Annotated in this window: 54 protein-coding genes (1 of these 54 only partly in view); 6 read left to right on the forward strand and 48 right to left on the reverse strand. The window is 42.0% G+C overall.

The annotated features are described in order from the left end of the window. The 17 genes from DFO72_RS07710 to DFO72_RS07790 all read right to left on the reverse strand — a co-directional run. Nucleotides 1–88, reverse strand: partial view of a glycoside hydrolase family 43 protein gene (locus DFO72_RS07710; RefSeq protein ID WP_113883983.1) — the 5' end (the start) only. 1,523 nt of this gene lie to the left of the window's left edge; only the first 88 of its 1,611 coding nucleotides appear in the window; it begins with the start codon at nucleotides 86–88; the stop codon falls past the left edge of the window. Nucleotides 89–109: 21 nt separating this feature from the next. Beyond that, nucleotides 110–772 (reverse strand): YesL family protein, encoded by a 663-nt coding sequence (locus DFO72_RS07715; RefSeq protein WP_113883984.1) that lies wholly within the window; start codon nucleotides 770–772, stop codon nucleotides 110–112. 27 nt (nucleotides 773–799) lie between these two features. After that, nucleotides 800–1,699 carry a carbohydrate ABC transporter permease gene (locus DFO72_RS07720; RefSeq protein WP_113883985.1) on the reverse strand — a complete coding sequence of 300 codons (900 nt, stop codon included), beginning with the start codon at nucleotides 1,697–1,699 and terminating at the stop codon, nucleotides 800–802. 18 nt (nucleotides 1,700–1,717) lie between these two features. Next, nucleotides 1,718–2,593: a carbohydrate ABC transporter permease gene (locus DFO72_RS07725; RefSeq protein ID WP_113883986.1), complete on the reverse strand. Its 876-nt coding sequence runs from the start codon at nucleotides 2,591–2,593 to the stop codon at nucleotides 1,718–1,720. 76 nt (nucleotides 2,594–2,669) lie between these two features. Beyond that, entirely contained in the window at nucleotides 2,670–3,983 is a 1,314-nt protein-coding gene (locus DFO72_RS07730; RefSeq protein WP_113883987.1) for an extracellular solute-binding protein, read from the reverse strand. A gap of 100 nt (nucleotides 3,984–4,083) precedes the next feature. Then, complete coding sequence (locus DFO72_RS07735; protein ID WP_113883988.1) at nucleotides 4,084–4,875, reverse strand: response regulator transcription factor; 792 nt, start codon at nucleotides 4,873–4,875, stop codon at nucleotides 4,084–4,086. Continuing rightward, on the reverse strand, nucleotides 4,844–6,628 hold the full coding sequence (locus DFO72_RS07740) for a sensor histidine kinase (protein WP_113883989.1): 1,785 nt from the start codon (nucleotides 6,626–6,628) through the stop codon (nucleotides 4,844–4,846). Before DFO72_RS07740 ends, DFO72_RS07735 begins: the two co-directional genes overlap by 32 nt. Before the next feature lie 195 nt (nucleotides 6,629–6,823). Next, a complete protein-coding gene (locus DFO72_RS07745) occupies nucleotides 6,824–7,297 on the reverse strand; it encodes a RidA family protein (protein ID WP_113883990.1) in 474 nt (157 codons plus the stop codon). A 303-nt stretch (nucleotides 7,298–7,600) separates the two neighbouring features. After that, a complete protein-coding gene (locus tag DFO72_RS07750; protein ID WP_113883991.1) occupies nucleotides 7,601–7,951 on the reverse strand; it encodes a 2Fe-2S iron-sulfur cluster-binding protein in 351 nt (116 codons plus the stop codon). A gap of 262 nt (nucleotides 7,952–8,213) precedes the next feature. Beyond that, nucleotides 8,214–8,921 (reverse strand): GntR family transcriptional regulator, encoded by a 708-nt coding sequence (locus DFO72_RS07755; RefSeq protein ID WP_113883992.1) that lies wholly within the window; start codon nucleotides 8,919–8,921, stop codon nucleotides 8,214–8,216. A gap of 20 nt (nucleotides 8,922–8,941) precedes the next feature. Beyond that, the gene (locus tag DFO72_RS07760) at nucleotides 8,942–9,472 is read right to left on the reverse strand and encodes a chromate transporter (RefSeq protein WP_113883993.1); all 531 of its coding nucleotides are present in this window, start codon (nucleotides 9,470–9,472) and stop codon (nucleotides 8,942–8,944) included. Continuing rightward, entirely contained in the window at nucleotides 9,469–10,065 is a 597-nt protein-coding gene (locus tag DFO72_RS07765; RefSeq protein WP_113883994.1) for a chromate transporter, read from the reverse strand. The genes DFO72_RS07760 and DFO72_RS07765 overlap by 4 nt, the downstream gene beginning before the upstream one ends. A gap of 84 nt (nucleotides 10,066–10,149) precedes the next feature. Further along, nucleotides 10,150–10,629, reverse strand: a complete 480-nt coding sequence (locus tag DFO72_RS07770; RefSeq protein ID WP_113883995.1) for a GlcG/HbpS family heme-binding protein — start codon at nucleotides 10,627–10,629, stop codon at nucleotides 10,150–10,152. 18 nt (nucleotides 10,630–10,647) lie between these two features. Then, nucleotides 10,648–12,120, reverse strand: a complete 1,473-nt coding sequence (locus DFO72_RS07775; protein WP_113884098.1) for an aldehyde dehydrogenase family protein — start codon at nucleotides 12,118–12,120, stop codon at nucleotides 10,648–10,650. A gap of 112 nt (nucleotides 12,121–12,232) precedes the next feature. Continuing rightward, nucleotides 12,233–12,964, reverse strand: coding sequence for a TenA family transcriptional regulator (locus tag DFO72_RS07780; RefSeq protein ID WP_053436120.1), 732 nt, complete (start codon nucleotides 12,962–12,964; stop codon nucleotides 12,233–12,235). Nucleotides 12,965–13,188: 224 nt separating this feature from the next. Then, nucleotides 13,189–13,959: a creatininase family protein gene (locus DFO72_RS07785; protein WP_113883996.1), complete on the reverse strand. Its 771-nt coding sequence runs from the start codon at nucleotides 13,957–13,959 to the stop codon at nucleotides 13,189–13,191. A gap of 59 nt (nucleotides 13,960–14,018) precedes the next feature. Further along, the gene (locus tag DFO72_RS07790) at nucleotides 14,019–14,351 is read right to left on the reverse strand and encodes a 2Fe-2S iron-sulfur cluster-binding protein (RefSeq protein WP_113883997.1); all 333 of its coding nucleotides are present in this window, start codon (nucleotides 14,349–14,351) and stop codon (nucleotides 14,019–14,021) included. A 495-nt stretch (nucleotides 14,352–14,846) separates the two neighbouring features. On the opposite strand from DFO72_RS07790, the gene DFO72_RS07795 reads away from it, so the two are divergent. Further along, nucleotides 14,847–15,182, forward strand: coding sequence for a hypothetical protein (locus DFO72_RS07795; RefSeq protein WP_113883998.1), 336 nt, complete (start codon nucleotides 14,847–14,849; stop codon nucleotides 15,180–15,182). 451 nt (nucleotides 15,183–15,633) lie between these two features. Beyond that, a complete protein-coding gene (locus DFO72_RS07800; RefSeq protein WP_113883999.1) occupies nucleotides 15,634–17,016 on the forward strand; it encodes a hypothetical protein in 1,383 nt (460 codons plus the stop codon). A gap of 26 nt (nucleotides 17,017–17,042) precedes the next feature. On the opposite strand, the gene DFO72_RS07805 is transcribed toward DFO72_RS07800, so the two are convergent. Together DFO72_RS07805 and DFO72_RS07810 are read right to left on the reverse strand one after the other, a co-directional pair. After that, nucleotides 17,043–17,726 (reverse strand): NAD(P)-binding domain-containing protein, encoded by a 684-nt coding sequence (locus DFO72_RS07805; protein WP_243856089.1) that lies wholly within the window; start codon nucleotides 17,724–17,726, stop codon nucleotides 17,043–17,045. A 92-nt stretch (nucleotides 17,727–17,818) separates the two neighbouring features. After that, on the reverse strand, nucleotides 17,819–19,264 hold the full coding sequence (locus tag DFO72_RS07810) for a hypothetical protein (protein WP_113884001.1): 1,446 nt from the start codon (nucleotides 19,262–19,264) through the stop codon (nucleotides 17,819–17,821). Between the two features lie 545 nt (nucleotides 19,265–19,809). Between DFO72_RS07810 and nadX the strand changes: the two genes are divergently transcribed. Next, nucleotides 19,810–20,616, forward strand: a complete 807-nt coding sequence (gene nadX / locus DFO72_RS07815) for an aspartate dehydrogenase (RefSeq protein ID WP_113884002.1) — start codon at nucleotides 19,810–19,812, stop codon at nucleotides 20,614–20,616. Nucleotides 20,617–20,645: 29 nt separating this feature from the next. On the opposite strand, the gene DFO72_RS07820 is transcribed toward nadX, so the two are convergent. Further along, a complete protein-coding gene (locus DFO72_RS07820; RefSeq protein WP_113884003.1) occupies nucleotides 20,646–21,320 on the reverse strand; it encodes a GntR family transcriptional regulator in 675 nt (224 codons plus the stop codon). An 88-nt stretch (nucleotides 21,321–21,408) separates the two neighbouring features. After that, nucleotides 21,409–22,029, reverse strand: a complete 621-nt coding sequence (yyaC, locus tag DFO72_RS07825; RefSeq protein ID WP_113884004.1) for a spore protease YyaC — start codon at nucleotides 22,027–22,029, stop codon at nucleotides 21,409–21,411. 244 nt (nucleotides 22,030–22,273) lie between these two features. On the opposite strand from yyaC, the gene DFO72_RS07830 reads away from it, so the two are divergent. Next, a complete protein-coding gene (locus tag DFO72_RS07830; RefSeq protein ID WP_113884005.1) occupies nucleotides 22,274–22,462 on the forward strand; it encodes a hypothetical protein in 189 nt (62 codons plus the stop codon). 39 nt (nucleotides 22,463–22,501) lie between these two features. On the opposite strand, the gene DFO72_RS07835 is transcribed toward DFO72_RS07830, so the two are convergent. Next, nucleotides 22,502–23,629 (reverse strand): M14 family zinc carboxypeptidase, encoded by a 1,128-nt coding sequence (locus tag DFO72_RS07835; RefSeq protein ID WP_113884006.1) that lies wholly within the window; start codon nucleotides 23,627–23,629, stop codon nucleotides 22,502–22,504. 354 nt (nucleotides 23,630–23,983) lie between these two features. Here DFO72_RS07835 and DFO72_RS07840 point away from each other — a divergent pair, with 354 nt between their 5' ends. After that, complete coding sequence (locus DFO72_RS07840; RefSeq protein WP_113884099.1) at nucleotides 23,984–24,889, forward strand: DMT family transporter; 906 nt, start codon at nucleotides 23,984–23,986, stop codon at nucleotides 24,887–24,889. A 35-nt stretch (nucleotides 24,890–24,924) separates the two neighbouring features. On the opposite strand, the gene DFO72_RS07845 is transcribed toward DFO72_RS07840, so the two are convergent. The 4 genes from DFO72_RS07845 to DFO72_RS07860 all read right to left on the reverse strand — a co-directional run bounded on the left by DFO72_RS07845 (nucleotide 24,925) and on the right by DFO72_RS07860 (nucleotide 33,681). Then, entirely contained in the window at nucleotides 24,925–26,172 is a 1,248-nt protein-coding gene (locus DFO72_RS07845; RefSeq protein WP_113884007.1) for a helix-turn-helix domain-containing protein, read from the reverse strand. 109 nt (nucleotides 26,173–26,281) lie between these two features. Continuing rightward, nucleotides 26,282–30,466 (reverse strand): S8 family serine peptidase, encoded by a 4,185-nt coding sequence (locus DFO72_RS07850; RefSeq protein ID WP_113884008.1) that lies wholly within the window; start codon nucleotides 30,464–30,466, stop codon nucleotides 26,282–26,284. Between the two features lie 555 nt (nucleotides 30,467–31,021). After that, complete coding sequence (locus tag DFO72_RS07855) at nucleotides 31,022–31,966, reverse strand: alpha/beta hydrolase (RefSeq protein ID WP_113884009.1); 945 nt, start codon at nucleotides 31,964–31,966, stop codon at nucleotides 31,022–31,024. A 68-nt stretch (nucleotides 31,967–32,034) separates the two neighbouring features. Further along, a complete protein-coding gene (locus DFO72_RS07860; RefSeq protein WP_113884010.1) occupies nucleotides 32,035–33,681 on the reverse strand; it encodes a flavin-containing monooxygenase in 1,647 nt (548 codons plus the stop codon). A gap of 175 nt (nucleotides 33,682–33,856) precedes the next feature. Between DFO72_RS07860 and DFO72_RS07865 the strand changes: the two genes are divergently transcribed. After that, nucleotides 33,857–34,552 carry a response regulator transcription factor gene (locus DFO72_RS07865; RefSeq protein WP_113884011.1) on the forward strand — a complete coding sequence of 232 codons (696 nt, stop codon included), beginning with the start codon at nucleotides 33,857–33,859 and terminating at the stop codon, nucleotides 34,550–34,552. A 49-nt stretch (nucleotides 34,553–34,601) separates the two neighbouring features. Here the strand turns inward: DFO72_RS07865 and DFO72_RS07870 are convergent, their stop codons facing one another. From DFO72_RS07870 to DFO72_RS07975, 22 genes are all read right to left on the reverse strand, one after another. Further along, entirely contained in the window at nucleotides 34,602–35,876 is a 1,275-nt protein-coding gene (locus DFO72_RS07870) for a serine dehydratase subunit alpha family protein (protein ID WP_113884012.1), read from the reverse strand. Nucleotides 35,877–36,015: 139 nt separating this feature from the next. Continuing rightward, the gene (locus DFO72_RS07875) at nucleotides 36,016–36,363 is read right to left on the reverse strand and encodes a hypothetical protein (RefSeq protein WP_113884013.1); all 348 of its coding nucleotides are present in this window, start codon (nucleotides 36,361–36,363) and stop codon (nucleotides 36,016–36,018) included. 116 nt (nucleotides 36,364–36,479) lie between these two features. Beyond that, the gene (gene opuFB, locus DFO72_RS07880) at nucleotides 36,480–37,997 is read right to left on the reverse strand and encodes an osmoprotectant update ABC transporter permease/substrate-binding subunit OpuFB (protein ID WP_113884014.1); all 1,518 of its coding nucleotides are present in this window, start codon (nucleotides 37,995–37,997) and stop codon (nucleotides 36,480–36,482) included. Beyond that, nucleotides 37,994–38,947, reverse strand: coding sequence for an ABC transporter ATP-binding protein (locus DFO72_RS07885; protein WP_113884015.1), 954 nt, complete (start codon nucleotides 38,945–38,947; stop codon nucleotides 37,994–37,996). The genes opuFB and DFO72_RS07885 overlap by 4 nt, the downstream gene beginning before the upstream one ends. A 174-nt stretch (nucleotides 38,948–39,121) precedes the next feature. Continuing rightward, nucleotides 39,122–39,418 (reverse strand): hypothetical protein, encoded by a 297-nt coding sequence (locus DFO72_RS07890; protein WP_113884016.1) that lies wholly within the window; start codon nucleotides 39,416–39,418, stop codon nucleotides 39,122–39,124. Between the two features lie 812 nt (nucleotides 39,419–40,230). Next, nucleotides 40,231–41,421, reverse strand: coding sequence for an ABC transporter substrate-binding protein (locus DFO72_RS07895; protein ID WP_113884017.1), 1,191 nt, complete (start codon nucleotides 41,419–41,421; stop codon nucleotides 40,231–40,233). A gap of 328 nt (nucleotides 41,422–41,749) precedes the next feature. Next, the gene (locus tag DFO72_RS07900) at nucleotides 41,750–42,457 is read right to left on the reverse strand and encodes an ABC transporter ATP-binding protein (protein WP_113884018.1); all 708 of its coding nucleotides are present in this window, start codon (nucleotides 42,455–42,457) and stop codon (nucleotides 41,750–41,752) included. Continuing rightward, nucleotides 42,450–43,214 carry an ABC transporter ATP-binding protein gene (locus DFO72_RS07905; protein WP_113884019.1) on the reverse strand — a complete coding sequence of 255 codons (765 nt, stop codon included), beginning with the start codon at nucleotides 43,212–43,214 and terminating at the stop codon, nucleotides 42,450–42,452. Before DFO72_RS07905 ends, DFO72_RS07900 begins: the two co-directional genes overlap by 8 nt. Nucleotides 43,215–43,216: 2 nt before the next feature. After that, on the reverse strand, nucleotides 43,217–44,251 hold the full coding sequence (locus DFO72_RS07910) for a branched-chain amino acid ABC transporter permease (RefSeq protein ID WP_113884020.1): 1,035 nt from the start codon (nucleotides 44,249–44,251) through the stop codon (nucleotides 43,217–43,219). A 2-nt stretch (nucleotides 44,252–44,253) separates the two neighbouring features. Then, nucleotides 44,254–45,117: a branched-chain amino acid ABC transporter permease gene (locus DFO72_RS07915; protein WP_113884021.1), complete on the reverse strand. Its 864-nt coding sequence runs from the start codon at nucleotides 45,115–45,117 to the stop codon at nucleotides 44,254–44,256. 325 nt (nucleotides 45,118–45,442) lie between these two features. After that, on the reverse strand, nucleotides 45,443–46,174 hold the full coding sequence (locus DFO72_RS07920; protein ID WP_113884022.1) for a 2-phosphosulfolactate phosphatase: 732 nt from the start codon (nucleotides 46,172–46,174) through the stop codon (nucleotides 45,443–45,445). Between the two features lie 22 nt (nucleotides 46,175–46,196). Further along, the gene (locus DFO72_RS07925; protein ID WP_113884023.1) at nucleotides 46,197–47,252 is read right to left on the reverse strand and encodes a phosphotransferase family protein; all 1,056 of its coding nucleotides are present in this window, start codon (nucleotides 47,250–47,252) and stop codon (nucleotides 46,197–46,199) included. Nucleotides 47,253–47,342: 90 nt separating this feature from the next. Then, nucleotides 47,343–48,512, reverse strand: coding sequence for a thiolase family protein (locus tag DFO72_RS07930; protein WP_113884024.1), 1,170 nt, complete (start codon nucleotides 48,510–48,512; stop codon nucleotides 47,343–47,345). Between the two features lie 29 nt (nucleotides 48,513–48,541). Beyond that, entirely contained in the window at nucleotides 48,542–49,315 is a 774-nt protein-coding gene (locus DFO72_RS07935) for an SDR family oxidoreductase (RefSeq protein WP_113884025.1), read from the reverse strand. A 12-nt stretch (nucleotides 49,316–49,327) separates the two neighbouring features. Continuing rightward, a complete protein-coding gene (locus tag DFO72_RS07940) occupies nucleotides 49,328–50,533 on the reverse strand; it encodes an acyl-CoA dehydrogenase (protein ID WP_113884026.1) in 1,206 nt (401 codons plus the stop codon). A gap of 242 nt (nucleotides 50,534–50,775) precedes the next feature. After that, nucleotides 50,776–51,183: a MaoC/PaaZ C-terminal domain-containing protein gene (locus DFO72_RS07945; protein WP_113884027.1), complete on the reverse strand. Its 408-nt coding sequence runs from the start codon at nucleotides 51,181–51,183 to the stop codon at nucleotides 50,776–50,778. Continuing rightward, nucleotides 51,177–51,629, reverse strand: coding sequence for a MaoC family dehydratase N-terminal domain-containing protein (locus DFO72_RS07950; protein WP_110065953.1), 453 nt, complete (start codon nucleotides 51,627–51,629; stop codon nucleotides 51,177–51,179). Before DFO72_RS07950 ends, DFO72_RS07945 begins: the two co-directional genes overlap by 7 nt. Nucleotides 51,630–51,653: 24 nt before the next feature. Next, on the reverse strand, nucleotides 51,654–52,418 hold the full coding sequence (fabG, locus tag DFO72_RS07955; protein ID WP_110065952.1) for a 3-oxoacyl-ACP reductase FabG: 765 nt from the start codon (nucleotides 52,416–52,418) through the stop codon (nucleotides 51,654–51,656). Nucleotides 52,419–52,451: 33 nt separating this feature from the next. After that, the gene (locus DFO72_RS07960; RefSeq protein WP_110065951.1) at nucleotides 52,452–53,627 is read right to left on the reverse strand and encodes an acyl-CoA dehydrogenase family protein; all 1,176 of its coding nucleotides are present in this window, start codon (nucleotides 53,625–53,627) and stop codon (nucleotides 52,452–52,454) included. 232 nt (nucleotides 53,628–53,859) lie between these two features. Beyond that, a complete protein-coding gene (locus DFO72_RS07965; RefSeq protein WP_113884028.1) occupies nucleotides 53,860–55,068 on the reverse strand; it encodes an iron-containing alcohol dehydrogenase in 1,209 nt (402 codons plus the stop codon). Nucleotides 55,069–55,107: 39 nt separating this feature from the next. After that, nucleotides 55,108–56,634 (reverse strand): class I adenylate-forming enzyme family protein, encoded by a 1,527-nt coding sequence (locus DFO72_RS07970; protein ID WP_113884029.1) that lies wholly within the window; start codon nucleotides 56,632–56,634, stop codon nucleotides 55,108–55,110. Nucleotides 56,635–56,682: 48 nt separating this feature from the next. Next, nucleotides 56,683–57,627, reverse strand: a complete 945-nt coding sequence (locus tag DFO72_RS07975) for an MBL fold metallo-hydrolase (RefSeq protein ID WP_113884030.1) — start codon at nucleotides 57,625–57,627, stop codon at nucleotides 56,683–56,685. Nucleotides 57,628–57,671: the final 44 nt, after the last annotated feature.

The raw sequence follows: 57,671 nt of genomic DNA on the forward strand, positions 1-57,671 counted from the left end.
AAACAGCAATATAATAATCTTCTCCCACCCGGCAAATGCTCGGATCAGGATTAAATCCTGTTAAAATCGGATTGCGTATGAGTGCCATTTGACCACACCTTTCATTTTCTTAAATATGTCTGCTTAAGCCCGAATGCCTGAACGGTTCTCGCTGCCGGTGCTTTTCCCTCGCTTCAATTTTCCTAAAACTGTACATTCCCCCGCACATCAGAATCCATGTAATGGAAACAGCGCTAAAGAAGGGAATAAATGCAGGACTGTACAACAGCATAATAATGATGGATCCGGCAGAGCCTGCTAAAATTAGGGTAAGATGCAGGTTCAGGATCCCAAGCAGACATGAATTTTTTAGATATTCAGTTACTCTTAAATCGTAATGTACATAAACCGGAAAAAGATACATCAGAGTAATGAAATAGAGAGCAGATATAATCAGCAGCGGTACGAAAAATAGCAGCTGCAGAACCCCTTCTAGGCCATTAACAAAATGTAAATCCAAAAGAATGAACCCCGCGCAGATGACAAGTATGAAACCAAGCAAATTAGATTTAAAGAATTCCTTTTTATAGATTGATAGGAAAGTATCCCAAAGAGGCACTTCTGTATGTTTCATCTGCCACTTGCGGACGATAGTGAAGAGGGATACGGTTGCCGGCATGAAGCCAAATACGATTAGCCCCGCCACCGTAAATAAAAACCAGAGCAAGTTAACATAAGCAAGCTTCATGATCCATTCACATATTGTAAATAGCTTGCCCAGCGTATTTTGCATGTTTGTCACCTCCTCTGCTTTGAATCATTAGCCTTTAACCGAACCGGATGCTATCCCCTCAATGATGCGATTGCTTAATATCAGAAAGGCGATTAATATTGGCAGGATGCTGATGACCAGTGTGGCACCGATAGCCCCCCAATCCGTAGTATACTGGCCAATGAAATTCTGGATCCCAACGGTGAGTGTTTTAAAGCTATCCGAACTGATAAATGTATTCACAAATACAAATTCATTCCAGTTGTAGATCATATTAATAATCGCAGCAGTTGCCATTACCGGCATCGTCATAGGCAGTGTTATTTTAAAGAAAATATGATGTATGGATGCGCCATCCATGACTGCTGCTTCCTCAACCTCCCGTGGCAAAGCTTCATAGAAGCCCAGCAAAATCATAATAGTGATTGGAAGGTTAAAAGCTGTGTAAGTTAGAATAATGGATAACGGATTATCAATCAGATTGATATTGGTAAAAGTGCTGAATAAAGGGATCAATGTTGAATGGACCGGTATCATTAAACCTACCATAAACAGTCCCAGCACCAGCCTGCTGCCTTTCCAATGCATTCGCGTAATGGCAAAAGTAACCATGCTGGCTAAAACAACAGTCAGAATGACGGCTGCAAGGGTGTACGTTACACTATTTATAAAATAGAGGCTAATGTTTCCTTCCGTCCAAACCTTTGCGTAATTTTCCCATTTAGGGTTTGCAGGCAATGAGAATGGAGACATATTGAAGACTTCCTGGCTGTTTTTCAAGGAAAAAAGAAATAACCAGATAATCGGGAAAATCTGAAACACGGCGACCAGAACCAGGAACACATACATGATGCCATATGCTATACGGTTCATGATCGGTTTTGAGACAAGCTTTGTGTCCAGTCCATTTCCTATGCGTGGAGTGCCATCAGGTTTTACTGTTTCCATACATTTTCCTCCCTTCCATTAATAGATATCTTCATTAGCAGCTGTAAATCTGCGGATGATGTAGGTAACAACAAGACAAATGACCAGCAGAAAAAATCCGATGGCACTTGCATATCCAAAGTCAAAACCTTTAAATGCTTTTTGATACATATACGACGCCATTACTTCGCTCGCTCCATTCGGACCGCCCCCGGTCATGACATAAATCAGGTCAAAGTATTTCAGCGAGCCTACGACTGCAAGAACAATTGTTACTTTAATTACATTCATTATCAAAGGAAGCTTTATTTTTAGGGCAATCTGCCATGGAGAAGCCCCATCAATTCTAGCTGCTTCAACAAGTGATTCGGGAATATTTTTTAATGCTGCATAATAAATGAGAATGTAAAAACCTGCGTATTGCCATATAATTGGTATAATGATGGCATAAAGTGCGAGATTGGCATCCGCAAGCCATGCAGGCGGATCTTCAATGCCGCTAGCCATTAACACTGTGTTCAGCATGCCATTTGAAGGGTGGTATATTTTCATCCAAAGCTGTGCAATTGCGACTGATGCCAGCAGCATGGGGATCAGGTATATCTTCCTTAATAAATCTGCACCTTTGATTTTACCGGCGAGGATAATGGAAATGAACAAGTAACCGATTAGACTTATTGCTGAAAACAGGGCCAGCAAAAAGGAATGCAATGCACTTCTCCAAAAGAGTGCATCTTTCATCAGTACCTTGTAATTCTTTAAGCCGATGAAATCCATTTCTCCAATGCCATTCCATTTCATTAAACCATAGTAGCCTGTCTGCACAATCGGTATATAGATCAGCGCAAGGACGAGGAAAAGGGCAGGTGTGATGTACAGTGCAAGGACTTTTTTATTGGAAAGCACTTTATTCATTTCATTTCAGCTCCTTCCTGTTAGAATTGGAAAGGATATACCCCGCCAGCAGATATATCCTTTTCCGGGAATGCTGTTAATTCCCTTCCTCAGCCTTAAGAGCCTCTTCATGCTGTTTGGCATAATCAGCTGGTTTTACTTCATTGCCGAACAGTGATTGTATAAGGTTTAAATGTGTTTCTGCAACCGAAGCACTCATTTGGACATCAGCAAATAAGGTTAAGCTGCTGGCTTTATTTAACTCGTTTAAGACATCAATATACAAGTCTGGAAGATCCACTTTACCGGTATCAACCTTCGTGGCAGGAATTACACCCGCTTTTTCTACAGATTGCTCTCCCCACTTTTCAACAAAAAACTTTACAAATTCTTTTGATTCATCTTTAACCTTTGAATTCTCAGCAACGAATAACCCTACTCCCGGACCGCCCACCCAGCTGTCGATATTTCCTTTGCCGCCGTCAACGGTCGGGAATTTAAAGAACCCAACGCTATCCCTAAAATCCTGCGGGATTTCTTCATTCGTCGTAAAATTAGGGAGCTCCCAGGTTCCCATAAGATACATTGCCGCATTTCCGTTCAGGAACTCAGCCTTTCCTTCATCATTTGAAAGTCCATTATAGCCTTTATTAAATGCGTTCTCTTTAACAAGGTTTTGAATTTCTTCAGCAGCTGATACCAGTGCCGGATCTTCGAACGAACCGGAGCGGTCAATGGCTTTATTAAGAACTTCAGCCCCGCCAATTCGGTCTGCCAGGTACATGTACCACAAGGATCCTGTCCAGCGGTCTTTATTTCCAAGTGCAATCGGAGCAACACCGTTGTCTGTCAATGTCTTAACAGCATTTTCAAACTCGCTGTAAGTTTGTGGTACATCAAGATTATATTTCTCAAAAATTTCTTTATTGTAGTAAATAGGTGCAATGTTCAGCTCAAGAGGCAGACCATAGCTTTTTCCATCGAGAGCGTAGGCTTCCGTAGTCCCGCTGACAAAAGACTCCTTCAAACCATCATTTAATACATCATCCAGCTCGGCAAATAGACTGCCCTTCACAAATGGAGTCATATATCCCGCTGCCCAGGTAAACCCTACATCCGGCAATTCATTAGAAGATGAAAGAACCTTGATTTTATTTTTGTACTGTTCATTTTCCAGAACTTCGACTTCAATTTTCACATCTTCATGCTCGGCTTCATATTGTTCAATAATATCTGTAACAATCTGATTTTGCTGCTTGGAACTTCCTGCCGGCCATAAATGCATGAATTTAATGGTTTTTTTAGAACCGTTTTCACCACTGGCCGTATCCGTATTTCCGCTGCATCCTGCTAGCGCTGCTGCCAGGATCATCACTGCAATAAGTAAAAATGAATGCGCTTTCTTAGGCATTTCCAAACCCCCTATTTCTTAATTATTCTAACAATTCTAATGATAACACCACTAAAAAATCGCGGTAAGGTAACCGCGATTGGGAAAAATTCCACTATTTTTAGATTGGAGTTTCATCAAGTTCGGTCAGCTTCCGGTATTTGCTTGGGGTCACACCTTCCGAGTCTTTAAAAAGCTTAATAAAGTACTTGGCTGTTTGATAACCGGCCTGCCGGGCCACTTCATCTATTGGCAAATCCGTGGTTATGAGCAGCTTTTTCGCCAATTGCAGCCTTTTTCTTGTCAAATATTCACTAAATGTAATGCTGGTCCGCTCTTTAAACATCGCACTAAAATAACTGGCATTCAGATGCACTGCATCAGCGACTTCCTTGAGAGAAATCTGTTCCGGAATGTTTTTGTTCACATAAGCAATAGCTTGTTTGACAGATGAATTTACATACTCTTTTTTTGCTTCCAGCTCTAACAGGCCCTGATCTGCAACTTTCTCCAAATAATCTGCCCTGATCATATGTTCTTCCGTATCAAGGGCCTCTTCAATAGCCTTTATAAGACTTTCCTTCCGCAGTGGTTTGACCAGATAGTTGAGAACACCGAGCCGGATGGCTTCCTGGGCATATTCAAAATCAGGATAGCCTGAAACAATCATGACAGCCGGCTTGTATCCTTGGTTTCTAATGTTTTTCAGCAGTGCCAATCCAGTCATTTCTGGCATGCATATATCTGTAATAAGCAGGTTCACTCTGGTTCTCTTGAATAACTCTAAAGCTTCATGTCCATCAGCTGCGCTTAGAATCTCAAATCTCCCTGCTGACCATCCTTCCAGTGTCTTTTTCAGCCCCTGTCTTGTGGTTTCTTCATCATCCACTATTAAGATTATCTTTGTATTCACCTTTAATTCCCTCCCCCGCAGGTATTACGAACACAACTTTAGTGCCTGAACCCAACTCACTTTCCAGATGAAGACCGCCAAGGGAATAGGCATCATAATAAAGGCTGAGCCTTTTGTTAACGTTTGTCAGCGCCATCCCAATCCCTTTAAATGAAGAAACATTCTCTTTTTTTATCTCCTCGTTTAACTGATGGAGCTCCTTATGATCAATACCTGGCCCGTTATCCTGCACCGTGATTTTGATCGAGTCCCCACCGGCTGATTCTTCTAATTGGATAAGAACAGTTCCTTGTATTCTCTTATTTTCAATTCCATGCTGTATAGCATTTTCAACTAATGGCTGTATAATCAGTTTTGGTATTTTCACACCAAGGAGCTTGGGTGGTGCAGCAATTTTCCATAACAGTCTTTCGCCAAGCCGCATTTTCATTAGGCCCATATACCGTTCAATATGATCAAGTTCATCATGTATGGTAACCCATTCAGAGGAGCTTCGATTCCCGATTGTATATCGGAAAAGTTCAGACATTGAAATGACAATCTCAGCCAATTCCTCTTCCTCTTTCTCCTCCAGGGACCAGTACAGTGCATTTAGAGTGTTGTAAAGAAAATGCGGATCAATTTGGGCCTGCAGGGCCTTCAGTTCAGTTCGTGACCGGAGCAATTCTTTTTCATATACAACTTGGATTAAGTGGTTGGTCCTTTCAACCATTTTATTGTAGGTGTTATTTAATTCAATAAATTCAAGTGAGGAATTACTCTCAGGATTCAGTTTTAATTCATCCATTTTGGCATTTTTCATCGTATTAGTCAGTTTCTTAATCGGTCTGGTGATCATGGTAGAGAGCACTATGGACGAAATGACAAATAAAAAGAAACCAAGGGAAACAGCTAAAACTATTACAGCACGAACTTTCGAAACGCCCTGCAGCAGAAAACTCATCGGCTTCAGGATGACAAAAGTCCAGCCTGTCAGAGCTGACTTTTCGGTAACAGCCATATATTCCTGACCATGGATCATAATCGATTTTTCCTCTTGCTGGATAATGCTTTTTATGTCAATTCCGTAATCATAAGTAATGGGCGTTAAGTCGCGATCGAGAAGCATCATATAATCATTTTGTCCGTTTTCTTGATTATTGCCCTGAACCTGAAAATAACTGTTGGAAATACGGACGACAAGATAACCGCCATTCGTGAACCAGCGATCCATCAGACTGACTCTCCGTATGGCAGCAGAATAGCTGCTGTTCCCATGATCCTTCCCTGTCCAAACAAGCTTACCCTTTTCCTTGTCAGCGGCTTTTACCCACTTTGAATCGACAACTTTAAAAATATTTTTCCCATCGAATGGAAAAATCCTTTTGCCTTCTGTATTATACAGTTCAATTGAAGATATTCCATCTGAGTATGCATATGTATTATTGATGATTTTTATCAGGGATTCCAATTTTCCATAATTCATGTTTTCCCCTTCAAGCATCTTTAGCAGCATTTGCTGAACAGTACTATTGGTCATGAGCTGATTAGTCAGAGTATCAATTTGTTTATAAAGTGTTTCCATTCTTCCGTTGGCTTCTGCAGCGGTTTGCTGAATCTGGCGTTCTGCATTTTGCCTGAAAAAGCCGCCTAATTGGTCGTAAACAACGAGTGAAACAAATGCCAGGACAAAAAGCATGACGCTTAAAAACACTGCTAAAATCTGGTTCCGCAGTGTATTGAATTTTCTTAAAGAAGAAAGAAAGCTCTCCATATGAATCACCTATTCTCAGGTTATCTAATATATTTATTTAAATATAGCAGATTTAAAGATGGATAACATGAAAACCCTTACATTATTTTATTTGGGCTTTCACCCTCCTTTATCCTTTTTGAAAGCATACGGCATTTTATTTATGGAGCATAAATAGAAAAACTGCTCAATACCTGAGCAGCCCTTGTTTGAAAGTTATTCTATTTCAACGATCATTTCAATTTCTACAGGGGCTCCGCCTGGAAGGGAGGCAAGCCCCACAGCTTTACGGGCATGTCCATTTTCCTTGCCGAAAATGTCATGAAGCAAATCTGATGCAGCGTTAATGACTATAGGATGATTTTTAAAGCTGCTTGTTGAGGCAACGTATCCATCCATTTTGATGATTCTTTTTACTTTATTTAAATCTCCAATGATCTCTTTAAGGGCTGCCAGCAAATTCAGCGTACAAATTCTTGCTGCATCCTTTGCTTCCTCGATAGAGATATCTTCCCCGACAATACCTGCATATTTTTGTGCACCATTTACCCTTGGTGTTTGTCCGGATAAAAAGACTGTATTGCCTGAGATAACACCCGGTTCGAAAGGCATTCGGATATCAGCCAATACTGGGAGCTGGATATTCAGCTCTTCCAGTCTTTCTTCAATCCCCTTTTTTATCCCTTTCATCGCTATGCCTCCTGGGAAACACTTTGTTTTAATGAAGAATATAGTTGTTTAGTGAATTTAAATGAGCGGTGAGTATAATAGACTTTGGCGAAAGCATGATTTTCACAAAGTGAGCATTTGATTTCATATGGAGCTTTTCGAATATGAGGAGTTTTTAATATTTGCATGGCTTCTTTTAAATGTGTGCTGCAAACCCACATAATGTCACCTTCTTCTATTTTATTGGGATTTTATATACTATTACATTCTGTAATGGGCAAATGCTGTTGGTTTCATCCATTACAGAATGCAGTATTCGTAATCTCATTTTCCTGTTGTAACGGTTTGCTTTAATTTATCCGGCTTTCTCTTTTTTACCTGATCCGTAACTTCATCGTCCCATGAAATGGTGATATCCCCGTCTGTAACAAATGTCTGGCAGCCTAAACGATACCCTTTCTCCAGCCAATCTTCTCCCAGCTTCCTTCTTTCCTGGATTTTTACGTTGTCCAGGTATTCTGCTCCTTCTTCGGTTTTAAAAACACAAGTGCCGCAAATTCCACCGCCGCAGCGATTTGGCAGATCTCCATCATAGCGGAGCGACATTCTTAATATATTAGAATCCTCAGGCACTTCCAGAGTTTTGTTGCTGTTGACAAAATGGATGTTTGGCATGATTGAATTCCTCCCTGTGAGTTCGTTTCTTGGTTCTTGGTATACAATATACCATATAAATGATATTCAGACAATACTAAACTTTTAAATATTTTATCTTAGAATCCCTTAACTGCAGCAGCGCCTTGCCCTGTGACCCTTGTGCATTCTATAGTCGATATTCTTGGCACATATTCCCACTGGTTTCTTCTCCCTCTAAGGCCAGTTCGGACTGATTTCTTCCTCTCCTGTCCGAAGGAACTTTCATTATTTTCTTTTACAGTCATTCATAAACATTTTGCTGTTGAAATTTTAGCAGGTCCCTTTTTTTAATGCTGTTCATATACGCCATGTAAGCTTTCTTCGAATTTTCAATATGAATCCTCATCAGGTATTCAGCTATTTCGGCATCTTTATCGCGCAGTGCCTTCATTATATCGATATGTTCTTTTAATGAGACCTTCCTTCGTCCTGGTGTTTCATATCCCATATTGGCCGCCATATGAATAAAATCGATCAAGCCTGATAGGATTTCATATAGTTTTGGACTTTTGGATGCTTTATTAATCAGCCTGTTCATTTGAATATGTTCGAAATTGAAGTTTTCTTCATCCTGTTCACTTAGCTCCATTAGTTCCTTAATTTTGAGATCCAGTTCTTTTTGTGTGCCTGTATCCATTCTTTGTGCTGCCAGTTTTACAGCCAGCACTTCGAGAGAAGAGAGAATCGTAAATACCTCCAATACTTCATCCTCTGAGATATTGGAGATGACGACCCCTTTTCTGGGAACTGTTTTCACGAAACCTTGAGATTCCAGCCTGAACAGAGCCTCCCGAATCGGAGTGCGGCTTATGTTGAGCCTGGCTGCGAGCTCCCTTTCTACCAGTCTGTCTCCAGCCTGGTATTCTCCTTCTAAAATGAGTTTTTTCAGATACAAATACGCATGTTCGCGTATGGATATTAAGTTATTTTCCTCCCATGTTCTATCCATTTTATCACCGCCTATTTTTATTAAGATAAAAAGATCCCTCCATAAAATAAAGCTCCAAATATAACAAGCGAAGGATGAACCTTGAATTTGATTAATGTTAAATAGCTAACTGCTGCAAGAAGTATAAGATGCAGCATTCCGCTGTTTTCAAAGGCTGTCAAAAAGAACTGGTAGGCCATGACAGCCAGGAGGACAGCAATGATAGGCTGCACGGATTTGGTCATTAGCTTCACTTTAGGGGAATCTTTGAATAAATTAACAAACTTAAACAGGACGATGACTGCCAGCGCTGATGGCAGGATGGTAGCTGCCAAAGCAACTGCCGCCCCTAAAACCCCGCCTAATTCATAGCCGATGAATCCGGCCATTTTCGTTGCTATGGGACCCGGCAGCGCATTGGCAATGGCGAGAACATCCCCAAATTCAGATAGCTTCATCCAGCCATTGTTGTTCACTACTTCAATTTGAATGAGGGGAATCGTTGCGGGACCCCCTCCGTATCCTAGTAGATTCGCTACAAAAAATGCCCAAAAGATCTCCCAATATATCATGAACTTTTCTCCCTTACTGGCAAGTACTCTTCAGTTGCCTTTTTATTCGCCTGCTCCTTCCGATGGGCAATATAAAATGCTGTGCTTAAGACTATCGCAATTAAAATACCGGGATGCCATTCCATAAACTGAACAAATACCAGTGATACACCAGCCAGCATAAGGTTTTTCGGCAGCCCTAAGCCCTGGCTTCCTTTCTGGTAAAAACGGTAGGCCATCTCTGCCAGCATAAAACCGATGACAGGTGTCACTCCCTGCACCATTCCGCTTACAATTGGGGACTGGCGAAAAGAGTATAAAACGCCAAGCAAAGCTAGCATGGCAATAATAGAAGGTAGGATATGTGTAAGGATAGCTACAGCGGCACCCATGCTGCCTTTTACTTTGTAGCCGATATAGGCAGCCATTTTCGTTGCAATTGGTCCTGGCAGCGTATTGGCTAATGCCAGAATCTCCCCGAATTCCTCCTCCGTCATCCATTTATATTTCTTAACTGCTTCAAATTCTATCAGCGGTATTGTCGAAGGACCTCCTCCATACCCTGTCACACCGGTGCGTGCAAATCCAATCGTCAATTCAAGATAAGGCTTCATGCGATCCTCCCCTTATTTAGGTGTTTTTGACTGAAGAAGGACCTCATTTCGCTATCTATTAACAACGAATGAGGTCCCTTTCTATTATTTTTTAATATCTGCTTCGGTTACGACTTCATAGCCGTCTTTTTCCAAATAAGATTGAAGGGCTTTTAATGCAGCCGTCCCAACAGCCGTATCCTGCTCGCCATTTCCTCCGCTGATGCCGATTCCGCCAACGACTTCACCATTAACCACAATTGGAAACCCTCCCACAAACACAGCAAATTTGCCATTTAGCATATGCTGGATGCCAAATGCCTCATTGCCTGGAAGAGCAGGCCCGTTCGGTTCTTTATTGAATAGATGGGTGGAGCGTTTATGGCCGGCAGCTGTGTAAGCCTTTGCAATCGCAATTTCAGGCCCGGTGATTCTTGCTCCATTCATGCGTTCGAGTGCAATCACACTTCCGCCGTCATCGACAATTGCAATGGTTTCAAACACATTGATTTCCGCTGATTTTTCTTTTGCTGCTTCAATCATCAATTTAGCTTCTTCCAATTCAAGCTTTATAGCAGTTTTCATCTTCATTCTCCTTCTGATTTAATAACCAATATAAACGGTTTTTACTTGAGTGAAAAATTCCAGGCCGACTCTTCCTGACTCCCGGAACGTAGCCGTGCTGGACTGCTTTAATCCGCCAAACGGTGCATTGATTAAGTTGCCGGTTGTAGTCCGGTTCACTTTTACCGTGCCTGCCTGAATGTCTTTAGTAAATTGGCTGGCTGTTTTTAAATTATTTGTCACAATGGAAGCAGACAGCCCATAGTCCACGTCATTGGCAATCGCAATGGCTTCTTCATATGTATCTGCCTCGATCACGGCAATGACAGGGCCAAAGATTTCTTCCTTGGCAATCCGGTGATCTGGTTTAACATTAGTAAAAATGGCAGGCTGCACAAAATATCCATTTTCATATTCACCTGATGTGAGACGCTCACCGCCAAATACTAGATTCGCACCGTCTTCTTTCCCAAACTCAATATACTTTAGGACATTTTTCAGCTGCTTTTCATTTGCCAGCGGACCGATCTTAACTCCTTCTTCAAAACCGCTGCCAATTCTAAGTGCGCTTGTTTTTTCAATTAATTTCTCCACAAATGCTTCTTTTACTTCCTTCATCACAATCACTCTGCTTGTTCCTGTGCATGCCTGCCCGGTCAAAGAAAACCCGCCATTAACTGTTAATGTGGCCGCAAGATCAATGTCAGCATCTTCCATAACTAAAAGCGGATTTTTTCCGCCAAGTTCCATTTGAGTTCTGGTAGTGAAAGAGCATTTGCTGTGGATGTCCTCTCCTGCAGCTGTTGAGCCAGTGAAGGTGACAGCCTTGACAGCAGGATGCGTGACTAATAAATCACCTACATCAGATGCCTTCCCAGTAACAAAGTTTAAAACACCTTTTGGTATACCGGCCTCGTGCAGCGCTTCAACAAGCCGAACGGCAATCAGAGGGGTATCTGAAGAAGGTTTGAAAACCACTGTGTTTCCAGTAATTAATGCCGGAGCAATTTTTCTCGCAGCAATGGAGATGGGAAAGTTCCATGGCGTGATCACACTTACCACTCCAAGCGGTTCTCTTTCCGTCGAAACTCTCATATTTGGATCATCATTCGGGAAGGTTTCACCTGTGAAGCTTTGTCCCTCGACCGCATAATAGCGAAGTGTTTGTGCAGAGCGCAGCACTTCATTTTTCGCATCATTGACATGCTTTCCTTCTTCCCTTGTCAGTTCTTCAGCATATGTGGCCGCATTTACTTCGAGTATTGCTGCTGCTTTGTTCAAAATGGCTGCACGCTTGGATGGAGCTGTCTTTTCCCAGCCAGGGTATGCTTTACTGGCGGCTTCAATTGCCTCTTTTACATCGGTTTCATTGGATGCCTGAAAAACGCCGACGACATCTTCCGTATTTGCAGGGTTCACACTATAAAACTTCTTTTGGCTCGCAGATTCCTGCCACTCACCATTAATATAGTTATTGAATGTTTCTACCTTTGTCGTAATCAAACTTATCACCTTACTCTCTGTTAGTTTCTCCCTTTCCTGCGCCAACTTCTCCTAGTATAGAAATGGCCGCCACATAGACCTCGATGGACAAGATTTAGTGTGACGGCCTGGATAATACTTATTATTTTGCTTCTACTAAAGATCCAAGATCTTGTTCAAGATATTCTCTCCATAGGCCATCCATGTACATGCGGCGCATTTTCGCACCTGTGCGGACTACTTCAAGGCAGCGCTGCTGTAATTCAGGAGTATCAGCATGGTCCAAAACAATCTTGTAGCCGCGTTCTCCATGGATTTCGTCAGATACAATGTGCAGATCGAAGAATTCGATTTCTTCATCTGTGAATCCGTATTGTGCACGGAGAGCTGGAGTCTGCTTTCGATAAATGTCCGGAACCTGGGACTCGAGGCCGACAACTAGAGCAGCCGTTGCTACAACAAAGTTTTCACGGGCTGCCACTGCATAGCACCAGCTTTGCAGGCCTAAAGTTGTTGGAGCCATGTTTTCTGGATCAATCACTCGTTCGCGGGTTGTTCCACATGCTTCAGCAAAACGAATCAGTAAGTCTGTATGACGGTCGGCCGCAATTTCTTCTTCATACATATTTTGAAGTGTGAAATCTTTTGCTGCTTCAAATTTCGGATCGGTTGGAGTGTTGTGATAGATGTACGCTAAGTAGTCAGCAAAAGGTCCAACATAGTGGTAATGGTTTTCTGCCCATCTGGCAAAATGCTTTCTTTCCAGTTTTCCTTCAGCCCAAGCTACAGTGAATGGAGCTTTCTGGCTATGGTTTCCTTTAATGGCTTCCTCTAGTTCTTTGCGAAATTCATCTTTCGATAATAATTCTGGCATGTGTAAACTCCTCCTCGAAATTCATGTAACCTATTGGCACTTGATATTTTGTATACCAAAACTTTTAAAAAAATAATAGGTTGTTAATTTACAACCATATTTAATCTTGTTTTTTGGTCTTTGGTATACCTTAATGAAATCATAACCTATTCTTTTTGAATTGTAAACATAATTTTTAGAATTTTTTAAAGATTATTTTTTCTTTGGTGATAGATTGTAAGAATTTAATAAAGCTGCTCTTCTTTCAGATCAAGCAGCTCGGAAAGTTCTTCAGCCAGATTATCCAGGGCTTCTTCAACGATTTGCTCTCCGATTTCCCTACTCCCTTGCCGGCCATCACCTATACATCCGTTTTCAGTCATTTCTTCATAGAAATAAAATCCCTGTACAGCTTTCCCCGGCCGGAGTCTTTCCCATTTTCCGCCTTCCTTGATATCTCCTTTTTCCAAGAGGTCCACTCTTACCAATTCAGGAGCAAGATACAGGGCTTCAGACACTTCACGTTCGCAGCTGTGGCCAAATAAAGGAGATTTTACATATTTCCCGATAGATTCCTTTGCAGATGAAGTGGTTTTTGCATAGTAGACTTCTACTTCCAATTCCTTTGTGATAGTCATGGCGGCCAGACTCAGGGTAGATTGGTTTCCCCCATGTGAATTCAAAAATAAAAACTTCTTGATGCCATGCTGTTTCAGTGAGGAAACCATGTCTGTAAGTACGGCAATCAAAGTAGATGGCTGAAGTGTAATTGTTCCGGGAAAATGGATATGATGCTCGGAAACTCCCATATTAACAGACGGTGTCACAATAGTATATGGGAACATTCTCTTCCCCAGTTTATTAGCCATTCTCTCCGCTAGCACCGCATCACAGCTTTCTGCCATATGTGGGCCATGCTGTTCATGTGCTCCAACAGGAATAATGGCAAACTCTACTGTTTCCAGTGATTTCTCGACTTCCTTCCATGTCATTTTAGTAAGATTATAACAATTCATTTTCTTGATACCTCGCTTATCTTAGGTATTTTGTATACCATTAATAAAAAAATAAAAAACTATTTAGTAATGGCTGCAGTTGTCTTCTTGGGAGGCTTTACAGAGATGTTTTCCTGGGATATTTCAATATCGTTTTGGATTGTCATTTGACAGGTTAACCGGTACCCTTCTTTCACTCTGTCCCCAAGCATTTTTTCTTCCTTCCAATTTGGCGGTGCGAGATCATCTCCCCCATTTAATACTATGCACGTACATTTTGTACATCTTCCCATGCCGCAACCATATTTTAATTCCGGAAACTGGCGGATCCCTGCCAGTACAACCAAATTAGCATTATCCTTTACCTGCTTTTCCACAATCTCCCCATCCACATGAAGCGTAACCTTCGGCATAATATTACCCCTTTCAGTTTATTCTAAAAATTTTGATACTTTTTTCAAAGTATACAACCTTTCGGGAAGATTAGCAAACTCGTTTTTTATTTTTCTGTGTGGTAGATGTCTTTAACTGGATTAACTACCATTTCCAATGGGTGCGATTAATTTCGTCGTTATTCAGCGAGATTGGCAACCATTTTCTTTGGGTCCAATTATTTTCGTCGTTATACGGCTACATTAAATGCCATTTTAATTAAGCTTAATTTTTTTGGTCATTAATCTGCAGATTGACTCCTGCCTGTTTCCTCTTTAATGAACAAAAGGTATCCTTTTCGCTGAATTATTAAAAAATTTAGAATATATTATTGAATATTTCAAAATCTTAGTATAAAATAAACTTAACAGAAATGGTATACAATATTCCAAACTGAAGGAGGTATGCTTTCGAGCTACATATGAGCAATTCTGCATTTGTAACTAAGTTCAAATAAAACTAAAGGAGTGTTTTAATTGGGTAAATATATTGTATTAACAAACAAAGATACTTTCCAGACCATTCTAGAAAACGAAGGTTTAAAGCCTGTTGAGACATATCATTTTTATTTTTTCGATAAGCTGAAGGCTAAGTATACAATCGCGGAAGTTTTGGATGAGAATATGAAAATCCAGCTTTATGAAAAGTATGAAGGAAAAGAGTATGTAAATCATATAGGTGTAAAATTCTTTGAGCGGTTTGAAACGCTCGAAGCAGCCAGAGAAGAACTGGATGAAATAGTAAAAGCATCCGGCAATAGTGAAGACTCCATTCATTCCAAACTGATAAAATCTGATGAAGTAGCAGTATAAATGTTATTACGAAACCCGGAAGAAGCCGCTCTTCTTCCGGGTTTGCTGTTCATAAGAAAACGGAAGGGCTTGCCAGGGGGGAGGCTGCTTGCGCTGACAGTTTTCTGGGTTCAAAATTCTAACTTTCTTATTCTATAGAAAAAACCGCCAAAGAAAGGCAGTTTTACTAGAATTTTAAAGTTCTTCTCAAACGGGCTAATTTTCTTTCTGTTTTCTCAATTGCATATTTGGATCCAAATAGAAAATGGAACATCGGGGTGTCCTCCTTTTTTCTCTAACCTGTTATCATTATTATATTATGAATTTTTGAGATTTACAACAAAATTGTATACCAAATACCAAAATAACGATAGAAATGTGGCTGATTTTTGAATAAATAAAGAAAACGCGTGATTATGGTATACAATTTCATTTACTATTTACTTTATTAAAGATCGCGAGGGTGTCTGATATGCTGAGAGTTTTATTTTTGACCGTGATTGGTTTGTATTTGCTGTCCACATTGCTTCCGCATTGGAATATCGATCCCCTCCTCTCTATCCTGTGTTTTATCATCGTGGTTTTAACATTCAGGCTTGCGAAGAAATTCGTACAGATCCTCGGGGGTGTATTCCTGGCTTTTGGTTCTGTGCTGCTTTGGACAAGCGGCTCAGACTGGCAGCAATATATTCTTGCCTTTGGTCCAATGCTTGATCTGCTTACCATGTTTACGTTAATACCGATCCTCGGGATTCCGATTAAACTTGGGCGATACGGGGAAGGCATCCAGGCTATCATCCAAAAACGGATAAAAACATCTGGTCATTTATATATGATGACTTCAGGGATCTCTTACTTTTTTAGCATTTTTATGAATCTTGCCACTCTTCCCATGACGTATTATTCAATTAGGCCGGCACTCGGGAGCTTTCCGGTACGGAACAAGGAACGATTTATGAGCAGAGCGATTTCCAGGGGATTTGCAATGCCTTTAATTTGGGCGCCTGTAACGCCGATTGTGGGAATAGTGATTACAATGACGGGAGTCAGCTGGGTATCCATCCTCCCCTATGTCATTCCGCTGAGCATATTGGGTTTAGCAATGGATTGGTTTATTGGTTCCCGTCAGTCCCAGCCTATGAAACTCCCACAGCCAGGCGAAGTATCTGTGCATGAAACAGCAGCAGCCCTGGAAGCAGGTTATCCCGCCCGTGCTGGCAGAGTTTTTCAAATCCTGATAGCCATCGCAATTTTTAATGTTCTTGTATCTCTTGCTGAGACGCAGTTATCTTTGCCTTTCTTAATTCTTGTTTCTCTAATCGTTATTCCATTTGCATTCAGCTGGTCCCTTATATTAAAAAAAGGGAAAGAATTTGGAGAACAGCTTGCTGACCATTTCAATTCCTTCGCCTTAAGCATGAAGGATCAATTTTTCATTTTTTTATCAACAGGCTTTTTTATATCAGCCATGAACTTGTCGAATGCAAATGAAGTGCTTTATGAATGGATTGCAGCTTTTATAAATGTGGCAGGGGTCGAAATTTTCCTGATTATCTTGCCTTTGATCCCTTTAGGGCTGGCCTTTCTGGGCCTTCATCCAGCCGTGTCACTTGCATTGATGATTGAAGGCGTTAACCCGGCAGCCATCGGAATTTCACCGCACATTCTGACCGTTGCGATGCTGTCTGGGGCTGTTTCCGCCTTCTTAGTGGGCCCATATAATGCCACTCTTGGCCTCATGTCCAACATTATCAAAGTCGATTCCTATAAAGTCTCCAACTGGAATATGCCATTCGCGGCAGTTTATGTTGCTTGTGTGATGTTTTATTTGTTTTTACTGGAAAAATTACTCTAATAAAAAAAGCTGCTGATCAAATAGTTCTAATCAGCAGCTTTTTTGGTGGATTCCTTTAGTTCTTTCACAATCTCCTGTGCAAAATGCCCCAAGGTGCCTTCACTGTAAGAGCGGATGACTTCAGGTGCCAGAGAGGAGAGAGCTCTTTTAATATAAGCTGGCGGATAGTCTTTGCTGATGAAAACATTCTCGATTTCCACGGCTGTCTTTACGGCAAAGAATGTAGCCAGTTTGTTTACTTCTACTAATCTTTCTTCACTGTCCTTTACAATTTCCCCCAATGGCTTGATAAGGTCCACTATCGGACCTGGCAATTTGTCCTCTGATATAAACAGCCCATTTCCATTCTCCATTAAATCTCTCGAATGCCCCATATACTTCAATCCGTATACCTTGCAGGAAGGGATTCTTTCTAAAATACTTTTCGTTGGAAGTGCAGTCGCCATGTTGATGAAAGCAACAGAAGACTCCACAGGAAAAATGCTTTCCATAAACGAAATCACTTTTCCGGCCGGCAAAGCGAGCAGAATGATATCCATTTGTTTAAGTTCGTCATCGGTTAAAGGGCGTCCGTTAGGGAACCTTTCAGCAAATTGTTCTGCCTTTGATCTATCGGGATGATAGATGCCGATTGGAAGGTTTGATTTATGCCAGTGAGTCATCATGGCAGTCCCCAATTTTCCAATCCCAGCTAAACCTATTTTCATCATGTGCCTCCTATTCTCTCTGAAAAAAAGACTATCCTCTAAGTTAGTTTATTCTAACTTTGCAGGATAGCCTTTTATTTTTCAAGATTACTGTTTTACCAGATTAAAATAGCAATTAATGTGGCGATAAAAAGGCTGGCGACAACAGGGAGAAAGTTTTTCCTGGCCAGTTCCAGCGGTGAAAGCTGAAGGAATCCTGCTACTGCCACAAGGGAAGACCAGGCCACAATCGTTCCTCCTCCCCAGATGGCACCCATCTGCCCGATCGCTGCCAATGTGGAAGGATCGATATGGCTTCCATTTGCCAAAGCACCCGATAAGGCACCTGTTAACGGCAGCCCAGAAAAGCCTGAACCATCCAAGCCAGTGATCAGACCGACTATTAAAAGACCAAAACCGGCAATAAAGGCATTTTCCGGAATATATGCCTGGCCTGCATGTATCATATCAAACAGAAATGCAGGCTTGGCAGCGCTTTCATCTAGAGAAAGAATCGTGCCGGTGAAGTCTGAGCTTCCCATAAAGAAGAAACCTGCTATTGGAATAACCGGGGCCATCGCTCTAAAGGCGAAAACAAACCCTTCCGTTAAATGCTCGCTTATTTTATCCAAAGCATGGATGCGATTAAAAGCCAAGGTTGCAAGCACTAATAGAAGTGTCGCTACACCGCCGATAAAGGCAGCGCCATCTGTCCCTTCAAATCCGGATCCGCCTGTTAACTTTGTTGAGAACATATACAGCATAACAGCCAGCATGGATAAAGGCACTAATACGGCAAAGACCTTACCCCATGTATTTTTTCTCTGGATGGTTTCAGCACTTTCTTCAGCTGTGGCCGCAAGTTCATTGGCTACACCAAAAAATGCTGAATTTTCAGGGTTTAGCGAGGAGTCATGGTGGCCTTTTTTGACAATTGATTTTCTATGCGCCAAATAAATATAGGCCAATGCACTTACACCTGTAATGACAGAAAGAACTAATGTCTTATCAGCAACCAGTGCCTTATCAATTCCAGCTGCTTTGGCGCTTAGCATCGGTGCTACCTGCATGATATAATCAGAAGAAAGCGCCATTCCCTGGCCCGCAATGACAATGACCATGGCAGCCGTCATCACAGGCAGACCAGCCCTGACTGCTGCCGGGACCAGCAATGCACAGATAAGCGGGACAGCAGGTGTTGGCCAGAAAAAGAGTGAAATTACATAGGTAGTAACCATTAATACTAAATAGGAAACATGCCCATTGATCATTACCTTCTCAATCGGGCCAATAAGCCTTTTATCAGCTCCCAGGTCTTTCAATGAATTAAGAAGTGCGATCATTAGGGAAATGATTAAGAATATACTGAACAACTCTTTTGCTGCGAGGAGATTAGCGTTAAATACCGCCTGAAAGCCAGCGATAAGACTTCCTTTATAGATGACTGCCACAAAGAAAGTTCCAACGATAACCGGCAAGACAACGCCTCTTCTGAAAAGCATCGTTGCAATTACAGACACAGTAACAATTGCATAGACCCAATGAGCAAATGTTAACTCCATATATTCCCCTCCGTTTTTCGTTATAAAAAAAATCTCTTTATAAATAGATTGCAAAAGACAGATTGCAGGAGGCATGATCTGTTTATCTACAGCTGACTATGTAATACCTCGACACTTGGCTTATTCAGGAGGTTTTGAAACATTTTCCAAAAAGCATACTGCATTTGGTGGATTGTATACCAAACTAAACAAAAAACAAAAAAGCGATACTCTTCGATGTGTTCGTGTTATGCGTGTTCGCCAGCCGAATCATCCAATACTATTTACTTATGATCCTACAGAAATACTGTTCTAAAGATCAGCCTTTCTTCCTCTGGTTGACCACCTCCCTTTTTCACTATTTTAAACTTGTATACTATAATAACACTAAAAATAAATATTGTGCAAATAATTTTGAAAATTTAGATGTTTTAATATTTTCTATAAAATATATTGCTCTCTTTATAGATTTAAGGTAAAATCTAGAATAAAATTGCACAAAGTATATCGTATACCAAATTATATATTCCTATTTTTAGAGGTGATCCCAAGAAGGAGTGATAAATATGCTTAAAGCTGGAATTATCGGTTATGGAACGCTGGGGAAAACCATTGCGGAATTAATTGAAGCCGGCTATGCTGGCGATGTGGAGTTAAAGTCTGTGCTGGTTAGAAGAAAAAAGGGGGCACAGCATGCTGACAAACAGACATTTGCTCTAACATCAGATGAAGCAAGATTTTTTAATGGGGATTTAGATATTATCATAGAGGCAGCGGGTCATCAGGCTTTACAAATGTTCGGGGAGCAAGTGCTGGCAAATGGAAGCCATCTTGTAGTGCTTTCCGTTGGAGCATTGGGAGACCCCGATTTTTATGATAAACTTCAGATTGCGGCTAAGCAGCATAACCGGCAGATCTATATCCCGTCTGCAGCTATCGCAGGCCTGGATCGGATTGCTGCAGGTGCAATGGGAAAAATTGAAAATATTACTTTAATTACAAGGAAGCATCCCCGCAGCTGGAAAGGTACGATAGCGGAAGAAAAAGTGGATTTACATACGCTGACAGAACCATTTTGTATTTATGAAGGGAATGCACGGGAGTCATCCAAGCTGTTTCCGCAAAGCGTGAATGTATCAGCGGCCCTCAGCCTTGCAGGAATCGGCTTTGAAGAAACAAAAGTAAAAGTCTATGCTGATCCAACTATCCAATCGAACACACATACCATCAAGGCAAAGGGTTTTTTTGGCGAGGTGGAGATATCCGTATCGAATTTTCCTTATGAAGAAAATCCAAAATCCAGTCCAATCGTCGCCATGAGTGTGGCAAAGGTTTTAAAAAATTTAACTTCGCCAATTGTGATTGGAGTGTAAAAAAATTAAGAAAGGGCTTCTGCTCTTTCTTAATTTTTCTTTTCACTCTGCTGCACCGCTTCAATATATGCTTTTTTTGAGTTTTCAATATGTATTTTGGTCAGATATTCAGCCATTTCCATTTCTTTATTGACGATGGCTTCCATGATTTTTAAATGTTCCTCCATTGACTTCTTTGCCCTGCCCGGATTTTTATGCCCGATTTTGGCAAATGCGCGAATGTAATCGGATAATCCGCTCAGCATCTCATAAAGCTTCACATTTTTTGCAGAGCTGTATAGAAGATGATTGAGCTCCCTATGTAATTCAGAAGCATCCTCTTCAGGATTGTTCAGGTATTCCTCGACCTTTTTTATGCTGGCTGTGAACTTGCTTTCCATTTCATTATCCAGTTTTTGAACAGCCAATTTTGCTGCCAGTACTTCAAGTGATGATAAAATGGTAAACACTTCGATAATTTCTTTTTCGGAGATATCCGCTACAATTACGCCTTTTCTTGGGACTGTCTTAACAAACCCCTGGGATTCCAGGCGGAACAGCGCTTCCCGAATTGGTGTCCTGCTGATGTTTAATCTCTCAGCAAGTTCTCGTTCCACCAGACGGTCTCCCGCTTTAAATTCTCCATCCAAAATAAGATCCTTAATATGCAGATAAACCCTCTCGCGTATCGAGATCAGATTATCTTCCGTCCAGTTATTCCCCATCCCTTTCCCTCTTTCTCTTTGGTTTACGCTCATTATAACTTACCTATCGGGGTACAGCAATTTTTTGGCTGATTTACCCAATTCATGTTTACGGAACATTCATTTTTTCAATTACTCCTCTGGAAGTATTGTCATTTGCCGCTACACGTGAAATGATTTCCGCAATGATTTCAGCCAGTTTTAAAACCATGTATAATCTCGTGCTGTTTAAGGAATGTACAGGTGATAATGGATCCAGCGTATTGACAATCGCCTTCAAATGAAAATCACCCACACTCGGAAGAGCCCGATTCACTGCATTTCCAGGAATAAACGACCCTTCCCTTATTAAAATATAACCGATTTGCCGCTCGTCTCCTAGGCAGGCATCTATGCCAAATATAAATGGATCATCATAGGTTTCTTTGATTTCTTTAAGCACCTTTTTGATATTCAATGCGTGAACAGGCTCCTGTAAAGTCCCATATACTGGATAGGGAATATTTTTTTCCTTGAGGATCTTTCCTGCCAATGGCCCAAGGGAGTCTCCTGTTGAGCGGTCAGAACCAATGCACAAAATAACGATTTCCCTGGATGTGCTGTAAAAAATCTGTTCCAGCTTGGTTACCATCTTTTCGATTTCTGCTTCTTCCGTCGTTTCTTTAATGGAAATATAACTCGCTGCATCGACAACATTTTTGTTCTGTTTGCTGGATGAAAATGGCCACATCTTAGTCCCTCTCTTTCCGGTAATCGTTATTTATATTCCAAATCGTCTTTTTTTAATAACTTAATTGATAATCATTCTTAGTGTATACAATGAATGCAGCAATTGTAAATTTTTATTACCAATATATTATGTCCTACCCAGACCATTGGCGATATATCCCAGATATTTAATATCTTTCTACAATCATACTAGAAGCCCAAGCTTTCGTTCATCTTCTTTTTAGTTCCTTTGCAGAATATTTTATTTGCTTATACAAAAAATATTTTTCACAGAGGTGATCAGAACGAAAAAGGATATTAATAAAGAAATTGAAAATCAAACCAGCACTTCCCAGGATATTTTGATGGATCGGGTAAATCAGGCTTTTAATAAAGTGGCGGAGGATGTAAGAGGGATGGTTGCAGAGAGTATAGTGAAGAAGAACAGCAGATAAAAAGAAGCTGGCTCCATGACCAGCTTCTTCTATATTAACTTAAAATCCTGATGATTCCGCAGGAACAATCCCATTATAATCTGTCCAATAACCTGCTAAGGGATAAGACGGGATTCTATTCCAACTCTCAGGATCCACATCATTTACTTCTCCTGTAACATAGCCATATATCAAGGATTTTAAAGCTAAATAGTTTTGTTTTGTTAAATATCCATTCGATTTCTGCCCCAGGCTGCCATCGCTTGAATTGCCTTTCGTTTCAAAAAATACTGCTGGATGGCTGTGATTTTCCGGGTTTAATCCATTAAAATTCAATCCCATCATCATAGCTGATACGACTCCGCCTTTAATGTCGATATCGTAGCCTACTTGTTTTTCACTATCAACAATCTGGTAGCGGTCAATATGAGTATAGCCGTATCCGTTCATTTCATCATAGACATATGCCAACATCTGTCTTGTTACATCATTGTAGTTTTTGTATGCAGGCAATGTTGGTCCATTCGGCGCAAGGGAAATACCGAGTGAAAATGAAGTTGCTTCATTTGTTCCATAAATCTGTTTTAATCCTTGATGATGCAAATCGATCGCAAAGTCAGGTTTCAATTCTGCCCAATAGGAATAAACAACTTTAGACTCATTGGCTTTAAAGCCGCCTTCAGCTGCCCAATCCCGATTCAAATCCAGTAATTGTCCAGTCTCCATAACCTTTGTACCGCGGGTATTCATTTCTGCTCCATCCGGATTGTACATTGGAATGAAGTATAGTGTGGACTCTTCCAGAACGGTCTGTACCTCTTTGGAAGAGTTGCTCGCATAAGTTTTTAACAGCTGAAGCGCTGCCTCAGTAACCAGCTTTTCATTACCATGGATTTGAGCCTGAATCCAGATTTTCTTTTCCCCGGTTCCAACCTTGGCGACATAAATGCTTCTGCCCTGCTCAGATTTGCCGAAGCGGTCGAGTGTAAAAACTTCCACTTTCCCCTTGCTTGTCTGTTCAATGCTTTTAAGCGTTTTCACGACATCTTCGTAGGAGAGCATGCTGTTAATACTTGTGTTTCCATTTGTAGATGGCCCTCCTGGTACGGTTGCCGCAAAGGAAAGTGTGGAGAACAGCATAACAAGAAATGCTGTCAGCAATGCGATTTTCCCTGCCGATTTCCTCATATGTATTTCACCCTTTCTATTTAGCCCCTTTCTTCGGGACTCTAAAGAAATAATAAGGGATGGGCTTGTCCCTTGACAGAGAAAAAAGAATGAATTTTCCGCTAATTCAAGAGATCATTTTTTTAATTTTGGCAAAGTGATTGGGAATAAGGAACTGTTTTACACTTTAAATCGATAAAATATGACAAAACCCAACATATTCCCCGCTTCCTTTTTTCCTAAAGTTAAAATTGACAAATCTTTAATAAAAATTAACTATTTCGCCTTCCGAAAAAGGTGTTATAATACTATTTATAAAATTTTACAGAAATGAAGGCGAGTCGTTTGAAAAAGAGATTATGGCTTATTTATGGAATGCTGACTTTGGCTACTGCTACATGGGGCAGCGCTTTTATTGCCGGCAAGTTTGCTGTTCAAAGCTTTGAACCTGCAACAGTTGCTTTTTTGCGGTTTTTGGGAGCTGCCATCCTGCTTTTTCCGCTCATGTGGATCATGGAAAAAGACCGGAAACGACCGAATATGAGAGATCATGGATTGTTTGCTCTTTTGGGCCTGACCGGAATTGCCTTATATAATATTTGTTTTTTCCTGGCCACAAAGCATGCGCCCGTGATTAAAAGCTCATTATTTATTGCTTCAAACCCGGTGCTGATTGTCCTTTTATCAGGGTTATTTCTAAAAGAGAAGATAACAAAAAATCATATCATTGGAATGGCCGTTGCTTTGACAGGTGTAGTGTTTATTATTACAGATGGCCATTTACTTACTCTTTTCCAATATGGCTTTGAACCCATTGACTTCGTATTGCTAGGAGCTGTGGTCAGCTGGGCCATCTATAGTGTTGTGGGGAAAGTGGTTTTGAAAAAATTCAGCTCAGTGGAATCCACTACTTATGCAGTTGCCTATGGAACCTTATTTCTATTGCCATTCGCTTCTGCTGAAACATCTTGGATGGATATCCAGCAAGCCAGCATTATGACATGGATTGCTATTGCCCATATGAGCATTTTTGTTACCGTGGTTTCATTTGTCATGTATTATAACGGAATTAAAGAGGTCGGTGCGGCCAAGGCCTCCATTTTTATTAATGTGATGCCTGTTTCCGCCGTTATCATGGCTACGGTCTTTTTGGGTGAAACATTCACTATGGCTCATGGAATAGGGGCAGCATTTGTTCTGACAGGTGTTTATATAGGAACAAATGCGAAAATGTTTCAGAGAAGGATGCATAAACAGTCAATGAAAAATGAGACAGCATAACAATGCAGTCTCATTTTTTTCAGCTCGAAAAAAGTCTACTCGTGATCATAATAGCTTTTCTGTTTATGTATAAAAGAACGTGCGAGCTCAATTGCTTTTAGAGCCTCGCCTTTTTCTGAGTAAAAGTGGAAAAGCTTTTTCTCATAATGGTCGATTAAAATGCCATAGCCAATTTTTTTAAAGTACGGCAAGGCTGTTTCCTCAATAAATTGATAGTATTGCTGTTCTTCTTTTTTCAATAGATGAAGATGAAGCTGAAAATAAATCCAGGTATATGAATCAGCTGCTTTTGCCCTCTCCATGCCTTCTTCAGCTAATTTTATCAGCTCACTGCCGGCCTGAAGTTTTCCTTTATAACATGTATGGATGTATCCATCTAAAGCAGTTAAATAGTGAGGAGCATTTTCGGCCGTAAGCTTAAGCGCGTCTTCATAAAGGCCTGCAGATTCCCTGTATTTCTTTCGGCGAAAATATTCGAATCCCAAATTATGATAAAGCTTGGATTTCCGGTCACCTGAATTACATGCATCACATAACTTAATTAATTGTTCATATTTTTCCTTTGTTTCATTAAAATCATGTAGTTCTTTGGCATTTAGCTGAACAATCAGCAGCATTTCTGTGTCGATAATGCGGAGAATGTTTAAGGTTCTTTGAAAATATTGAAGAGCCTTTTTCCCATAATAATAGGCTGTTATATTTGAATGGATGGAATGGTAAGCAATCGCTAAGTGGTAATAGTATTCTTCATAGGTATACTGATCTCTGTCAATGGAAGTTAAACAGCTGATACAGTCACGGTATTGGCCTGTAAGAAAGTAATAAATGCCCTGGATATGCTTCAACAGATTCGCGTCATGAGGCGAAAAGGCAGCGGAAGTTTTATTAAACTCCGAGATCAATTTTGATGCTGACTCCAATTCACTCACAGATAAATAGTACCTGGCTGACAGCAGGCCATATAGAGTCTGAAAATCAGGCATATGAATCAGTTTTTCAGACTGCAGTTCCTTTTTTATCTGTTCAGATTCCTGTATTCGCTGCATAATCATGCTCTCATGCCATTCATCCAGCCTCTTTGCAAGCTGATGATATCGAAGTATTTCCTCCTCGGGATTAATGCCGAGCCTCCTGGCCAGGAGGTGTGTAATTTCCCCGGAGTATTCGGTAATTCCCCGTTCAATTTTACTCAAATGGGTTACTGAACAAATCCCTTCTCCCAGCTGACCCTGAGTTAGACCTTCTCTTTCCCTGTAAAACTTAATTATTTTCCCAATGATCATGCTGCACCTCGGTATTAAATTTTCTATTATTATAGTGAAATTACCAGTAATTTTCTATAGGTTAATAGAAACAGGCAGGAGAACGTGTCTCCTGCCTTCTGTGCAATTCTTATTTTTCTTTTGGCTCCAATCCAATCATTTTAAGGAAATCCTCAAGGCGTTTTTTCCCGATTGTTTCTTTCGGCTGATTTCCTTTTCCTGCTAATGAGCCTTTCGTTAAGAAATTCTTTTCAATCCATCTGACATCTGTTTCATCGACCACCCCATCCTGGTTAATATCGAGATGTGAATTTTTAGGGGCTTTCTTGCCATAATTATCAACTGCTTCTTTCAGATCCCGGATATCGACAATCTGATCCTGGGTAACATCCCCTGCAAGGTTATCTTCGGGGTTAATTCTTACATACAGGCCTTGCTGCTCTCCCTCTTTTTCAATGCTTGCCATTACATTCTTATATTCAGCCATATGGCCAGGCACCTCGACATAGACGGTATAAGCTACTTTATCTGCTGGTACAATCACTTCAAAGAGGCCCTTGCTGTCCAATGTTCCCTCATATATCTTTCCATTTGCAGCTTTGGCGAAGACCTTTGCCTTAAGCTTGGTAAAATCGTATTTGTTATCAATCCAGCCTCCAGAGGTTAAGAAAGCTTCCGGAGCTATATTACCGGTTATTTTTGAATGTGAGGAATTGAATTCAAAATGGTTCAAGCTATATGCAGGAATTTTTGTTTCTCCACTTTCTCCCTGTTTTTTATAAGATAACTCCTTTAAACCAATGGAAGAGTATCTCGCATAATTTGTATCATCTGCTACCTTAAAGGTAACATCAAGGAATGGCATATCCCCGCTAATGCCCTCGAAATCAGCTTTTGAAAGCGATGCTCCGACCTTTACTCCTGATTGGGTAACAACAGGTTCATCCAATTCAATAGAAATTCCTTCTTCATCTGCAAATTTTTGAAGCTTTGGATTCACCTTAACTTTCTCGAATTCAAAGAAATTGAGGAAAGGCTGCACCTCAAATGAACCTGAAATGAATTTCTTCACATTATTTAAATCAAGGGTCATGGTAATCTCATCATTCAGCTCTACACTGCTCTTATCAAATCGGCTGGTCGCATGTTCGGTGCCTTCCTTCATGAACACATATTGAGGACTTGAAAATGTGTTCGCCGCTGTGCCCATATCCCAAGGGAATAGCTTTAACTGATAAGGTCTGGCTTCATATTCTTCCGGCAGCACACCAAATTTTGAAGTGCCATCATTTTCAAGCTTCAGGAATCCGCTAATAAATGGGCTGCCATTTTCATAGTAAGCAGCTGTATTGGTTTTTTGAGTAAAATCCATTCCTTTTGACTGCAGCAGGTCAACTGTCTTATCTGTAATATTTCCATGTACCCAGAATGCGTGATGGCCGTCTTCATCTGTTAACATGCCATCATTTATTTCGATGACTCCCGGTTCAATATCCAGATCCACTTCCGGCGGGGTATTATCTACGATACCAACACTCTCGTAGTGATAACTTTTCCCTTCTGAATCCCGGCTAATCAGATCAAGTACATAATCTCCCTCTGGCAGTTTTTGAATGTAATCAGCTATTGGCTGCTTCTTATTCCCGGTGAATGGATAAACAAGTCCCCTGTGTCCAAAAAAGATCAGGTATTCCTTATCAGGGGCTGCCTGGCTGCCGTCATAGCTTCCTACGAGCCCAACAGCTTTGCCTGTTTTGGCATCTTTGATAATCAGGTCAAACGTTTCCATCGGGCTTTTAAACTTAAAGACAAAGTGAGAACCTGGTGCATAATATTGATGGAATGGCGTATCTGTTGTAACAGAAGGTGAGAGCGGCTCGGCATAGGCAATCCCTTTGTCTGTCACTCTTATGGCAAAAGGAATTTGATAGCGGTCATTTGGATTTGCCTGATTAACCACATGAATATAGCCTTCATAGCGGCCGATTTCAGCCGATTTTGGAATGACAATTCCAGCCTTGATTTGTTCTGTTTTTCCTGCTTCGATTGTCAGCGATTCAGGGACATTGACTTTAATTTCATTTTTAATTCCGTCCTGTATACCTTCCCGGGCTGCATGATATTCCACTTCTACTCTGAATGATTGATCCTGTTTACTATTATTCGCCACTTGAATGCTTCGGCTGTCCTCGATATCCTCATTGTTAAAGTAATGGGTGCCGTAGCTGATGGAACCAGTAATCTCATCTACTTGGATATATTCTCCGTTTTCTATATGATTGGTTTGATCCATTACTTTGAAAGATATGTCCGAATGAACAGCCTGATAGGCATCTACCCGGCCAGCCCCCACTTCATATACTGAGTAATCACTTTTCAAGTCATCAGATGTGTTCATCATAGCCGTTTTAACAGCGAATGGATCCAAGTCTGGATTTTGCTGAAGCATAAGTGCCGCCACACCCGCTATGTGTGGAGTCGCCATAGAGGTTCCGTTCAGTCTCGCGTAGGCAGAGCTATAATCCTGTCCCTCTTCCGGGTGATTCATGAATTCCGGATAAGTGGAGAATATGGAGACCCCTGGGGCCACTAGATCCGGCTTTATATCATAATTGCTGTTAACAGGCCCTCTTGAGCTGAAGTCTGCAAGAGAATCTCCTTCCGTTTTAACCTCAGCAAGCTGATTAAAGGTGAGAGATACTTCAGGATTCTCTTTTAAATAGTCTCCATCTTCCTTTGTAAGCTGGAACGTTGGGATATATTTGGTGTTTTCTCCTATGTAGGCAGGGATTTCACCTTCAGTGTTATTAAAAATGATGACAGCTGCCGCGCCTGCATTTTTTGCATTTTTCACTTTTTCCTCAAATGTCAGCTCTCCGCGTTCAATTAATGCAATTCTGCCAGCTAACTCTTTCCCTGTAAAATCTCCTGGTTTACCCAATCCAGTAAACACAACAGGATACGATTTGCCTTCCAGAATTTTTAAGTCATCAGAAAAATTCTTGGCAAGTAATTTCATAGATTCAAAAACTTTGTCACCTGCACTGGCTTTAAAAGCCGGAATGGTAATGGCTGCATCACTCGCACCTACCGTAATCCCAAACGCACTCGTACCTGGCGATCCAAGCGTCTTTTCGCTTGGGCCCGCATTTCCTGCTGCTACAACGGAAACCACACCTGAGAGCATCGCGTTATTAATCGCCACTGAAGTAGGATATAAAGGGTCATTTACACTAGCACCTAGGGATAAATTAATTACGTCCATGCCATCCTCAACAGCTTTATCAATGCCTGCCAGCACTCCATCTGTTGTACCTGAGCCATACGGACCGAGAACTCTGTAAGCAAATAAATCTACATCAGGCGCCACTCCTTTAACAGCATAATCAACTGCATTGTCTTTTTGCGCAGCAATTGTGCCGGAGACATGCGTACCATGGGAAGTATAATAAGCAGAACCATTTAGAAACTCAGGCATGTTCGCCGCTTTCCATTCATCATAGGTCGCTTCCATTGGGTCTGCATCATTATTGATAAAATCCCAGCCTTTCACTGAGGCAGGATCGAATGCTTTCGGATCTTGTCCGTTTTCCGCCCGGTATCCTTTATAAGAATCTGTTAAGTCAGGGTGCGAATAATCAATTCCTGTGTCCAGTACTCCAACCTTGATTCCTTTTCCGGTAACCCCTTCAGCGTGAAGCTTATCAACACCGATTTGCGGAATGCTGTCTGCCATCTTCGGCTTTATTTTAGATTGCTCTGCTGAAGGAAGATCCAGCTGGACCTGTGCATTGCTCCAAATTCGTTTTACTGCGCCAGATTGCAGGAGTTCTTCCACTGCTATTCCTGGGAGTGTCATGGAAACACCATTGAAGGCATTCCTGTATTCTCGTTTTACTTCAATTTTACTGGCATCATACAATGAACTGCTTTTATTAGCCTTCAGCTTGCCAACATGTGCTTTGAATTCACTGTGGGATTTTTCTACTTTTTCTTTAGCTAAAGAAAGAGAAGGTTTTTTGTTCTTTAAAGCTTCTTTCTTTACCTCCACCTTTGCAGGAGCCTGGTTAAACTCCACAATGACTTCTACCAGCTCAGGAGTGGTGGTATTTACTTCAGGGGAAATAATGAATCCCGGCCCTATCTCAAGCTGTTCTAAAGCTTCTCTTTGTTCTTTCGAGAGGCCATTTAAGATTTTTTCCGCTTCGTCCACCGTGATCTCCGGCTTCTGTGCAAGCACATTAAATGGAATGGAAGCAGTGAATAATAAACTTGCAGCTATGGCCCCTTTTAATAGATTATTGCGTGACTTCATATTTTTCCTCCTGCTCTTTAATTGATAGAAAAGTAAGAATACTCACTATACATATCTTAAAGGGCAGAGATGTGAGCAGTAAATTGGGGTAATAAAAGAGGTACATTACTACTAAATTTCTTACTTTCTGCTGGTATTTATCTTGAAAATAGGATAAAGAGCATCTTGATAGGCAGCAGAAAAGTATAAATTTGGAAGAAGGGGATATTGATTACCCCAAATGGGCGATGGGGGCGAGTTTTTGGATGAACCTTTTTCTTGGACTTTATGGCGACCGTTTCTTTTCCTTACTTTTATTTTTCGTCATGTGCGATCCATGGCGACGTTTTTTACCCTCGCCGGTATTTTCGTAGTCATAAACGCTTTATGGCGACCGTTTTCCTTTCCTCCCTTCCGTTTTCGCCGTCATGACCGCTCTATGGCGACCATTTTCTTTCCCTCGCTTGCATTTTCGTCGTCATAAACGCTCTTCAGAAAATCTAGCAAGTAGTTAATTGACAAAACTAAAACAAAAAAAGGACACTCCCTCAATTTGAAGTGTCCAATCTGCAAATATTATTTCGAAGCGACACTCCCTTGGAACACACGCTTTAATGCATCTGCCGCCTGCTCAATCGATTTTCTTCCCTGTTCCAGCACACCTGGCATCCAGAAGAAGCCATGGATCATGCCGTCATACCGTTTGGATTCAACCGGGACGCCTGCTTCTTTTAAGCGTTCAGCATAGGCTTCCCCTTCATCTCGCAGCGGGTCAAACTCACCCGTTAACACTAATGCAGGCGGCAGCCCGCTTAGGTCTTTTGCCTGCAGTGGAGAGGCATATGGATTTTTTCCATCCTCTTCATTCCGCAAATAATGATTCCAGAACCATTCCATGCTTTCTTTCGTTAACAGATAGCCGTCTGCATTTTCAGTATAGGATTCTGTTGCATAGGAATGGTTGGTTACAGGGTAAATCAGCATCTGATAGGCAATTGAGATTTCGCCCTTGTCTCTTGCCATGAGGGCAGCAACGGCTGCAAGGTTTCCGCCTGCACTGTCGCCGCCGACGGCAATGCGGCTTGGATCCACTCCAATGGATGCTGCATTTTCAGCCACCCATTTGACTGCAGCATACGAATCATCCGCAGCCGCAGGAAATTTATGTTCCGGAGCCAATCTGTAATCCACAGAAACGACCACGCAATTCGCCAGGTTCGTTAAAAGCCGGCAAGGAACCTCTACTGTCTCCAGGTCACCGATTACCCAGCCGCCGCCGTGATAGTAGACGAGTGCGGGAAATGGGCCTTCTCCTTTAGGAGTATAAATTCGGACAGGTATCTCTCCTCCTGGTCCCGCAATATTTCTATTTTCAATCTTTCCTACTTCCTCAGGTTCTCCAGCCAGAGCTCTGAAATCTGTAGTGAGCCTGGCTTCCTCTGGTGATAGCTGGCTCATCGGCGGAGCTCCTGCTGCTTCCATTTGTTCCAATAAAAATTTTGCCTGCGGATCTAATGCCATTATTATTTTCCCCCTATTAATATATTATAGACAGGGCAGGTGTAATGCCTGCCCTTATCAACATCCACTTAATTCACAGCACTTTTTTCAGAGGCTTTGAGGATAAAACCTTCATAGCCTTTTTCGGCGACTTCATCACAAATCTTTCGGTAGGTTCCTACACCGCCAAGATAGATTTGGAAGCCGCGGGCTTTTCCTTCAATGTTGGCTCCCATATACCAGGAATCTGTTTTCGTAAATAGGGTCTGGTCGGCGATTTCACGGCAGTGCTTGCTCCATGTATTTTCCGACTCTTCCTTTACTTCAATGACAGCCTGGTTCTGGTCGCGCATATAGCTAATGCAATCAGACACCCATTCCACATGCTGCTCAATCGAAACCATCATATTGCTCAGTACGGACGGACTCTCAGGTCCAGTCAGCATGAACATATTTGGGAAACCTGCTGTGCCAAGGCCAAGATAGGTTCGAGTATGGGAGCCGCCTGCCCATTTCTCTTTCAGGGAGACGCCGTCTTTTCCGCGGATATCCATCTTAAACAGCGGTCCGGTCATCGCATCAAATCCTGTAGCAAACACGATCATGTCAAGTTCATAGTCAGCATCTGCAGTCTTAACGCCGGTTGCGGTGATCTCTAGAATCGGTGCTTCCTTTACATCCACCAGCGATACGTTATCCCGGTTATAGGTCTCGAAATAATCTGTATCAATGATGGTCCGTTTAGTGCCATAAAAGAATCTCGGAAGGAGTTTATCCGCCACTTCAGGCTTTTTGACTGTTTCGCGGATTTTAGAGCGAATGAACTCTGCTACGATTTCATTGGCTTCCGGAGTAATGGACAAGTCATTATATGTGTAAGTAAGATTTAACAGACCTCCTTTTTTCCAGGCTTCTTCAAAAACCTTTTGCCGCTCTTCAGGAGATTCATCAAACACAGAAATGTTTCTTGGCTCCTCAGGGATGCCCGTAATGGAATGGCGCATTTTTGCTCTGATTTCCCTGTAATTTTTCCGTATATTTTTCAGGTATTCTGGATCATTCGGAGTATTCCTGGCTGGACTGCTATATTGCGGGGTCCGCTGGAATACGGTCAGGTGCCTGGCTTCTTTTGCAATGACTGGGATTGCCTGGATACCGCTGGAACCTGTGCCGATGATGCCAACGCGCTTGCCCTGGAAATCCACTCCTTCATGCGGCCAGTGCCCTGTATGATGCCATTCGCCCTTAAAGTCTTCCAGCCCTTTAAATTTAGGTACATTGGACGCTGACAAGCACCCTACAGCTGTAATAAAATATGGGGCAGAAACCTTTTCACCATTATTTAATTGAACGTTCCACCTATTTTTCTTTTCGTCAAATTTCGCGGATTGCACCCTTGTATTGAACTGCACATCACGCCGCAGATCAAACTTATCCGCTACATAATTTATGTAGCTTAGAATTTCTGGCTGTTCGGCGTATTTAGCAGACCAGTTCCATTCCTTCAGCAGTTCCTCAGAAAAAGTGTAATTATAGTAGATGCTTTCAACATCGCATCTTGCGCCGGGATACCGATTCCAATACCATGTCCCACCGACATTATCGCCTGCTTCAAATACCCGGGTGGAAAAACCAGCCTCCCGCAAACGATGCAGCATATACAGTCCAGAAAAACCAGCCCCTACGACAACAGCATCAAAATCCGTGTGAGAGTTCGATTTTTGAATAGATGACATACTTTCTTCCTCCTCAAGATAACTAAATATTGAAAGCGATTACATTTTTTCTTTTTAAAAATGCCTCCTCTCCGGCAGGACTTAAATTTTACTCTAACTTAAGCTTACTATCATTAAGCTGTATTGAATATTCACAATTTTCTATATATAATATCCCTATAAGGAAGGTGTTAATATGGGAATAGGATCTACCATTTTGGATAATATCCAGAATTTAGAAGATATCGAGAGTCATGAGGAAAAGCTGTATAAAATTCTAGAGGTTTATATGAACGTTTTTCCTGTAAAGAACGCCTATTTATTCCGGTATTCACCTTTAGGTTTTATTGGTGAAGGAATCATCGCATTAACGTGCCACGGATTAATTCATATCAGGGATATCAGGGATGATATTCGTTCATTGCCGCTCATTTACTCCGCCCTTTATGAAAGAAAAGCAAAATATTGTTCTGGGATCGAGTACCTTAAGCAAATAAACATCAAATACATAACAACTTCCAATGTCAACTCCTTCCTGGCTACCCCGATCTGCTTTGGTGCCGTTCCCATCGGCTATATTTGTACAAACGAATTTGATGAGCATGGAAAAATTTCTGATCAGCAGCTTTCTTCTTATACCCAATTTGGTCAACACGTAGGAAAAACCCTTGAAAAAACAGAAGGTAAAGAAGATGCCCGGCTATTAAGCAGAAGAGAAATGGAGGTCATGAAAAGGATTTCCTGGGGAGAAAGCATCAAAGAAATGGCTGATTCCATGTTGATCAGTGAAGTCACCATCAACCAGTATATTAAAACAGCTATAAGGAAACTGGGGGCTCAAAACCGGACACAGGCAATTGCGGAGATGTTTCGACGAGGGATGATTTCGTAATTAGCGCACCAAAAAGGCCCTTTTCTTACAAAGAGGGCCTTCTTTTCGATTATTTCTCCATCATCAATTTTAAAATCAGCTCATCCGTATGACGGGTTCCTTCATTTCCTAATTTACAGAAACTCTCGATGCTCTTTTCAACGTCATCGTGAATAAATCCATCGGTTGATTTGATTTCCTGATCGTTGAGCGCAAGGAGGGCAGACTGCACAGCTACATTGGAGCAGGTAGATACTTTCATGGCACAGCCGGCTTTTGCTCCGTCACAGATCATTCCGGAAACATTCCCTATTGTGTTTTGAATGGCTGCTTTAATTTGCTGAAGCTGTCCATCCAGCAAATATACGATGGCTGCACTTGCCCCCATTCCTGCAGCAGTTACACCGCATAGTGCTGAAAGCCGGCCAAATTTAGATTTAATATGAATGGTTATCAAATGACTGAGTGCCACTGCCCGAATCATTTTTTCCTCAGAAACCTTTAGCCTTTCTGCAGCTGCAACAACTGGAAGAGTGACTGCGATTCCCTGGTTGCCGCTTCCTGTATTCGCCATTACAGGCAGTGTAGAGCCCGCCATTCTCGCATCTGATCCAGCTGCTGCCAAAGACATTGCCGCAGTGGCAATATCATCAGACAAGATGCCCATTTTCACATTTTTCTTTATCGTTTTCCCTACCTTTAGGCCATATTCGCCAGATAGGCCCTCCATTCCAATGACCCGATTGAGCTCGATACTCTTTTTAACAAGTGATAAGGAACTGATTTCTGAATTAAGCACCCATTCATATATCTCATCAATGGAGAGTGCAATTAATTCATCTTCTTCCGATTGAATTCCTATATTTTCACATCCGCCCTTGTAGATAGCCTTGCCATCAACCTCTATTAAAGTAATATTGCTGTGATTATCAGAGATTACCACTCTGGCAGTCTGCATATCTGTTTTTAAGACCGCTTCGATATAGAGCCTTTTTGGCGTCTCTGCCTGGAGGGAAATTACTTTTCCTTCTTCAATAAGTTTTAGCGCCAAAAGTTCATCTTCTGGCCCCACTCCCTCTAATACTTCCAGCTTTCTTGCAGGGTCCCCTGCCACAGCGCCGATTGCCGCTGCGAAATCAAGACCATAGGAATTCATGCCGGGTATTCCGACTGATTTAGCATTTTTAATGATATTTCCGCTCGCTTTTAAGCAAAGCTCCTTTATTTCCCCTTTTGCATGGCTCTTTGCCGTGGCTGCAGCAAGTGCAATAGCAACAGGTTCCGTACATCCGAGGGCAACCACTAATTCTTTTTCCAGAATTTTTAAGATCTTGTGCTTTTCCATTTTTCATACCCCTAATTGTTTAAAGTAAAAGAATAAACTTTAACTATTATAATCCAAATAGTGAAAAATTAAGAGAGGCAATATTTCCTTCCACACTAAAACTCCTCGGAATCAGAAAAATAGGATCAGCTTTGTCTCTTTAATCTTTGCTGAATAATGAACTGAGATTCTTCAATGAATATAATCTTCCAGTCACCATAAACAGGCTGTTATAGTTTCTATGTACATATTCATCAATAATGGTGAGCCCTTTTACAAACCGGTCCACCAAATAATTTGTGTACTTTGGGTCCCAGACAAAGCGATTGATTCTGTACAGCTCATCTGCGAGGATATGGAACTTAAAGTCTGCAGCAATCAATTTGATTTGATGTAATTTGTCAGTGTCCATATAAAAGATATTTCTTTCAAGATTTTTATCGAGAAAGGCAAGAAAGTCCTTAATATTTTCAGCGAGCAGGTTTGCTTTTTCCATCTCATATTGCATGCCAACATCTCCTTAAGCACAAGTTCGATTAAGAAATGTGTATGATAATTGGGCATAATTTAAAACAGTTCTCCATGCAAAAACCGCCCGGATTCTCTCCAGACGGTTTTCGAGTACTACTTCAGAAGCTCCTCCTTCTCCAAATACTCCCGGGCAGTTTCTTCAGCACTTGCCCCTTCAACATTGACTTTATAATTCATTTCACGCATTTCATCGTCACTGATTTTACCGCTCAGTTTGTTTAAGGCTCTAATCAATTCGGGGTGTTCCTCTACTGTTTCTGCTCTTAGCAATGGTGCACCCTGATACGGAGGGAACAGATTCTTGTCATCCTCCAGGACAGTGAGGTTATATCTTGCGATTTCACTATCTGTAGAATAAGCATCCACCAGGTTGATTTCTCCTTTTTCGATTGCTCCATAACGCAGCTTAGGCTCCATGGTTAAAACAGTTGGAAAATCTAGGCCATATAGCTCCTGAATGCCCCGATAGCCATCTTTCCGATCCGAGAATTCAAGGGTGAAGCCAGCTTTTATGTCTTGCTCGACTGCTTTTAGATCTGAAATGGATTGCAGGCTAAATTCCTCGGCCAATTGCTTAGGAACTGCCAAAGCATAGGTATTATTGTATACCATCGGTTCTAACAGCTCCATGCCGTATTGTTCCTTCATTCCTTTTCTCGCCTGCTCATAAACCTCTCCACGGTCGGTGCTTACCGCTGTCTCTTTTAAAAATTCGGCAATGGCTGTACCGGTAAACTCAGGGTACACATCGATGCTTCCTGATTTCAGCGCATTGAAGACAAACGACGTCTTTCCTAATCCAGGCTGTAACTCAACGTTAAGGTCGGTTTCATTTTCAATCAGTAATTTGTACATATTAATAAGTATTTCCGGTTCTGAACCAAGCTTCCCGCCAATGACAAGGTCCTCTTCTGTTTTATTTGTCAGTAAAGGGATTGTCATAACCAGTATCATCGAACAAATGAATAGCACCAGCGCTGTAAGCGATCTTTTAAATGACATATGCTCGAAGCGGCGCAGCAGCATGTCAAAAAGAATTGCCAATATGGCTGCAGGTATGGCCCCAAGAACGATCAGTGCCGTATTATTCCGGTCGATTCCAAGGAGTATCAGGTCACCCAGTCCTCCTGCTCCAATTAATGCTGCAAGTGTAGCCGTTCCGACAATTAAAACCATAGCTGTTCGGATTCCGGCCATTATCACCGGCATGGCGAGAGGAAGCTCTATCTTCAAGAGCCTTTTCCTCCTGTTCATTCCCATTGCCCTTGCCGCTTCGATAATAGAATCATCCACTTCCTTTATGCCTGTATATGTATTTCTTAGAATGGGCAGAAGTGCATATACGACTAGTGCGATAATAGCCGGGATTTTCCCAATGCCGAAAAAGGGAATTAAAAGACCAAGCAAAGCTAATGAGGGAACAGTCTGCAATACTGCCGTCACTCCAATGATCCCCTCTGCTATTTTTTGTTTGTTAGCCAGATAAATTCCAAGCGGGATCGCAATTAGGACGGCAAAAAACAAAGCAATTAGCGAAATCTGTATATGCTCTATAAGTACACTTAATAATTGCCCTTTCCTCTCATTAAAAACAGAGCTGAAGGTATTCATGACCTCACCTCTTTCTTCATGCTGCCAGCCAGCTTACGTATAAAAGCCTGCCTGTTAACTATTCCAATGATGTTTCCTCCCTCTTCCACAGCAAGTTCATCATGAGCGGCCAATAAACGAAGCGTTTCTTCCAGTGAAGCTGAGACGGAAATAACTGCCCCCTTCTGTTCGGTTTCTGAAATCGGAAGGAGGATATCTTCAAGGCTGAATCCCTCCATGTACGGTCCCCGCTCTTTCCCGACAAACTGCCGCACAAATTCATCCTCCGGGTTAGCAAGAAGCTCCTCTGGAGTGCCAACTTGCACGATATTCCCGTCCTTCATGACACAAATGCGGTCACCGAGCTTTAAAGCTTCCTTCATGTCATGTGTGACAAAGACGATTGTCTTCTCTATTTTTTTCTGAAGATGGATTAGGTCGTCCTGTAGCTTTTCCCTGCTTATGGGATCCAGCGCACTAAAAGGCTCGTCCATCAGGATGATGGGCGGATTGGCGGCCAGGGCTCTTGTTACTCCGACTCTTTGCTGCTGTCCCCCTGAGAGTTCATGCGGCCTTCTGCTGCGGTAGATGTCAGGCTCCAATCCGACCATTTCCAATAACTCATCAATCCGTTCTTTGATTTTTCCCTGTTCCCAGTTCTTTAGCTCGGGTACAATTGCAATGTTCTCCGCAATTGTCATATGAGGAAAAAGAGCAATCTGCTGGAGGACATAGCCGATATCCCAACGGAGCTCATGAATGTCATAATCACTTATCCGTTTGCCTTTGATGGATATCGTTCCTGATGTCAAAGGAATCAATCTATTAATCATCTTCAGAACGGTTGTTTTTCCAGAACCGCTCGGACCGATAATAACGAAGAACTCGCCTTCTTTTATATGTAAATTAATTAAATCAACTGCCTTGGTTCCATTCCCATACTGTTTTGACACATTGTCAAATTGAATCATTGCTCCACCCCTCTAATAAGTTCTCATCTGGATTATTCCCTATTTTTCACGGAAAAACTGCCGTGCAGAAGTTTTCTTTTTACTGTTATACCATCATACAGATAGATAGGTTATTTTTCCATTATGGGGTTTTATAAAAAAGGACAGCCTCCATCAAATAGAGGCTGCCTGTTATTATGCCGGAGACCTGTTCAGTTTCTTAAAGAGGTCCGGAAAGTCGTTTCTAATTGTTTCGCGGATATCTCCAGATGCAAGGTGGCGAATGGGATAGGCTTTTACTTTTTTTAGGGTGGAGTGCGGGTTTCCTTTAAAAACATTAACTGTCTCTTCTAAAAATCTTTCCTGCTGAAACAGATGATTGTTTCGATTTTCAAAAACTTTGTTTTCTGTTTGCTCATAAATAATATAATAGTCTTCAATGATTGCACCACGGAACATCTCCTGCGTCTCGATTACTTCGTATACTTTCATCGGTATCAATCTCCTTTTTAAATTAATTTGGCTCTTTTCTTAAGAAAGATGATGTTGTTGTCCCTTGATTTCCGCGGGGAGGAATGAGAGTTTCCCCTGGCCTGCAGGATCTCCCACTCCCTCACTTCTTGCAAAACATTGAACTTGCTTCCCTGAATAGGTACCGCACGGAGGAAATGAATGCATTTTCTATGGTTAAGTACCCTCCGCTTCCGCTTCAATCAACTCAGTGGTTAAACAAATTAGCCTGCTTAAAGAGAAGACCCTTTGAAAATAGCCCTTAATTTAGAGTGACGAAAGTGATTATTCATTTCCAATGGCAAAACCAGCAGCTACATATTTTTGATACTATGAATTTGACATTTAGAACATGCCTCCTCAGGAAAAATTTGTTCAAATGAATTAATGCAGGACTCTACAGGATCTCGAGACACGCTGTGCCTGTTTACTGGACTCCCTAAAAACAACATCCCTTGTATCCTGAAACACTCTGCTATCCAGCGGATCAGAGATCAAATAACTCTTGTTGCAGTTTATTATGTAATGATATTTATCTATAAATAAAATACATATAATTTATTATCATTATTCCTTTTAGTTATAGGGTAAACCAATTAATAAGACTGGCTCTCCTGCACGAAGGAAATGTGAATGTATTTTGGAGAAGTCTCGCTTCTTCCTTTCCATTTACAGAATACCAATACCAATATTAATCTTTAACAAAACCTAAAAAAAGAAGCTGGCATATACCAGCTCCTAACTTCTATTTTTCTGCAGCTCCGAATTATTTGAGGTTAGCAAAAAACCTGCTTTTACTCCACCTTTATAGGCACAATTTTGCCATCCTCAATTGCTGCCACAGTCAATTCCGCATCAAATCCGCCTTGCTCATCAATCGTCGGGATGAGATATACCTTCTTGTCTTCAGGCATATTATCCAAACCGTCCTGCATATGTGCCATGATTTTCTCAGGGTCATCTGCTGTGCCGGCAGCTTTCATCGCTTCAATAAACGCATAAGTTGCAAAATAATTTAAACCAGCTTCGGAGCCCGGATCTACATTATATTTCTCATTATAGTTTTTAACAAAATTTGGAACTCCCGGGCTATCGGAATTAACCAGCGGCATAACCCCTACTGCACCGTTTAGAACATCGTATGTGTCTGTCACTTTCTTCATTTCATCAAATTTGGCCTGGTCCATCACAATGAAACCGCCCTTGAAGCCAAGTTCTCTTGCCTGTTTTGCAACTTTTGCGGTTGGTTCAGACGGTCCGCCGATAAATAATACATCAGGGTTTTCTTTTAACGCATTCGTGACAATTGTGAAAAAATCTGTTTCTTTTGCAAAGTCAATCGAAGAATTGTAGACCACTTTGCCGCCCTGTTCCTCCCAATATGGCTGCAGTTCTTCAGCCCAGTCTTTTCCATATTGTGATGCAGTCGGAAGAAAGGCAATCTTCTTTCCGAATTTTCCCATTGCATATTGGGTGAAAGGTTCAATATAACCATCATATCGCGGTGGAATTCGAACGGTTAATTTGTTTCCATTTTCAGTGATCTGCGGTTCACTTGTATATGCGCCAATAATGAATTTTTCCATCTGGTTAAATACCTGAAGAGCAGCAACTCCGCCGCTGTGAGGTGTGAAAATAATTGGAGTCTTATTTTCCTGCATCAGCCTCTTGGCATTGGCGCCTGCTTCATTTGGCAAATATTTATCATCTAACGATACAACATTCAGTTTATATTTTTTTCCATTAACTTCAAATCCGCCCGCATCGTTTATTTCTTCAGCTGCCATTTTTACACCATTCAGTGTACGCTCTCCATAAAAGGCAGCTGGGCCGCTTAAAGGCCCCGTGTATCCTATATTGACTGTCCCCTCATCGTTTGAACCGGCTTTCTCTCCATTTGCTGTTGTCTGCTGCGAGGAACTGCATGCTGAAAGGCTTATCATTAAGGCAAATATTATACTTAAAAAGACCCATTTTCTTGGCATATTGAACATTTCCCCCTTATTTTTAATAGCTCTGTTAACCTTGTTAGTTGATTTCCATTCCCATGTTTGCTTTCCGCAGGCGGTCTGACGCTCCTCAGCGCGTGTGCGTCTGTGTGGTCTCCCTTTTCGCTCTCCCGCGGGACATATTGGATTAGCTTCTTCGAATATGCACTGCATGAAGAAAATGCGAAGGCATTTTCGAGGGTTCCACGTCTTCTCCTCCAATCAACAGTGTGAAAATATTAAAGGAAGCTTTAATATTTTTTAAATTTTAGAATATTCCGAACTTAATAGACGCGGCCATCACCTCCTATAAGCCAACATTGGCTTATGCACCAATATAAGCTTTCCTTACTTCATCATTCGAAAATAGCTCTTCCGAGGTACCTTCAAGAACCACTGAACCGTTTTCAAACACATAACCTTTATCTGCGATTTTCAAAGCGGCATTTGCATTTTGCTCTGCCAGGAGAATGGTGGTGCCCTCACTGTTAATTTTCTGGATTACTTCAAACATTTGCTCAACAATCAATGGTGCAAGTCCGATTGATGGTTCGTCCAGCAGCATCAGCTTTGGCTTTGCCATCAGTGCCCTGCCTATTGCCAGCATTTGCTGCTGGCCGCCGCTTAACGAACCCGCCATGTCATTCTGCTTTTCTCTTAAAATCGGAAATAACTCAAAAACATACTCCATTGAATCTTTTGTCTTATTCCTGTGACTCCTGTGAACATATGCACCCATTTTTAAGTTTTCGTATACAGTCATCATTGGAAATAGCCTTCTTCCCTCGGCACATTGGACAATTCCTGACTTGACAATTTTATCTGGAGAGCTTTTGGATATGGAGCTTCCTTCGAAAAGAATACTTCCCGAAGAAGCTTTGTTAAGGCGGCTGATTGTCCTGAAAACTGTACTTTTCCCAGCTCCGTTTGCACCTAGCAGGACAACGATCTCTCCAGCTGAAACATCAATGTTCACATTTTGGACTGCTGTAAAACTGCCATATTTTACGGATACATCCCTTAATTCAAGCACTCGCGCTCCCTCCCAGATATGCCTTTATGACAGTAGGATTATTCCTTATTTCCTCAGGAGTTCCCTCCGCAATCTTTTCACCATAGTTTAAAACCATGATTTTATCTGCCAATTTCATAATCATCCGCATTTTGTGCTCAATAAGACATACTGTTATGCTGTTTTGGACCATTTTTTCCATCAATTCCGCCAATCCTTCGGTCTCTTCCGGATTTACACCTGCTGCAGGCTCATCAAGAAATACAATTTCAGGGTCTGTTGCGAGTGCAAGAGCAAACGCAGTGCGTTTTTTCTCTTCCTGTGTCAAACTGCCAACAAGTTTATCTTCTACTTTTTTCAATCCAGCAAATTCGATAACTTCCATGGCTTTCTCACGGCATTGTTCTTCTTCATGCTTCAGCCTTGGAGTCCTGAAAATCGCGTCGATCAAAGTGGATTTTGTCCTTAACCGGTGACCGACAATTACATTATCAAGAACCGTTGATTGTTCAAATAGATTGGTAGTCTGAAAGGTCCTGGCTATACCCAGCTTAGCGATCTTATTGGAAGGCAGAGAAGTTATATCCTGCCCTTTAAAAAACACTTTTCCAGAACTGGGAGAATGGAAGCCGCTCATTAAATTAAAAAAGGTAGATTTACCAGCCCCATTCGGGCCGATGATCGCATTAATCTTCCCCTGTTCAATAGAAAAATCAACATTATTGACAGCAGTCAAGCCTCCAAATCTTTTTGTTAAATTTCTCGTTTCCAGGAACATCCTTACCCCTCCTTTACTTGATTTTCAGGTGCTATTTCACTGCTGGCAAAGCGGTCATCCTTTTGGGTATCCTTGAGGGCAAGCTGTTTCGTTCTACCTGCCCGCTTATTATTCCAGCTGGCAATGGCACCAACGATCCCACGGGGATAAAAAATAACGAGCAGCGTAAGAACAGGTCCAAAAATGAGCATTCTGTAATCCTGCAAAAATTGCAGCTGCTGAGAAATCCATACAACTAAAACAGTCCCGACAATCGGTCCTGAAAGTGTTCCGATTCCGCCAACCAGCAAATATGTCAGCAGATCAAAAGTAATAACGGTATGCCCAATATCCGGACCTATAAAGCGGATGAATGACGCATAAAGAGCACCTGATAATCCTGCAAAAAAAGTGGATAGCACAAATGCAGCCAGCTTATTCTTTATTGTCGAAATTCCAATGGTCTGGGCAAGCTCCTCGCTATTGCGTATAGCAATATACGTTCTTCCAGTCAGTGAATGGATAATCCGATACATGACCAGAACGGACAGAAGCAAGATAGACAAGACCAGGTAGTATTGCGACAATGGTGTCTGAAATGAAATCGGTCCGATGTTTCCTGGTGCAGGAATCCCAATCAGTCCCCGGACCCCTTCGGTTAAACTATCCCATTTATCAATGACTAAATAAATGATATAGCCGACACACAAGGTGTAAATCGCAAAGAAATGTTCCTTGGTCCTTAACGCAATGAGGCCCACCAAAAAGCCTATAACACTGGTAATGACAAGTGCCAGTACAAAAGCAGCCCAAAAATTCATCTGCGTTTTTACAGTCAGCAAGCCGAGCGAATATGCACCAATCGCGAAAAAGCCCGCATGTGCCAAGGATAAATACCCAGTATAGCCAGCCAATAAATTTAAGCCATACACACCGATCATCCAGATGAATGAAAGTGTCATCACATGAACCAGGTATTCATTTTGTGTAAGCAGAGGAAAGAAAATGGCAAATAACAGCATTGCCAGAATGATATATTGCCGTTTTAATATTTTCATCTTCAATGCCCTCCCTTTGCAAACAGGCCGGTAGGCTTAATTGATAAGATAATGACCAGGAGGATAAATGCAATGATATCTTTATAATCATTTGAAATATAGGTTGCCCCTAGGCTTTCTGAAAATCCCAAAATATAGCCCCCTACAATCGCACCAGGTATGCTTCCCATTCCCCCAAGAATAATGATGACGAAAGCTTTCAGAATGACCAGGTGGCCCATTCCTGGAAAGACTAGGTTAATAGGTGCGGCCAGGGAGCTTGCGATGGCTGCCAGCCCTCCCGAAATCAGGAACGTAAGGATTGCCACTCGGCTTGTATTAATTCCAACCAGGTTAGCACCGTCCCGATCCTGTGACATCGCAATGATAGTTGCCCCGGTAAAGGTTTTCTTCAGAAACATATATAGGAGAAGCATGACCACAATAGCTGAAACGATAATCAATAGCCTTTGCATTGTAAATGTCAGCCCGAAAAGCTGAACGACCTGACCGTATGGAGATGGCATCGTTTGATATTCAGCACCCCAGACATATTGAGCAAAAGCTTCCAAAAATAGCAGAATGCCTATAGCAGCAATTTTGTCATGAATAGGAGGGGCATTTCTTAATGGATGAAAAACGAGCCTTTCCATTAGCACGCCGATTAAACCAACTGCTAAAACAGAAACAAGAATGGCCGGCCAGTAATGAAGGCCGTAATTCACCATCATCATTAAGGTAATATAGCCACCCATCATGTACAAAGCGCCATGTGCAAAGTTTGGAATATGAAGGATACCATATACTAGGGTCAGCCCCAGGGCAACAAGTGAATATACACTTCCGATTGTCAGCCCATTGAACAGCTGCTGAATCAAAATCTCCATCATTCTCCTCCTTTATTGTTTAATAGTTTTTTATACAGACGGCATTAAATAATGAAAAGAATATTTTCCTCACCTGCCTTTTTGCTTTATTCTATTCCATGTTCGGTAATAACCCTTTCATCTTTGATCCTCTATATTGGTCAGCTTTTCCGCCTTGCTTGGCTGCTTGCATGATTGTTTCAAATACCTTTATTGCCTATCAGGAGTCTGCTCTTCAATTGACGGTGCCGGATATTTGGCGAATGCCTCCAGCAAGGCTTTAACTCCTGTTTTAACGGCATCAAGTGTGTCTCCTTTTATGTAAACGCTATCAATTGATGGTTACTTAAACGGAGATAATATATTTTTTCCCTTCCAGCTTGGGAATCACTGTAAATGCACCTTCCTGTGAGATAAAATCAATTTCCTTTTCAAACCCATTTATGGAAAGCATTTGGCCAACACGCGAAGCTTTTAATACATCGGCACCATTCTGTTTGTTTGTTTGATAGAACCTATGGGAAGCTATAGCAGAGTCAGTAAGATCGATTTCACCGTTATACTGTTTCAAAAGGGAATCAATGAAGCATCCTGCCCCAAAGAAGTCTTCCAAATTAAATTCATTCGATGAGCCCGAGCAAACCAAGATGATTGTCTCACCCTTGTATTCTTTTAAAATATGATTTGCAACTGCCCTGGAATTGAGCAGGGAAGCAGCATAGACAGCGTTTGCTTCTGAGGAATTCTTGAGGGCTACTGTTCCGTTTGTTGTCGATAGTATGATGGTTTTTCCTTGGATCTTTTCTTTTAATGCAAGTGGATTGGGAGAGAGGAAGCCATCAATCGTTTTCCCCTGGTATTCCCCGACCAGAACAAAACTGCCCTCTTCCATCCCCTTTGATTCTTCTTCAGCTGCAGTGCCATCCAGAACCGGGATAACCTCTTTTGCTCCGAATGCCAGAGCAGAGACGACAGTAGAAGTTGCCAGCAAAACATCAAAAACGACGACAATTTTATTGTTGTGCATTTTATTGCTGTCAATGTCTTCCTTCTTTAACAGAAGATGAATCTTCATCATGTTCAGCACCCCAATCCGTTTTTCATTTCTTATCAGCTGTATAAAGTGAATATTGAATCAGGCCGCATACAAAATCATCAAGTCTTGAAAACCGTTCATCCTTTGTCTGTCCTTTTTTCCATCTGTAATATATCTGCTGGCAAATAACCGCAAGCTTAAAGTAGGCAAAAGTTAGATAAAAATTCATATTTGTCAAATCCCTGCCGCTTTTCTTGGCATAGCTCTCCATAAACTCATCTCTGGTCATAAATCCCGAAGTGGCTGTGATTGGCGGCTTTCCCATGCCCCTTTTCAAAAGCTCAGAATCATCAGGCTCAATCCAATAGCACATTGCGACACCTAGATCTGCAAGCGGATCCCCGACGGTAGTCATCTCCCAATCGAACAGCCCGACCATTTGCTTTAATTGCTCATCAAACATTGAATTGTTTAACTTGTAATCATAATGGATTATAGCTGGTTCTTCTGATTCAGCGACATGAGTGATCATCCATTTCTTCAGCTTCTCCACACCCTCAATGTCGTCCGTTTTAGCCTTTTCATACCGCTGAATCCATCCACTGACCTGCCTTTTCATGAACCCTTCCGGCCTGGTTATCTCTGTTAACCCTGTTTTTGTATAGTCGATATTATGAAGAGCCACGAGATGATCGACCATCGTTTCTGACAAGTTTCTGCAGATTTCTTTTGTCGGGACAACCCCTTCAGGGAAATCGGTATCTAAAACGATCCCTTTTTTTCTTTCCATTATAAAAAATGGAGTCCCCATTACACTTTTATCTGCATATAAAAAAGGCTTAGGAGCTGCCTGGAAATGCGGGCTGATTTCTTCCAGTATCCGGTATTCTCTTTCCATGTCATGAGCTCTTGGGGCAACTGGCCCTAAAGGCGGACGTCTTAAAACCGCTTCCCAATTACCTAATTTCAGCAAATAGGTTAAATTTGACTTTCCAAAACTAAATTGTTCAACAGTTAGAGGTTCTTCAGGAAGGTTGGGTAAATGCTCTCTCATAAATGTCTCAATTGCTGCAGCATCCAATTCTTCCCCTTTTCTGATAGGAATCGTATCAGAAGCCATAAAGCCCATCCTCCTTTCTTCATAATATTTTTGTGGCTATCCTGCAAAGGGGAGACAGCTGTTTTAGCGTTTATATCTCCCCTTTTGTTATTATTCTCGCTCAATAATGGTTGCAATTCCCTGACCGCCGCCAATACAAGCCGTAATTAATGCATATCTCCCGCCTCTTCTTTCGAGCTCATACACTGCCTTTGTAATCAGAATAGCTCCTGTTGCTCCTAATGGATGCCCATGAGCAATGGCACCGCCGTTCACATTCACTTTTTCCATATCCATGTTAAGCTCACGGTTACAGGCAATAACCTGAGCAGCAAAGGCCTCGTTGATTTCAATGAGATCCATGTCGTCCAGTGTTAGCCTAGATTTCTCAAGAACTTTCCTTACTGCTGGGACAGGACCTATTCCCATGATGTTTGGATCCACCCCTGCCAAAGCTTGTTCTCTTATTACAGCCAAAGGCTTTACATCGAGTTCTGCTGCTTTCTCCCTTGACATGACAACAAGTGCAGCTGCCGCATCGTTCAGGCCTGAACTGCTGCCTGCCGTAACGGTACCTCCCTGTAAAAATGCCGGCTGCAGCTTGGATAAAGCTTCAAGTGTTGTTTGCGGGCGAGGGTGTTCATCTCTTTTAAATAGGAACGGGTCCCCTTTTCTGACAGGAATTGTAATAGGGACAATCTGTTTTTCGAAACGTCCATCTTCCATGGCATAGGCCATTTTTCTCTGGCTTGAGAGGGAGAATTCATCCTGCTCCTCCCTGCTGATTGAATATTTTTCAGCGAGATTTTCCGCTGTGATCCCCATTGGCGGATCCCCTATTTCTTTTGGGGAAAGCTGTGATTTTCTGAACCTGGGCGGGACTGGACTATAAGATTTTTCGGGGCGATCCATCAGGTACGGTGCTCTGCTCATACTTTCTATGCCGCCTGCTAGGTAAACATCGCCATTGCCCGCGCATATTGCCTGTGCTGCAAGGTTTACGGCATTGATTCCGGACCCGCACTGACGATCGATTGTCATGCCAGGCAATTCGAGGGAGAGACCAGCTTGCAAGGCCGTCAGCCTAGCGATATTCCCGCCTCCGCTAATTACATTTCCCATAATGACATCATCGATTTCACCAGGCTCAACATTTGCACGTCTTATAGCTTCTTTCAGCACTTCCGCTCCAAAGACATTCGCTGGAATTGTAGCCAGCGCACCTCCCTGCTTCCCGATTGCCGTCCTGACTGCTGACACAATGACTGCATCTCTGTTCATTTCAATTGACCTCCTTTTTGCGATTTAGTTTATAGCACATGCGTTCCGCCATCCACGACAAGAACATCACCAGTAATATAATCCGAGGCTGGAGCAGCCAAAAATACAGCTACACCTTTAAGGTCTGTATCCGAACCAAATTTCCTTAACGGAGTTCCTTCCAGAATTCCGCTGCCCCCTTTCTCCAGCAAAACTTTGGACATTTTTGTCGGGAAAAATCCCGGCGCAATCGCATTTACATAAATGCCGCGAGGCCCCCACTTTACGGCTAGGTCCTTGGTAAAAGTAATTACAGCCCCCTTACTGGAGTTGTATCCGATGGCATTCATATATTCGGGGTTAGACCCTTTAAGTCCAGCTACTGAGGCAATGTTGATTATTTTTCCGGATCCCTGCTCCAGCATCACCTTACCCGCTGCCTGCGACATTAAAAAGGTTCCAGTTACATTCACATTGATGACCTTTTGCCAGGCTTCGAGCGGCATTTCTTCGACCGGTGCCCCCCATGAGGAACCGCTGTTATTGACGAGAATATCTATGCTGCCGAATTTTTCCATGCTTTGATCGACTACATTCTTCACATCTTCAGGATTTGTGATATCACATTTTAAAGCCATGGAATTTACGCCTAGCCCCTTTAGTTTTTGGCTAACCTCTTCACATGCTTCCAGTTTTCTGGAACAAACGACGACATTGGCTCCTGCTTCAGCAAAACCTATCGCGATTTGTTCCCCCAGCCCTCTGCCGCCTCCAGTTACGATCGCGGTTTTTCCTGTTAAGGAAAATAACTCCTTCACATGCATAATCAAGCCTCCCTACATATATTTTTTCAATTCATATCGTGCAATGGCTCTCTTGTGAACCTCATCCGGCCCATCAGCCAATCTCAGCGTCCGGATATTTGCCCAAGCGGCTGCCAATGTATAGTCCTCACTGACCCCTGCTGCTCCAAATGCCTGGATAGCCCGGTCAATGACTTTTAAGGCCATTTTTGGCGCAACTACTTTTATCATCGCTATTTCAGCTTTTGCCTCTTTGTTGCCGACTGTATCCATCATGAAAGCCGCCTTGAGTGTAAGCAGCCTGGCCTGTTCAATATCAATTCTCGCTTCTGCAATCCATTCCTGGATAACCCCTTGTTCAGACAGCTTCTTTCCAAAGGCAACCCTGTCCTGAACACGCTTACACAATTCCTCTAAAGCTCGTTCTGCAGCACCGATGGTTCTCATGCAATGATGGATCCTGCCTGGGCCTAAACGCCCCTGTGCTATTGCGAATCCCTTGCCTTCCCCCAAAAGCATATTTGCTGCAGGCACACGCACATTCTTAAATTCAATTTCCGCATGTCCATGGGGTGCATGGTCATAACCGAACACAGGCAAAACCCTTTTAATCGTCACACCAGGAGTATCCAGCGGCACCAAGATCATGGATTGCTGTTCATGCTTAGGGGCAGAAGGATCATTTTTACCCATAACAATGGCAATTTTGCAGCGGGGATCACCGGCACCAGACGACCACCATTTTGTTCCGTTTATGATATACTCGTCTCTATCCCGAACGATGCTTGACTGGATGTTCGTTGCATCAGATGAGGCTACATCCGGCTCAGTCATTGAAAAACACGAGCGGATTTCTCCTCTTAGGAGCGGCTGCAGCCATTGCTGTTTTTGTTCCTCAGTCCCATAGCGGACTAAAACCTCCATATTGCCTGTATCGGGAGCTGCGCAATTGAAAACCTCAGGTGCCATACTGGATCTCCCCATAATTTCACAAAGAGGAGCATACTCAAGATTCGTCAGTCCTCCGCCATATTCGCTTTCAGGCAAAAACAGATTCCAAAGCCCCTTTTCCTTCGCCTTTTCTTTTAGGTTTTCCATGATTGGAGGAACCTTTGAAAAGCGATCACTTTTACCAATCTGCTCCTTATAAACGTTCTCATTTGGGTAGATAAACTCTTCCAAAAATTCTGTCAGCCTTGCTTCCAATTGTTTCACTTTATCGGAATGATTGAAATTCATGAATCCCACCTCTTTACTAAAATTAATCATACTGACTAGTTGGTATTTTACCAGTTTGCAATTTGTAAAGTTTTTAGTATTTTCAGACTTATTTTTCGATTTTTAGGGTCATGATTTTTTTGTTTACCGGTTTTAACAGCCTATGGAGTCTATATATGTAAGCTGAATGATAATAAACCTCATAGAGAATAGCTATATACCCAGCAATTGCTGCCGGGTATGAGCATCCTGAATTAAATTCTTTAATCGTGATAAGTATTAAAAAATACCTCTCCCTTTATTACTTCGTTGCCATTTTGGTTTACAGCCTTTACCTCGAATCGCGAGATGCTGCCATTTTTCTCTGCTAGCTCTGCTTTAAGCGTAATCACATCATTCAGGAAAACCATTCCTTTAAATCGAATTGTATAATCCTGAATAAAGCCCTCCTGATAATAAGAACTGAATAGCTTTGCCAGATTTCCCATTGTCCACATTCCATGTGCAATAATTCCCGGCAGACCAGCTTTTGCTGCTTCACTGTCAATCGTATGGATGGGGTTATAGTCGCCTGAAGCTCCAGCATATTTAATCAAAGTAAGCCGATCGACCGGTTCAAGCTGAATGTCCTCCAATTCGTCGCCTATGTGAAGCTCTTCAATTGCTACCATCCGATCAGCACCTTCCTTACCGCTTCTGTGATAATAACGGTTTGAGTTGAGGTAAAAACAACTTTTCCCATCTCGTCCTCCCCAAAGCTTTCGAGTACAAGAAACCCCATCTCGCCATGAGTTCCCTTTTTCTCAAAATAATTTTTCACCTCTGAATAGCAGATGATTTCTTCCCCAACCAGCAATGGTCTTTCGTAATGATACGTTTGTTCCCCGTGTATAAGGCCTTTGTTTGGCAGGTTGAGTCCCTCAATCGTTCCGTAATCAAACACCCTCGGAAAGGTTGGAGGGGCTATATTCCGGTTATACCTTGAATTCCTGCCCGTTTCCTCATCGACAAAAATCGGATGGAGATCACCGATTGCTTCTGCAAATTTTTTGACAGCACCACGCTCAACAATGTTTTTCACTTTTTTGGATCGCTTTCCTATATGCTGCTGGAACAATTGATCTACACCTCACTTTTATGATTAATTCTTAGGGCCCCCTGCAACGTAAATAACCTGACCGTTAACAAAGGATGAATTCTCATCAGCAAAAAATGCCACCGCATTGGCAATATCCGCAGGTTTTCCGCTTCTGCCGACTGGAATGTTTGCTACACTGGCTTTAATCAGATCATCAAAAGAAATACCAATTCTTCCGGCTGTTTCCTTTGTCATCTCTGTTTCGATAAAACCTGGAGCAACCGAATTTGCAGTAATCCCATATTTTCCAAGTTCAATAGCCAGCGTTTTTGTGAACCCCTGCAGCCCTGCCTTCGCAGCTGCATAATTTGCCTGTCCCCGATTACCAAGTGCGGAAGTAGAAGAAATATTGATGATCCGCCCATATTTTTTTTCAACCATGTATTTCTGAGCAGCCCGTGCTGCATTGAATGACCCTTTAAGATGTACATCCATGACGGTTTGCCAATCAGAATCCGTCATTTTAAATAGAAGATTATCACGGATGACACCGGCATTATTGACCAGTATATCTACTGAACCAAATGTTTCATGAACTTCTTTGAATACATCGTTAACCTGGTCAGGGTCTGTAACATCTGCAACCTTTGCCAAACAATCGTATCCTTTTTCCTGCAGCTCTTTTGCTGTTTCTCCAAGAGCTTCCTCATTCAAATCTATAAATGCGACTTTAGCCCCTTCTTCCGCAAAGAGCTGGACGACCCCTTTTCCGATTCCACGGCTTCCCCCAGTGATAAAAGCTACTCTTCCTTCAAACCTGCCCGCCATTTTCATTCCTCCCTTTCCTTTGAAAATTAATTTCTATACGAATTGGCCAAGTTTCACGTGGCCTTTTATCAGATTTCTAGCAATGATCATACGCTGGATTTCATCTGTTCCATCATAGATTCTCCACAATCTGGCTTCCCGGTACCATCTTTCAATCGGCAATTCCCTTGTATAGCCCATTCCTCCGTGGATTTGCATGACACGGTCTACAACACGGTTACCCATATTCGCGCCATATAGTTTCGCCATTGACGCCATGTGGCGGTTATCCTCACCTGCATCAAGCGTATACGCTGCATTTAGGACAAGCCATCTAGCTGCTTCAATCTCCACTGCAGAATCAGCAATCTGCCATTGAATTGCTTGTCTTTCAGCAATCGGTTTTCCAAATGTAATGCGTTCTTTCGCATATTCGATGGCCATTTGAAGCAATCTTTCTGCGGCACCAATCGCCCTCGCTCCAACCACCCATCTTGCAAACCCGATCCATTCCAGCCCCAAATTATAACCGCCATCTACTTCACCTAAAATATTTTCTTCCGGGACTCTGACATTATCAAACACGAGACTTGCCGGACCCCATTCACCCATCGTATGTATATACTCGGATTTCCAGCCCATGTCACGGTCGACGATAAAACAGGTAACGCCATCACGCCCTGTTGCCTGATGCTTTTCTTTATCAGTAATCGCAATGACCATTACAAAATCCGCTTCATTCCCGCCTGTAATAAAAGTCTTCTCGCCATTTAATATCCACTCATTGCCTTCCTTTACTGCAGTCATTCTGATATTGCGGGTATCTGAACCGGCTCCAGGTTCAGTCATTGCAAAGCATGATTTTTTCTCGCCCTCAATCGTTGGAATTAAATATTTTTGTTTCTGCTCCTCATTTGCATAGTAGAGGATATTATCAGCAGATCCGCCGAATTGAAAAGGGACAAATGTCTTGGATACTTCCATCAGTACGATCGCCATCATCATCTGTCCCAAATCGGCTCCGCCATATTGCTCTGGCGTATTGATCCCCCAGAAGCCTGCTTCCTTTGCCTTTAATTGCAGTTCTTTCAATTTACCTGGCGGAAGGCTTGGTTTTCCTTCTCTTTCATTTCTTAGGACATCATTTTCAAGTGGAATTAACTCCTTCTCAACAAACTTGCGAATCGTTTTCTGAACCATCTTTTGTTCTTCTGTAAGGCGTAACTGCATTCTTTTCACTCCTATCTAATCTTGTAAACTTTTAATTATTTTCTATTAATCTTTATGATTGAATTTTTAAATACATACCTACCGGTTGGTATGTATCACTATTCTAGATTGAAATTTCAGAAAAATCAAGCTTTTCAGCTATATTTAGCACCGTTTAACTAAAAAACTTCCACGTTTAGTATAGAAAGAACGAAATTCCAGCGACAGCCCCATAATATCAATCTGCTAAACACTATTTTATATGAATCGGGGCAACCATAAGGCCAACAGCCTGGATCAGCTCCTTCGGTATTGGAAAAGCGGCAGCTTCAGGGTCCTTTTCTACTGCATTCTCTGCTTGCTTTAGACCCTCTTCCGTAAGACTGTAAGCTGAAAAATCACTTGGAAGACCGGTGTTATGCTGAAGCAGGCGCAGTTTTTCAATGACTTTTCCTAAGACTTCCTCCCGATCCTCATTTGCACCTGTCCTGACATTCATAGCACCAGCTAGTTCTGTTATCTTAGGGAGATACAGATCTGGCAGCATTTCCATGACCACAGGCAGGAAAACGGCATTTGCCAGGCCATGGGGAATCCGAAAGAGAGCTCCATAAGCATGAGCAAAATTATGAACTGGGATGGCATTTAAGGCACAGCTAAATGCGGTAATACCCATTAAACTGGCAAAAAGCATTTCCATTCTTGCATGAATATTTTCTCCGTTTGTAACCGCGGCAGGCAGATTTTGTTCAATCAGCCTAATTGCCTGAAGTGCATGCGCATCTGTCAAGGCGGTTGCAATCGGCGAAGCCAGAGCTTCAATGGCATGTGTCAGTGCATCAAATCCTGTAAATGCTGTAATGGCAGCCGGCAGTCCGACAGTCAGCTCTGGATCCAGAACGGCTATATCAGAACTAATGTAAGGATTGATGATGTTGCCTTTCATTTTGGTATCTTCATTATAAATTACCGCAATGGGGGAAACCTCCGAACCAGTACCTGCAGTTGTAGGCATGGCAATATGCGGAATCGGAATATGGTTTGCATCTGGAAATTGTTCAAATAATATACCCTTGGGAATCACAGTCTTTATGTCTGACAATCCTTTATGCAATGCGTATTTTACCCCTTTTACCGTGTCCAGGACACTTCCGCCCCCGACAGCCAGCAGCGCATCTGCACCAACTTCCCTTGCATAAGAGACTGCGTTGTTTACCGAACTGCTCTCTGCATCCTGGGCAATCTCCAGATAAATCCCTGCTAGTTCAGGTCCAGATCCTTTTGGTGCAGATTCAAAAATTTTCGCTGTTTTTTCCACTATGCCTGCTTTCTCAAGACCCCTGTCACTAAATAGAACAACCCTTTTTGCGCCTAAACCGCGGAATAAATCAGGAATATAGGCCCGTGAATTTGAACCGCTGTAAATAACAGTGCGCTGCATAAACGGAGATACTGCTTGCATACTTTCACCTCTAAACCCTTTATAAATTTGCTGGATGCCTTACCTAGATGAAATACTGCCTGCAATAGATTCCCTTAATCTGGTCTTTAGTATCTTTCCTACACCATTTCGCGGTAACGACTCTGCAAAAATAATCATTTTCGGTGTTTTGTTTTTGGCAAGATAATCCTGGCAATATTGAATTAATTTGTCTTCAGTCACTGATGCACCTGCCTTTTTAACGACACATGCAACAATCTCCTCCCCCATTCTTTCATCAGGGATTCCTACGACAGCAGCTTCAAATACCTGTTCATGCCCATTCAGCAGCTCTTCAATATCACGCGGGTAAACATTGAACCCACCCCTGATAATCAAATCCTTTTTACGATCCACTATATACAGATAGCCATCCTCGTCTACCCTTCCCATATCCCCTGTGTGCAGCCAGCCGTTTACTAATATTCGTCTCGTTTCCTCCTCATTCTGATAATAGCCGGGAGTAACATGATCACCGCTTACAATCAGTTCTCCAACCTCTCCTGCTGGCACTTCCTCTCTATGGCTGTTTACAATTTTTATTTTCGTTCCTGGAATTGGAATTCCAACTGATCCCGGTTTTACAGCGATTTTTTTATTATGGGCAGTAACGACAGGCGCTGCTTCAGATAAGCCATAACCTTCAAGGACTTTGGCTTTGAACTTTTGTTGGAATCCGTTCAGAAGCGCAATAGGGAGAGGGGCAGAACCAGACCCAACCCATTCTAAAGAGGAAGTATCATAGTGTTCAGCATGTTCACTTGCGAGCATCGCATGAATCATTGCAGGCACCGCAGAAAATGCCTTAACCTGATATTTTTCAATGGCTTTAAACACCTTGACGGGATCAAATTTTGAGAAAACGACGACTGAACTTCCAGTTATATAGCTGACGTTAGAAATCGTAAGTCCATATACATGGGCAAGCGGCAGGACACCGATTGTTGCACCTCGTTCGGTTTCGTTATGGGCAGCGGAGTTAACAGCATTCGAATAGAGGTTTTTATGAGTTAAGAGAACACCTTTCGGATTCCCTGTAGTTCCAGAAGTGTATAATATAACTGCTGTATCTTCCTCACTGGAATCTGGAACACTCTTTAAATTTCCCGGATCACTTGACATCATATCGTAAAGATTTGTCATGCCATTTCCCGATGGAATGTCAGCGACCAGCAGGACAGGCTTGTTGTCCAGTCCCTCGAGGGCTTTTTTCATATTTTCTGCCGTGTAAGAGGAGGTAATAATCACTTTAGCTTTACAGTTTTTGATTATAAAATGAATTTCCTTTTGATGGAGGGTGAACATAATAGGGACAATGACAGCTCCGCTCCTGGTGATTCCCTGATAGGAAAATATCACTTCAGGACAATTAGGCATGCATACAGCGACACGATCGCCAGGTTCGACTCCGAGTTTATGAAGCCCATTGGCAATTTGGTCAGCAAATCTTTTTGTTTCCACATTTGAATACTGCTTTTCTTCATAATAAATAAATGGATATTCTCCAAATTCACTGACATTTCTATCAAGTAAATCCTTCAGTTTCATAGAATCCACTCCTTTTTTAAAATTGAAAGAAAGCAGAGTGACAAAACGCTATTTCAACTGATAGTAATATACTTTTTCTGTGTCCTTCCTCTCCACTTCTTGTCTTTGTTCCATTAAATCCAGGTGCCCCTGTATTTGCGAAAGCCCAAGAAAGACCGTTTTTCCTTTTAAGCGCGGGTAAAGCCCCTGACAAAGCTCAAAAACATTTTTTTTGCCGTCCTTTAACAGATGGTGAATTTGGCGACAGCGGGACTCGTGCTCAGCCAATCTTATGTCTATCACTCTATTATGCTGATTGAATGGCTTTCCATGTCCTGAAAAGCACGTTTGAAGCGGCAGTATTTTAACCCTATCTAAAGACTCCCTATACTGAATCAGCGGTTCCGGCCTCTGCCGTTCATCTGGTGGCGGGGGTTCCACGAAAGCGTTTACAGAGATTTCCTCAATTAAATGATCCCCCACAAACGCTGTACCGCTTTCAACGTTCCAAAGAAGAATATCTGTCTGGCTGTGACCGGGAACATGCATGACATAGTATGGTTTTCCCCCTATATGAATCTCGTCTCCATCACGTAAATAATAAACATCAGTCCAAATCTCTTCCTTGTATTTTCTGTTATGCTGATGCAGCATGTGATCTGCACCGCATTGCTCAATAAACTTGTTGAAAAATAAATTTATTCTCTTAAACTCTGCTTCCCCTTCTGTTATTACTCGTTTTGCTTCCTCATGGACATAAACCGGCAGCCCGGATTCCTGCTGAATCAGGCTTACACCTCCTGAATGATCGGTATGCATATGAGTTAACACGATACGGTCAAAATCCTGAAACTTTATCCCATGTTTTTTTAACTGGGATCTTAATTGAAAAAAGGACTTCTCACCCGGACTTCCTGTGTCTATAAGGGTCGCTGAATCACCCAGAACCGCATACACCATGACAATACCTTCAGAGAATGGGGATTCCAGCGTAAGCGGGACGATCTTCTCCATAAAGCATCACCCCTTTAAGTGAAGTTTAATGAGCAGGGCAGGAC

The sequence above is a fragment of the Cytobacillus oceanisediminis genome, assembly GCF_004366035.1.
In the GTDB taxonomy this organism is placed as follows: Bacteria; Bacillota; Bacilli; order Bacillales; family Cytobacillaceae; genus Cytobacillus; species Cytobacillus oceanisediminis_C.

Excerpts from the sequence above, each read along its gene's own strand:
- DFO72_RS07715 (WP_113883984.1), bottom strand. The coding sequence starts at position 772 with ATGCAAAATACGCTGGGCAAGCTATTTACAATATGTGAATGGATCATG.
- DFO72_RS07720 (WP_113883985.1), bottom strand. The coding sequence starts at position 1,699 with ATGGAAACAGTAAAACCTGATGGCACTCCACGCATAGGAAATGGACTG.
- DFO72_RS07725 (WP_113883986.1), bottom strand. The coding sequence starts at position 2,593 with ATGAATAAAGTGCTTTCCAATAAAAAAGTCCTTGCACTGTACATCACA.
- DFO72_RS07730 (WP_113883987.1), bottom strand. The coding sequence starts at position 3,983 with ATGCCTAAGAAAGCGCATTCATTTTTACTTATTGCAGTGATGATCCTG.
- DFO72_RS07740 (WP_113883989.1), bottom strand. The coding sequence starts at position 6,628 with ATGGAGAGCTTTCTTTCTTCTTTAAGAAAATTCAATACACTGCGGAAC.
- DFO72_RS07745 (WP_113883990.1), bottom strand. The coding sequence starts at position 7,297 with ATGAAAGGGATAAAAAAGGGGATTGAAGAAAGACTGGAAGAGCTGAAT.
- DFO72_RS07750 (WP_113883991.1), bottom strand. The coding sequence starts at position 7,951 with ATGCCAAACATCCATTTTGTCAACAGCAACAAAACTCTGGAAGTGCCT.
- DFO72_RS07755 (WP_113883992.1), bottom strand. The coding sequence starts at position 8,921 with ATGGATAGAACATGGGAGGAAAATAACTTAATATCCATACGCGAACAT.
- DFO72_RS07760 (WP_113883993.1), bottom strand. The coding sequence starts at position 9,472 with ATGATATATTGGGAGATCTTTTGGGCATTTTTTGTAGCGAATCTACTA.
- DFO72_RS07765 (WP_113883994.1), bottom strand. The coding sequence starts at position 10,065 with ATGAAGCCTTATCTTGAATTGACGATTGGATTTGCACGCACCGGTGTG.
- DFO72_RS07770 (WP_113883995.1), bottom strand. The coding sequence starts at position 10,629 with ATGAAAACTGCTATAAAGCTTGAATTGGAAGAAGCTAAATTGATGATT.
- DFO72_RS07780 (WP_053436120.1), bottom strand. The coding sequence starts at position 12,964 with ATGCCAGAATTATTATCGAAAGATGAATTTCGCAAAGAACTAGAGGAA.
- DFO72_RS07785 (WP_113883996.1), bottom strand. The coding sequence starts at position 13,959 with ATGAATTGTTATAATCTTACTAAAATGACATGGAAGGAAGTCGAGAAA.
- DFO72_RS07790 (WP_113883997.1), bottom strand. The coding sequence starts at position 14,351 with ATGCCGAAGGTTACGCTTCATGTGGATGGGGAGATTGTGGAAAAGCAG.
- DFO72_RS07800 (WP_113883999.1), top strand. The coding sequence starts at position 15,634 with ATGCTGAGAGTTTTATTTTTGACCGTGATTGGTTTGTATTTGCTGTCC.
- DFO72_RS07805 (WP_243856089.1), bottom strand. The coding sequence starts at position 17,726 with ATGATGAAAATAGGTTTAGCTGGGATTGGAAAATTGGGGACTGCCATG.
- DFO72_RS07810 (WP_113884001.1), bottom strand. The coding sequence starts at position 19,264 with ATGGAGTTAACATTTGCTCATTGGGTCTATGCAATTGTTACTGTGTCT.
- nadX (WP_113884002.1), top strand. The coding sequence starts at position 19,810 with ATGCTTAAAGCTGGAATTATCGGTTATGGAACGCTGGGGAAAACCATT.
- DFO72_RS07820 (WP_113884003.1), bottom strand. The coding sequence starts at position 21,320 with ATGGGGAATAACTGGACGGAAGATAATCTGATCTCGATACGCGAGAGG.
- yyaC (WP_113884004.1), bottom strand. The coding sequence starts at position 22,029 with ATGTGGCCATTTTCATCCAGCAAACAGAACAAAAATGTTGTCGATGCA.
- DFO72_RS07835 (WP_113884006.1), bottom strand. The coding sequence starts at position 23,629 with ATGAGGAAATCGGCAGGGAAAATCGCATTGCTGACAGCATTTCTTGTT.
- DFO72_RS07840 (WP_113884099.1), top strand. The coding sequence starts at position 23,984 with ATGCTGACTTTGGCTACTGCTACATGGGGCAGCGCTTTTATTGCCGGC.
- DFO72_RS07845 (WP_113884007.1), bottom strand. The coding sequence starts at position 26,172 with ATGATCATTGGGAAAATAATTAAGTTTTACAGGGAAAGAGAAGGTCTA.
- DFO72_RS07850 (WP_113884008.1), bottom strand. The coding sequence starts at position 30,466 with ATGAAGTCACGCAATAATCTATTAAAAGGGGCCATAGCTGCAAGTTTA.
- DFO72_RS07855 (WP_113884009.1), bottom strand. The coding sequence starts at position 31,966 with ATGGCATTAGATCCGCAGGCAAAATTTTTATTGGAACAAATGGAAGCA.
- DFO72_RS07860 (WP_113884010.1), bottom strand. The coding sequence starts at position 33,681 with ATGTCATCTATTCAAAAATCGAACTCTCACACGGATTTTGATGCTGTT.
- DFO72_RS07865 (WP_113884011.1), top strand. The coding sequence starts at position 33,857 with ATGGGAATAGGATCTACCATTTTGGATAATATCCAGAATTTAGAAGAT.
- DFO72_RS07870 (WP_113884012.1), bottom strand. The coding sequence starts at position 35,876 with ATGGAAAAGCACAAGATCTTAAAAATTCTGGAAAAAGAATTAGTGGTT.
- DFO72_RS07875 (WP_113884013.1), bottom strand. The coding sequence starts at position 36,363 with ATGCAATATGAGATGGAAAAAGCAAACCTGCTCGCTGAAAATATTAAG.
- opuFB (WP_113884014.1), bottom strand. The coding sequence starts at position 37,997 with ATGAATACCTTCAGCTCTGTTTTTAATGAGAGGAAAGGGCAATTATTA.
- DFO72_RS07885 (WP_113884015.1), bottom strand. The coding sequence starts at position 38,947 with ATGATTCAATTTGACAATGTGTCAAAACAGTATGGGAATGGAACCAAG.
- DFO72_RS07890 (WP_113884016.1), bottom strand. The coding sequence starts at position 39,418 with ATGAAAGTATACGAAGTAATCGAGACGCAGGAGATGTTCCGTGGTGCA.
- DFO72_RS07895 (WP_113884017.1), bottom strand. The coding sequence starts at position 41,421 with ATGCCAAGAAAATGGGTCTTTTTAAGTATAATATTTGCCTTAATGATA.
- DFO72_RS07905 (WP_113884019.1), bottom strand. The coding sequence starts at position 43,214 with ATGTTCCTGGAAACGAGAAATTTAACAAAAAGATTTGGAGGCTTGACT.
- DFO72_RS07910 (WP_113884020.1), bottom strand. The coding sequence starts at position 44,251 with ATGAAAATATTAAAACGGCAATATATCATTCTGGCAATGCTGTTATTT.
- DFO72_RS07915 (WP_113884021.1), bottom strand. The coding sequence starts at position 45,117 with ATGGAGATTTTGATTCAGCAGCTGTTCAATGGGCTGACAATCGGAAGT.
- DFO72_RS07920 (WP_113884022.1), bottom strand. The coding sequence starts at position 46,174 with ATGATGAAGATTCATCTTCTGTTAAAGAAGGAAGACATTGACAGCAAT.
- DFO72_RS07925 (WP_113884023.1), bottom strand. The coding sequence starts at position 47,252 with ATGGCTTCTGATACGATTCCTATCAGAAAAGGGGAAGAATTGGATGCT.
- DFO72_RS07930 (WP_113884024.1), bottom strand. The coding sequence starts at position 48,512 with ATGAACAGAGATGCAGTCATTGTGTCAGCAGTCAGGACGGCAATCGGG.
- DFO72_RS07935 (WP_113884025.1), bottom strand. The coding sequence starts at position 49,315 with ATGCATGTGAAGGAGTTATTTTCCTTAACAGGAAAAACCGCGATCGTA.
- DFO72_RS07940 (WP_113884026.1), bottom strand. The coding sequence starts at position 50,533 with ATGAATTTCAATCATTCCGATAAAGTGAAACAATTGGAAGCAAGGCTG.
- DFO72_RS07945 (WP_113884027.1), bottom strand. The coding sequence starts at position 51,183 with ATGGTAGCAATTGAAGAGCTTCACATAGGCGACGAATTGGAGGACATT.
- fabG (WP_110065952.1), bottom strand. The coding sequence starts at position 52,418 with ATGGCGGGCAGGTTTGAAGGAAGAGTAGCTTTTATCACTGGGGGAAGC.
- DFO72_RS07960 (WP_110065951.1), bottom strand. The coding sequence starts at position 53,627 with ATGCAGTTACGCCTTACAGAAGAACAAAAGATGGTTCAGAAAACGATT.
- DFO72_RS07965 (WP_113884028.1), bottom strand. The coding sequence starts at position 55,068 with ATGCAAGCAGTATCTCCGTTTATGCAGCGCACTGTTATTTACAGCGGT.
- DFO72_RS07970 (WP_113884029.1), bottom strand. The coding sequence starts at position 56,634 with ATGAAACTGAAGGATTTACTTGATAGAAATGTCAGTGAATTTGGAGAA.
- DFO72_RS07975 (WP_113884030.1), bottom strand. The coding sequence starts at position 57,627 with ATGGAGAAGATCGTCCCGCTTACGCTGGAATCCCCATTCTCTGAAGGT.